This window comes from Bacillus sp. FSL R5-0585 (assembly GCF_038004545.1).
GTDB classification, from domain to species: Bacteria; Bacillota; Bacilli; order Bacillales; family Bacillaceae_G; genus Bacillus_A; species Bacillus_A cereus.
In genome coordinates this window covers 3,337,819-3,395,489 of record NZ_JBBORJ010000001.1, presented here as the reverse complement: position 1 = coordinate 3,395,489, position 57,671 = coordinate 3,337,819, and the positions used below count along the sequence as shown (strand labels likewise).

The following is a 57,671-nucleotide window of genomic DNA, read 5'->3' as shown; positions in this document are numbered from 1 at the left end:
AGCAGCGGGTTATGATTGCAATGGCGATGTCTTGTAACCCAGACCTTCTTATTGCTGACGAACCGACGACTGCACTTGATGTAACGATACAGGCGCAAATACTAGATTTAATGAAAAACTTAAAGAACGAAACGAATATGGCGTTACTTCTTATTACGCATGACTTAGGAATTGTCGCGCAAAACTGTACGCGCGTCATCGTTATGTACGGCGGGCTTATTATGGAAGAAGGACCTGTACTTGATATTTTCCAATCGCCGAATCATCCATATACGAAAGGGCTATTAAACTCTTTGCCAAAAATAGCGAACGGCGTAAAAGGAAGACTCGCTCCTATTCAAGGTGTAACGCCAAACTTATTAAACCCGCCACAAGGTTGCCCATTCGCAGAGCGTTGCCCGCATGCGATGGACATTTGTGAAAAAGAACGTCCGCCATATTTTGAAATCGGAAACGAAAGACGTTCCATGTGCTGGTTAAACGATAAGACAGTAGGTGATTCACATGCATGAAGAAAACTTAATTGAAGTTCGGAACTTAAAAAAGTATTTTCCTATTAAAAAAGGACTATTTGGCAGGAAAACAGAGCAATTAAAAGCAGTCGATGACCTAAGCTTCACAATTAAAAAGGGTGAAACATTTGGATTAGTAGGAGAATCTGGCTGCGGAAAATCAACGACAGGAAGAAGCATCATTCGCTTACATGATGTCACTTCAGGTAACGTTTTATTTGACGGAAAAGATATCGCAAGTTTAGAGGAAAGTGAACTAAAAGAATATCGAAAACGAATGCAAATCATTTTCCAAGATCCATACGCATCATTAAATCCGTCGATGAACGTATTCCAAATTATTAGTGAGCCAATGAACATTCATAGATCTTATGAAAAAGAAGAACAAAAAGAAATCATATTAGACCTGCTCAAAAAGGTAGGCTTAAAAGAAGAACATTTATATCGCTACCCGCACGAATTTAGCGGGGGCCAGCGCCAGCGCATTAGCATCGCGCGCGCACTATCTGTAAAACCAGACTTTATCCTATGTGACGAACCAATCTCAGCACTTGATGTCTCAGTCCAAGCACAAGTCGTAAACATGCTGCAAGACATCCAAGAAGAAACAGGCGTCACATACTTATTCATCGCGCATGACCTATCCATGGTAAGACACATATCAGACCGAATCGGAGTCATGTACCTAGGAAACATAGTAGAAATTGCCGATAGTGAAGACCTATACGCAAAACCGGCACATCCATACACACAAGCACTACTCTCATCCATGCCAGAACCAGATCCAACAAACACAGGCAAAGAACGGATCATCCTAGAGGGGGAAGTTCCAAGCCCGCTCAACTCACCGTCCGGCTGCAAATTCAGAACGCGCTGCAAATTCGCTACTGAAAAATGCGCACAGGAAGTACCGAAGATGGTGGAGATTGCGAAGGGGCATCAGGTGGCTTGTCATTTGTTTTAGGGGGAGAGCACTAGGGGGACCTGGTGCTTTTTTCTTTTGTGTTGGGGTGTGGGATTGGTTGTAGACTAATGGTCAGTGATTGTTTATAGCTGCATTTCCTGTTATATAATTTTCCTTATTTTTCAACTATAATTGTAATGATATGTTAGATTGTATATTTTATCCTTAATATATTTAATGGAAGGGGGACTCTCTATGAAATTGCTTCGTTCATTTCTCATTTTGACTCTTGTTGTATTGTTAAGCGCATGTAATACAGCAACAAAAGTCACAAAGGTTCAAAAAAATGGCGAAACGACTTTAACAATTGGTTCTTTGCAAGGGTATTACGATGTACAAACGCTTAAAGCTGAAAAAGGAAATGTGGAAATTCCTTATGAGGCAGCAGTTGAAGAAGGTACGATTTTATTGCAAGTCACAAAAGATGATAAGGTCATTTATGAAGAAGAAGTCACTTCTCAAAAAGAAGGTTTGCTTTCTTTTGAAGCGCCAAAACCCGGGTCATATGATTTAATTGTACGCGTGAAGGGTGAAGAAGAGAAAGCGAAAGGGATTCAAATACATACGAAGCTATGAAAAAACGGCAAGCGGAGTATACTCGCTTGCTGTTTCCATTTCCAGTTTGTTCTGGCATAACAAATGCTCATCAATTTTAAGAAGTAAACGTAAAGTAATTCTAAAATATACAATATTTCACTTTCGGCGATGTAATCTCTAATAAAAGATTCAATAAATTTCATAATGTAAATATTTAATTCTAATCATTAAAAATCCTACTTTTTCTTACTTTAATTGTTTCTAAAATATAAAGAAGAATACCTAAACCAAATATTTTTTCAGCATTAGAAATATTATTACCTAATTTAATAATCGGTACATTTAAGCCAAATCTTTTACTCCATTCTAAAGGCATATATCCCCTCTTGCAGTTTATTAATATACGATCATCCATTGTACGAAACGACGTTTCGAAAAAATCAAATTCCACTTCTATCTCAGAAATTTTTATCTCTTTTTCATTCATCAAAGAACCACGTACCATTCCAAATCCTTGTATCATATTTTCTTTAAACATACCTATACAATTATAATTCGAATCATAAATAGCCCAATCATAATTTTCAATTTCACTTTGAAAATATGCAAGAATTTCTCCATCACTTGCTTCCAATCCAAAAACTTCTTTATTTTTTAAAATAGGTAATGTTGAAGAAATCATCTTTGTTCCTGCTACATATCTTCCATCAGGAGTATATAAACCTAAATGTTTATTATTGCCGGGTAATTCTAACAAAACATAAGTATCAATATCCCAAAATGTTAAATCATTTTTAACTATATTTTTTTCTAGTAAATTTCCTTTTCTTAATTGCCAAAATCCAATACTAAAAAATACAAGAGAAGCTATAATAATTAAGATTACTGGTCCCCAATTAATATTACCCCAAGTATTATACATACCAATTGATCCATAAAGAAAAAGCCCAGTTCCAATTAAACACTTCAACTTCCCCTTTTTTTTATAATACTCAAATAATTCCACACAAACACCTCTATCAGTTGGTCTTAATATTTCAATTACCCTTCAAATAGGGGGCACATTACCGAAAGTGAAAAATTGTACACTAAGGGTGTAAAAACCTATTATAGCAGGTTTTATAGAACGTATAAGTCTATGTTGGTGCTACCCCAATATAGACGTTATATTTACCTTTATAATAAAAGAGGACGTGGAGTAACTTGATTATTCTTAATCATTCGACAAGATGCAACAATTTAAGATCATATTTTTTGCTATGATAAGTAAGAAATTTACATATTGTGTTATTGGGGGATAAAAAAAGATGTTGAAAAAATTTACTACATGTATTTTAGGTGGCGCTTTAGTATTCAATTTATCTGGTTGCGGCAATACATCCGACAAAACTTCTTCAGAATCTAAAGAAACCAATTCTAAACAAGAAGAAAAGAAAGTGCAAACAACTGATGAGGCGAAAACGAAAGAAAATACAAAGCAGAAAAATACAGAACAAACAAAAGAGAAATCAAAAATAAAAGAAAAAGAGTATGCTGTAAACAAGGATTTTCATACACCTAAATTTGATGTAACTGTAAAAAGAGTTGTAGAAAGAGATAAGGTTGGTAAAGAGAGTATAGGATTCCAAAAACCTGAAGATGGACATGTCTTTATTGTTGTAGAAGCAGAAGGGAAAAATATCACAAACGAATCGATGAAATTAGCCGTTTTACCATCAGTGGATTTAGTGGATGAAAATGATAATGCTTACCAAAGTGATGTGTTGGCAGCTAGTAGTTATGAGGTTGAAAAAGGTGAGACCTCTAGTATTACTAAGGAATTAAAACCAGGGGAGGTAAGGAGACAAAATAAAGTTTACGTGATTAATAAGGAAAAATTTGATACAGGAAAATGGTATGTAGTTGTTAACCGTGAGTATAAGGAACAAATTAAATAGTGATTATTTATGAAGAGGAGATGGCTCCTCTTTTTTTGTTATAAGTTAACACAAAAGTTCGTTATAATGTAGAAATTTAATGTTTTCGGAAAAAAGAATTGACTTCTATATTAGTTGTAACTAAAATAGTTACATAAAGATGTAATCAATTTAGTTACAACTAATATCTGCTAAAAATATGATTTATATATTTAATTAAGGATGGTGGTCCATACGTTGCCACCCGGTGTAGAAAGTTACTAACACATTCAAATCAATGCATATTCCAAGCTTTAGTATTTTCTGTTACGGGGCAATAAGGTGCAACGTTATCTTTTATTAAAAACCTGGGTGGATCTTTCTTTGGAAATATTAGTTTTGGGGAAATATAGTAAGGTATCTAAAAAAGAACAAGGTATAAAAATATGTACTTATATAAACCAAAAATTTAGTTGAGCTGGATAATAAAAAAAAGGTAGGAGATTTAAATGGAGACGAAACAAGATAATCTTATTTACGTATGGGATGCATATTGTGGATGGTGCTATGGTTTTTCAGAAAGTATTAAAGGATTTTACAAAAACCACACTGAAGTACCATTAACGGTTTTATGTGGAGGGTTATTTTTAGATAATTTACCAATGAAAAACTTCTCATATATAGAAGAAGGAAATAAAAGAATTAATCAACTTACAGGTGCTGAATTTGGTCCTTCATATCAAAAATTGGTGGAGGAAGGGACTTTTAAAATGAATTCGAAAGATGCTGCAATTGGCTTTTCAGCTTTACGCTCATTAGCGCCAGACCGTTTATTAGAATTCACTTCGGCTATGCAAAAAGCGTTTTATTATGAGGGCCAAAGTCTGAGTGATCCTGAAACATATCGCAAGATTGCAATCGAGCATGGTTTGGACCCTGAACAAGTATTAGAACGTTTAAACGCTCAAGAAACAATAATAGATGTCCAAAATGATTTCAATAAAGTTCGACAGCTTGGTGTTAATAGCTATCCTTCCTTACTTTTACAAAAGGATAATCAAATTATTCCTATTGGTGGTGGCGTAATGACGCCGGATAAAATTGAAGCGCGTTTTAAAAATTTATATTAAGAAAATTTAGGATACAGTAGCAAACATGTTATCTTAGACCACCTGACGTTGATCTCCGGAATATTCGCCAGTACTATTACACTTTCAGATGAATGGGAGTGGGAGATTTTATCCCGCTTTAACGGGCAGTATAAGACCCCCACCTCAAAATTCAGTGGAAGCAAAGAAGTTAGGTGGGGGGTCAACTGTCCGTAAAAGTCCGATTGGTTCAACTAATAATCAGTGGGGGATGAACAAAACCCCCACTGATTAAAGTTTCACTTTATCGGAACAAGATAAAAATATGATAATTAGTTAATAACTTTAACAAAAGGAGAATAACATACTATGTTTAAAACAATCGATACAAATCAAAAAGATGTGAAATTAACGGTGTTTAGTTCGGACGAAAAAAGCTTTATGGTCACAGCAACATTAGTTGAGAAAGCAGGACATGCATTTTTAATAAACTCAAAATTTACGCAATCTGATTCGAAAGAAATTGTTGAGTATCTGAAAAAAAATGACTTATCTTTAGATAAAATCTTTATTATTCATGGGGATCCAGACTACTACTTTGGATTAGAGAGCATTAAAGCCGTTTACCCAGAAGCTATAGCGTATGCAACAGAGTCTACTGTTGAACATATCGTTCATTCTGTCTTAGGGAAATTAAAAGTTTGGAAAGACGCCCTTGGAGAAAATGCACCAAGTAACGTGGTATTACCTCAAGTATTTAAAGAAAAAGCGATTGATTTTCAGGGGTTAACATTTGAACTAGTAGGCTTAGATCATTACAGAACTAGCCTATTTAATAAAGAACTAAAAGTATTAATTGGTGGTATTGATGTATTTAACGAAATACATGTATTCTTAGCGGATACGAGCTCAAAAGCGGCTATGGAGGCATGGATTGAGAACTTGAAAGTATTACAAGCATTACATGCTGACATAATTGTGCCTAGCCATGGATCAATCGAAAAATCCCTAAATAATCAAGCACTTACGGCGACAATGGATTATCTAAGAACGGCGGTTCAAGCTTCTGAGGAAAGTGGAACTTCAAAAGATTTTGTGGCAAAACTTGAAGCAGCATATCCAGGCTATGCAAATAAAGGTGTATTAGAATTAAGTGCAAAAGTTGTAACAAAAGAAATGCCTTGGGGTTAATGATATGAATAAATATCAAAAACTATTACATGAAACGTATGTGTTAACTGACGAAGGGAAATTGGATGCGTTCAAAACGTATTTAAGTGAAAATGTATCTTGGACAGAAGCTGCTGGGTTTCCATATGCAGGTACTTATATAGGTCCAGATGAAGTAGTGAAAAACGTACATGAACGTCTTGGCACGGAATGGGATGACTATAGTGCTAAAGATGAAATTTATACTTTTAATAACGATACTGTTATCGTGTATGGAAAATATAGTGGAACATATAAAGCTACAGGGAAGTCATTTGTAGCAGATTTTTGTCACCTTTATAAGTTTGATGCGAACGATAAGGTTAAGAAGTTTATTCAAATTGTGGACAGTGCAACTGTTAATGAGGTATTAAGTTAGAATTAATCATTTCTAATATGCCTTGTATAGGGGGAGGTTAGGATAAATGAAATTCCTAACATTACCCCTGACATTACATTTTGGGGAAGGTTTCTCCTTCTTCAAGATTTTTATAGAAGAAAACTTATTTAAGTAGAAGAGGTAGGTATATATGAAATTAGAGAAAAGTTTAATCATAACAATTATTTCTGTATTTATTTTAGGAGTAGTTTCGACTTTGGTATATCAAGCTTCCACTGGTAATAACAAAGGGAACTCAATTAAGAGCGAAAATGTCGCTTCTGTATCAAAAGAAGTAAAAGAAAATGAAAAGAATAAAAAGATGGTAGTTGATTTCTATAATGAAGTTTTTAACAAACATAATATCGATATTATCCCTAAATATGTTAGTGAAGATTATAAGCAACATAATCCTTTTGTTGCTGATGGACGAAAAGCCTTCATGGATTTCTTTAAGGAGGATTTTGTTAAAAATCCTAATTCCTCTGCAGAGATTAAACGTGTAGTGGCTGAAGGGGATACAGTTGCTCTTCATGTACATTCTCGTACTAATTCTCAAGATAAGGGAGTTGCTATAGTGGATATATTTCGTATCAAGGATGGAAAGATTGTCGAACACTGGGATGTAATTCAAGAGATTCCAAGTGAAGCAGCTAATGATAATACGATGTTTTAGTTAGAAGATATATTTAATAATTGTTTAAATGATAGTGCTGTATAGAGTTTAGAAATTTAGATAATTAGTCATCAAATTTGGAAATCATTTAAAAATAGCATATTAAATGATGGCGCAAATTAATACGAAATAGCTCTTTAATAAAAAATCCTACTCATTAAAAAATGAGTAGGATTTTTTATTAAAGAATAGTGCTAATTTTGTGGTTCGGCACCATCTAAATTTGGAAACCATGAAAGTATAGGTACTCTATATCCACGTAAAGTAAAATCGTAATTTTTTCCTTCTTTTATGTTTGCTTGCAGATTCACTGAATGAAACTTCATCATAAGAAGGCTATCCTCATTAGAAATAACTTTTTCGGTTCCATTTTTTTGCTCAACCTAGTACAATCTCACCAATATAAAAAAGACTGCCATTACTGGCAGTCCTTTTTTGGTAGTTTTAGAAATTAAATTATAACATATTGATATACGAATTATAAATATACTTTTACAAAAGATACTATAAGTTTTTTATAATTCTTGATTTCTCAATTTTCATTGCATGATGAATTTTTCTATAAGTATTAACAACTAACATTAAAATTATCAATCCACTAGATTATTAGAAAAAACTGGTTATCTACATAATTGTTTGGTAAAATATAGATATAATTTAAGAGGGTAAAGTTAATATAGATCAACTAAGTAATGCTAAGAAAATGTTTTATTGCATAAAAAAAGGCTCCATTGCTGGAGCACTCAAAATAAACAAACGAATTAAAACAAGAAACAGACAATTTAACTATATAGATAAAACATAAATAAATCTATATATATGTAAAAATGCATATAAAAACTCTATTTATTGATGCTATAATAGGTTTACTCGATGATTGTTATATTTTTTTATGGTTTTTAAGCAATAAATACCTTCTTAACACCAAGTGTACAAGAAAAGAAGACATCTTAAGCGATGTCTTCTTTTCTTATATAATAACAACACAATAAAATTAAGATGGTTCAAGTGGGAGGAAGGCACCTTTGGGTGTCTTTTCTTTGTCGAATTTGCCTAATAGGGGCAGCACCACATTGCTATCAAGTTAAAAATTTTTTCACCCAAACAAAAAAACGAGCCGAATTCACATAAATAACTATGGAAGAAAACAAAAACTTGGGATTAAAGAACTTGTGATGTGTGACTATATTGGCTGTTTTTATCCAGAAGAATACATTAATCCTGATTATACATTTGTAGGATTGCTTAATTGAATAGGATCTAGAAACAGATGATCTTCAAATTCCGATAAAACTAGCAGTCTCCACGCCGAACTTGGACAAATCCTAAGCAGGGAAAAAACGGACGCGAAAATGATGAAGAGATTACTATTTTCAAATCAGTTAGTTTGGCTGTAGTAGATATTATCGTTGCGAATTATTTGTATGGGAATGCGGTGGAGTGCGGGATGGGGAATAGGATTGAGTTTTGAGACTGCCTTTTGGTGGTCTTTTTTGCATAAAATCTTGTAAAGTAAGAAAAAGTTGAATATTAATATTCTAATATTCAATAGAAAGATAAAACGTTTAAAAGTTCAAAATAATACATTATAATATTTTTAGTAAAATTAACCAATACTATTTTGCTCATTATGTATTAAAGGGGAAATGAAAATGGCTGGACAAATTCGTATGTCACCAGAGGAGCTTAAATCGAAAGCGGCTCGATATGGACAAGGTGCAAATCAAATTGAGGATATTTTAAGTCAACTACAAAACTTACAAAATGAATTAAGAGGAGAATGGGAAGGACGTGCTTTTGAAGGTTTTGACCAACAGTTCAATCAATTAAAGCCAAAGGTACAAAACTTTGCACAGCTATTACAAGAAATTAATATGCAGCTTAATAAAACTGCAGAGGCTGTTGCTTCTCATGATGAAGAATTATCACGTAATTTCGGTTTGAAATAAAAATTGTCATACTCTATATAACAAGCATTTCAAATGAGCCATACAGCTTATATTGTATGGCTCATTTGATTGCATGCCCAACTTAGCTGGACACACGTTTAAAAAGAGTGATATTGATAGGGAATTTTCATATATTTATTGGGATTTCTTTGGCATGTTCTGAAAATTAGAGAAAGGATTTGAGTGATGGGACAATTTCAAAGTAATTTTCAAACGGCACAACAAATTGCTACGCAGATGAGAACAGCTTCGAATATAATCCAAAGTGCAACAAATCGTTCTATAACAAAGGCGACGCGTACAACACTATCTGTTAATTCCAAAGCACAAGAAGCGAATCAACAAATGTTAGATTTTACGAAACAATTTTCCACTGCCTTTCAACAAGCGATCGATAATATTCATTCAGTAGCCCAAGAGTTTGAGAGAATGGATAACGAACTTCACAACACTTTTCGCTAATGTGACAACCTACGTAAAGGTAAAATAGTAGGAGGAATATAATGAGTCAAGATATTGAAAAACAAATCAATCAAGTAAATCAAAAGTTAAGAAGTGTATTTGAAGAACAAGACCGAAATCAATCCGCGATTCACATTCAGGAGCAAGCGGAAGCAGATTTTTATGAATGGAGAGGTCGAAACCATCGTTTGTTTGATCGAATTTTAGGAACTTGGCATGGTGATAGAGAAATGTCTCAGTTTTTTATGAATACATATCAAGAGGCACAACATATTGAACGAAAAGTCACATTTGAATTGGAAAATAAAAAAGAAACGCTGCTTAAAGAAAGACGAAAGCTTAGTGATTTAGAAAACGACCTTTCCTATCAACAACAACAATTAGCGAGGGAGGTCAATGCATGAGTTTAAATATGTATTTAGGAGAAGTACAAAGCCAAACTCAAAGCATGAATGCTGTATGTAACGCTACCATTCAAGGTATGGAACAAGTCATTCAGTCAATTGATGCCTTTGCAATTGATACTGTTCTACAAGGACAAACTTATAGCAGTGCAAAATCATTTTTTGTACAAACCTTTCGTCCTTTAGCGCAAGGAATCATTTATCTGTGTGAAGAGTTAATTCGCCAGAACGATGCTTTTCCAAGTCAATTTCAATCACAAGTCGCTTCCACAGATGTAATTGAACAAGAAATATTAGAACAAATTCGAGAAATTGACCGAATGAAAGCAAGTATGGAAGCCATCAGTCAAGCTATGCCAATCCCAGGTATGGACGCTATGGTAAATCTTTTTACTGTGATGAGGCAAAAACTGCAAGAAAAACTAGAACATCTATATGAATTTAATTATACTTCTAGTAGTAATTATGATACTGCTCTCCAACTAGCTGTTAGCATTGCGACAGGTTTGGCGGAAGTTCAAAGTGGAAAAGGCTTTAGTCCTGCAAGTGGTACATTTAGTACGCAAGGGTTGAATATGGATTGGACAACTTCAATTCAAGGGATTACAGAAGAGAGGGCACGACAAGCTACCAATTCAATTGAAGAAGGTGAAATGTGTGGTAAGCTACCTGAAAAATCTACTGGTGAAAAAATTTGGGACGGTATTGTAGATGGTACGGGACAAGCAGTTAGCGATACAATAGACGGAATAAAAGCTTTAGGAGATTGGGAAACGTGGGAAAACATGGGGAACGCTGCTTTGCACCCTATTGATACCCTCAGTACGATGTATAATGTATTGTCAGATTCATTTATTAATGATGTAATAAATGGAGATGCTGAAAGTCGTGCTAAATGGGGAAGTTATGCTTTAACACAAGTTGGATTAGGACTTATTGGTGATAAAGGATTAAGTAAAGCAAGTAAATTAGGTCAAGCAGGTAAAGTGACCAAACTAGCAAAAAATAAGATTCCGCAAGCTGTTTCACATATTACAAGTAATTTACAAATGGGAGATCGCTTTGCTTTTGCTGGTGGAAATAGTTTGCGATTTAGATTTGATACGCCTGATTTTAAAAAAGCTGAAGAAAAGCTGTCGACCTATCAGTTTGCTAGAGGTGAAAGTAATTCTGGTGGGAGTAATTTTGTTAATGAAAATCATAGATCTTCACTTTCTAATAGGGAAATTATATCTAATTTACAACATACAGAAAAATTTAGACCAAATACACTCAAACATATCCTAGAGGGTGAAATAAATTGGCGTGGTGACGCAATGGGTTATCATACTGAAGTATTGGAGAATACACCTGGAAAAATAATTAGCGGAACAGAAGAGATATTAAATGATCAAGGCATTTATAAAGCTAGGGTAGAAGTGAATGGAACCCCTAAAACTGGAAATAGAGGATTTTCTACATTTTTCCCTAAAGATTGGAGCCCGCAAAAGATTGTAGATAATATAAATGAAGCATATAATAATAGAACGTATGAATTTGGTAACACATATTCTGGAATAGGTTCAGAGGGTATAAGGATTAGCATGTATATAGATGGGAATGGGAAAATTATCTCTGCTTTCCCAGCGGAATAAATTTTATCTTTAGTATAAAGGAGTACAATAGTAATGAAATATCCATATAGCTTTGAAGTACTTACCAATGGAAAACTAGTTATGAGGCTTCCTCAAGAAATTAAACTTATGGAGACTTTTTTAGGCGTTGAAGTTTCTGCGTTTGGAGATTGGATTTTAGAAGAAATACATAGTGTTTTAAATGGGAAAGAAAATTACGTAGTAGTAAATGGAAACATTTGTGGTTTAGAAATTCGGAAAGATACAACTACTGTCCTAGACAATTTGGCTGAAGATGGTAAGGGAGATTTTTGTGAGATAGAAACGATTGAATTAGTAGATTTAATTCATATTTGGCAAGATAAACAAAAAGAATTTAAAAAAGGAAAAAATAAAGGATTGAAATAATAGATAGAGCTGACTTCTTATAGAGGTCAGCTCTATCTATTATTTCATATTTCTCCATTATCTCAGGTTTTAAAGTCTTTTTTCCTAAATAATTATCAGCAATAGTCATTGCAAAAGAATCTAAAGGTATTTAGATATGATGATGGGTGGAGAGATAGTTCGCATGAATTTTGGTGTGATCCATTTAGTGGATTAAGAATTCGTTTACAGGAAGAGATTGCTATTGTATCTGATTTTATAGAAAATTTATATGAAGTGGATGAATATATAAAGATTTTAGACGATGCTGTAGAAGGGAAATATCTCGATTTTGAATTAGAATATAATGCTGCAGTAGTAAATTCTAATAGTCCGTGGAAATGGAGGTAGATTAGTGGTGGAGAAAAATTAACAGCTCCCCAAAAAGCTATTATTAAGCAGGTTGCTATTGAGAAAGGTTTAATACCTGATGTTCCTATGAAATTAGGTACACAATATCCTGATTTTAAGAAAGCTGGTTTAATTATTAAATCGGATGAGTTACCAGAGGAAATGTGGTTGGCAAGTGACAAACAACAATTTAAATGGTTAGATGCCAGGTAAAATGGAATTAGTACCATTTGGAATACATAATAGCATATTTCATAAAGGTGGGCGGAGTGAAGGACATTGGTCTTATAGATCTAAAGGTAGGTAAAGAAATGGAGGAATTAAAATGAAGATTAAAAATGGTAGTGAACTTCAATCACCAAATGATGAATTAATTGAATCATTTGAGGAATATTGTGAGATAAAATTACCAAATGATTTTATAGATTTTTTGAAAAAATATAATGGCTCTATTCCAATTACTAATGTTTTTTCACATGAAAAAACGAACTTTTAATTGAACGTTTCTTATGTTTGTTGGAGGACCCAGAAGATGATGATGAAAATGGTTGGTATGATATAGAGGTTGTATTATCTGATATCGATACTCGTTTAACGGATGATGAAGATTTAACAGGGATAAATGTTATTCCATTTGCTGTTTTATTCGCAGGTGATTTTCTTTGTTTAGATTTTAGAGAAAAGGAAATACCATCTGTTGTGGTATGGTATCATGAAGAATCAGAAGAGTTGAATCCGGTAACTAGTGAAGTTGCAGATAATTTTAGTGAGTTTTTAAGTATGTTAAAAGAATAATGTAAGAAAAATAATTAAATTTTATTTATGGGTTTGAATTTTTATTAAAGTTTTTTTGCTTTTAATATTTTAATTAAAAAAGAAGACTAATATTTGCTTTTTAATAGGTTGATATATATTTTAAAGAAATTAAAGGAGAAATGTATCAAGGATATTATCCTTTTCTTCTTTATTGATACCAATGTATTTAAGTGTAAATTGTGGGCGATATAGATTGTTATAAATCCTAGGAAACAGCAATTACAATACACTCTATTTCGTGGGGTATTTGGCATCGTATGTTCAGTAGGATTATTAGTTATAACCCAAAAGTTTGCATATGGAATGTTAGGATTACAAACTCCCATCTATTTTATTTTTTCGGTTGGTTTATATATTTTTGCTTTGAATTATTATTATAAGAATCATATTAAAAAACTTCAGGAATCAATCAAAAAATCAAAATCATCGAAAAAAAACTCTGGTTTTGGAGTAGTGGCTTTTGTAGGATTGGGTCAACTCATTGCTAATATCAGTCTTGGTTTTGCAACACAAAAGATGGTAGCAATTGTATTAATGTGTGTATACTCCATGCTTTCGTTTATGTTGTTTCATTTCATTATGGAACTCCATAGGTACTATTATTTAAGGAAGCATATAGAAGATGGGGGTAGAACACATGAAACCATTTAAAGAGTCTGTATTGAATTTTAAGTATATAATCGTGGTTCTCCTATAGTCAGTAAAGAATGCGGAAAAGAAAAGGGAGAAGCAACATCATGAATATAGAATTACATTTAGATAAAGCAAGGATAGGGAATTATGCAATTTTTTAAAGAAAAGTTTTTACCAAATGGCTCTATTGTTCTCTTAAAAGGAGGGACAAAAAAGGTTGTAATTTACGGAAGAAAACAACTACTTATGGTTGAAGAACCTGTATAACTACATAGGCTGTTTTTATTCAGAAGGATTATAAAACTAATCCACTTAACGAGGGTAGAACAGCTCCTAAGATTGTTGACAAGGGTACTTTTGATAAAAATGAATTTGAAGGTATTGCATACGAATTACCTGACCCCACTAGTCGGTGGTTAGTAGAATATGGACGAAATGCTAAACTTATTAAGTAAGAGAGGAGAACGAGTTAAATGATTAAGCCTTTATACGCCGAAAATATTATAGTGGGTGTAAAATATAAAAATAAGCTCAATTGGTATATAACTGAATCAGATTTATGGTGTTTAGATTATAATCAAGCTGGTTATCCTCCTAGTGAATATCCAGAGGAAAGAAAAGGCATTAGTATTTTAAATGAGACTACAATAGCTAACTTTTTAGAAAGAATAGAAAAATATAAAAGATTTACAGAAGATATTAGGTTAGAATTTTTAAGGGAACTAAGAACTAATAGAGAAGAAGCCTATTATGATTATAATCCATGTTTCCTAATAGATTTTGAGCGTTTAACTTTTTATTCTAATTATCCGGAATCAATATCTTTTGAAGAATATATTCCGAATAACTGGAGAGGTTATTTACAGCGATTTGATGAACAAGTACCCTATGAATATAGATACTGGGAAGATAAGAATAAAAGCTATTTAGTTAGAGAGGATTAGGTCATTGAAGAAAATAAATTAATTATGATAAAAGAAACATTTAAGAATGAAGAAACTGGTGAACTAACGCCAGGAGTTACTATAATACTTGATGGGCATGTAAGGGGATTATTGGAAATGATTACAGGGAAACAAGGTTATTCGGATTATGCAGAAGCTCTTAAAGAAGTAATCTTTGAAGGGATTCATCATTTTGTGAAAAGAAATAAATAATAAGCTGACATATACTTTTAAGGTAAAGGGCAATTCTGAAAGGGATATGCCCTTTTTATTTTTAAATTTGAAATGTAACTCAGATATTATCTTTTTCTTCCTTATTGATGCCAATATATTTAAGTGTAATTTATGAGGTGCTATGATTGATTATTTCTTACAACATAGCGAAATCTTTTGTTTGTTTATAGAACCAATAGCCAAAGGTTTTGCACATGGTGTGAGTCCCAATAGATTCGATCCCAGCAAAATCTTTGGCTTTTTGAAATTTTTGATAAGCCTAGATTTTATTAATGGGTTGATCTTCTTTTCGAGAAGGGAATAATATTCCACATAAGGTGTAAAATGGGATGTTGATTTAGATGGTGATGGTGAAGATAATAGTATTAAGGATAGGGTGAAAACGGGTTCGAAAAAAGCTTGGTTAACAGTAGCGGGGGTGGTTTAATTAACATGAAAAAAAATACAGATTTTAATAAAAAAGCTTTTGAATATTATATGGCTCTTTATGCTGTAAATGATATAAGATCGACTATAATTACTCTTGTGATTGGGATAGCAGATATATTTGTGCTTTTACCTGCTTTTGCGAATCCTGTTCAACCGATATATATGTACATAATAGTTCCACCAGTTGCTTTTTTAAATGTATGGGCAATATGGATTGTTATAAATCCTAGGAAGCGACAATTACAATACACTCTATTTCGTGGGGTATTTGGCATCGTATGTTCAGTAGGATTGTTAGTTATAACCCAAAAGTTTGCATATGGAATGTTAGGATTACAAACTCCTATCTATTTTATTTTTTCGGTTGGTTTGTATATTTTTGCTTTGCATTATTATTATAAAAATCATATTAAAAAACTTCAGGAATCAATCAAAAAATCAAAATCATCGAAAAAAAACTCTGGTTTTGGAGTAGTGGCTTTTGTAGGATTGGGTCAACTCATTGCTAATATCAGTCTTGGTTTTGCAACACAAAAGATGGTAGCAATTGTATTAATGTGTGTATACTCCATGCTTTCGTTTATTTTGTTTCATTTCATTATGGAACTCCATAGGTACTATTATTTAAGGAAGCATATAGAAGATGGGGGTAGAACACATGAAACCTTTTAAAGAGGTTTATTGAATTTTAAGTATTGTGATTTATGGAAGGAAACAAAAACTTATGGTTAAAGAACCTGTGATGTATGACTATATTGGCTGTTTTTATCCAGAAGGAGGAAAGCTGATATGCAAGCATTTAAAGTTGGGAAATTAGTCACATTCGTTGCAATTATAATACTTCTTGCAGTTGCTATTTTATCTCCTTACAACTTATTTAAAAAGATTTATTTTATTATTGGTGTTCTTATTATTGGCGCAATTTCACTTGGTACAAATAAATTCTTTGAACTGATACACAGTAAATTTAATAAGAAATGATTTTACTGGATTACGTGGAACTAAATTAGTCCATCACCATATTGGTGGTAGTCAAGCTGTTGGTGTTCCGCTGCCACTACATCCTGGTTTTGGAGGGATTCATAACGCAGAAAAAACGATTGGAGCATGGGGGAAAAGATGCAGGGATTGAACCACCCCCATATTCTAATGCAGCACATCATCTAACACCTTGGAATGATAGTAGGGCAGAAAAGGCACAAAAATTATTAAAGGAATTTGGGATAGACCATGATTCGGCGGCTAATGGAGTATTTTTACCTTATAAAGTTAATAAATACGTGACTACTGAAGTCTTACACATAGGGAAGCATAGTTCAGAGTATATACTTGAAGTAGAGAGAGTATTAAGTCTTGTTAAGAAACGGGGCGGTACTCAAGAAGATGCTGTTGACGCCTTACATGATATAAGAGAACGTTTATTGAATGGTGAATTAAAATTAAATAAACCGAAGAAAGAGTAATCTTATAATAGAAAAATAACAAAGGAGAGTAAAAATGAAAATTTGGGAATTAAAGAGTTCATTTGATGACTATGAATCCTTTCAACTATTGAACTTAGAAGAAGATTCTAAAAAGTATTTTGAAGGGAAAATTGACTCGGCAGTAAAAGCATCTGATTCATGGGGAGAAATACGTATTAAATGTGTAGAAGAAGGAAATCAAAGTGATTTGCCTCATTTTTGGGGAGAAGTTGGTACGCCAATGGTTAGTGGGAAAGCTAAAAAATTTTTAGAGTCTATACTTGGTGATAATGTAGAATTTCTTCCCCTAATTCATGATGTGACGGGAGAAGTGTATTATATAATTAACGTTTTAAATGCACTAGATGCTATTGACTATGAGAAAGCTATACTAAAGAAACTACGTTCTGGCTTAGTAATAGATTTCAAAAAATACGCATTCTTACCTAATATGGTTAAGAACCAAACAATATTTAAAGTTTACTTAAATGAAATATTACATATTCCTTCCGTTTTTGTATCAGATGAATTTAGAAATACATTGTTAGAAAGTGATTTAAAAGGTTTTGAATTTATCGAGGTATGGGATTCAGAAGCAAACATGTAAAAGAAAGTCCTAAAATAATTGATAGGAGTTAGTGACATGGATGTAAAGGATTTAAAAATTCTAAGAATGTTAAACAATTATGAGGGAAATGAAAAAGAAATTTTTGAACTGATTCAAGCTGAAGCAATGGTGAAATTTATATGTGGAAAAATCTGATTTTAGAAATTGAAAAAATAGAGAAAAGTTTTAATGATAAACTGAATACACCAGCAACAGATAGTGAAGTTAAGAAATTAAGAGAACGCATGAAAAAGAGTTTTAATGTTGACCTCCCGAGTGAATATGAGGAGTTTCTTAAAACTGTAAATGGATTAGATTTTAACGGGCTAGTACTTTATGGAGTTGACTCTTATTTGTTGGATACAGAAAGGGACGAATCAATTTGCGGGCTTATAGAAACCAATGAGATTTGGTATGAAAATGAATTTCAAAAAGAGTATCTTTTCCTTGGAGATTCAAATATAGCATGGTTCTGTAAAAACTTATCTGATGGTACTTATTTAGAACTTGATAAACCATCTGGTACAGTGATGAATACATATAATGATTGCAACACAATGCTTGAGGAAGCATTGAAAACAGCCCTTCTTTAATAGGAGGTAGTAAAAATTATGTTTAATTTTTTGAAAGAATATGTTGTAGCAGACAGAAGTGTCCGTTCTAAACAGAAACCTATTTTCTATCCTATATATCAAGATGAGATAGATGAGGCAGAAAGTTTATTACAAATGAAACTCCCAAAAGAACTAAAACGCTTTTATCAAGAAATAGGTTATGGGTTTTTAAAGTCTGATAAAAGAACGTTTTTCAACAGATTTATGGACCCGATTTCAGTTGTAGATTTCTGTTTAAGGCAAGATATTTATGAATATAATCCCAACCTAGATGATGATGAATCATTAGTGTTTGTTGAAGTAACAGAACTTAACTTTTTAACCATTAAATTTAAAGAGGAAAATGAATTAGGTCAATGTCCTATTTACTCTGAAGATGAGAAAATAGCGGATTCTTTAGAAGAATTTTTAATTAAAATGGATGAAAATCCTGACTATTATATTTAATGGATATCAATTCTATTTTGTAGAGTGTGCATTATTGGTTCGTCCTTTTGAGAAGTGTTTTCTAGCTTATGTGATTGCAAAGACAAATAATAATTAATTATGAGTAACAAAAGTAAGACTTATGTGAATTACGCATAAGTCTTTTTAATATTAACCCAAAGTTAAGAAGATTGAGGGGGAAAATTCTCATGAATCTAGGGGAGCTAGTTTAAAAGAAATTAAAAGACAATTAAATATACCTAGATTTCAACACCCGATTAGTCAAAAAATGGTACCATTAACAGATAGTAATGGTAAAAGGATATTAAATGATAATAAACAGCCTATTATAACTCGAGAATTAACATATGAAGTAAAAGGTCAAAAAATTATAATTCAAGATCATTCAGAGGGTCATAAGTTTGGAGAAGGTGGAATTGGAGATCAGTCACCGCATCATAATGTAAGAACTGAATACAATACACGAACAGGACAGGTAGATCGTATGGAGGATCATTATTATTTTGAGAAGAGAAATAATAAATAGGGAGTATAAAAATGATTGATCAATTTAAATTTTTAAATCCACAAGCGTTAATTAGTATTTTTGGGAAAATACCAAAGTTTGAAGAATCAGAGTTATTAGATGTGCGTCTTAAAAGAGATGGTCCTACTTTAGTTATTCAATTGATGACAAAGGAAAATGTTGAAAACAAGCCAAAAAGATGGGATAAGTGGGATGTAATTTATGTAGAGATATCTTTCTTTACTATTCATAATTTAACAATAAAAGGTTTAGGGACAGAAAATATAATTGATTATTTTGAAATAAATACGATAGAAGAAGGTTTATTAAGAATTAAGTGTAAGAATCAAATGTTAGTTGAGTGCTCGTTTGAATGGGCGAAGGTAGAAGGAGTAACCCCAGGCTTAATAGGATTACCGTAATTTTGATGGGAAGTAGATAGTTAATTTTTATAATATTCATATTTTAATGTTTTGGGGTTAAATAAGGAATGTATAAAGGACATTTGAAACGTTGATAGTGTTGCAAACATATGAAGCGGAAATTACTAAAATTAAGATACCTAATTATATACCTGTATTAGGTGATTATGATATAAGTTCCAAAGGTGAGATTGTAATAGGTGGGTATGGTTATAGATTCCGCAGGAGTTTCATTTAAGTTTGAGAAGGAAGCGAGATAATAGAATGCGAAAATTTTCAAAAATAGTTATATGTGTTGGTGCGTTAATAATGATTATACTAGGCATGATTGTACATGATACATGGAAGGATAGGATTTATTTTTCTTTAGCTGTACTTTTTGTTACCGTACTTTCTTTACTATGGAATATAGTTGCTCATAATATTATGGATAAATTTAGGGGGAGAGAATGAATAGTTATGAAACTTTTACTGATTGGAACAGTAGCGGGGTGGTTTAATTAATATGAAAAAAATTATAGATTTTAATAAGAAAGCTTTTGCACATTATATGGCTCTTTATCCTGTAAATGAAATAAGATTCCAAATAATTGCCCTTGTTCTTGTGGGAGCGGACATATTTATTCTGTTGCCCGCTTTTGCGAATCCTTTTCGATTACTCTATGTATATATAGTAACTCCTCCAGTTGTTTTTTTAAATTTGTGGGCGATATGGATTGCTATCAATCCTCGGAAACGACAGTTACAATACACTCTATTTCGAGGAGTATATGGCGCCATATGTTCAGTCGGATTATTGGTTATAACGCAAAAATATGCTTATGAAGTGTTACAATTACAAACTCCTATCTATTTTATTCTTTCATTTGGTTTGTATGGTTTTGCTTTGTATTATTTTTATAAAAATCATATTGAAAAACTTCAGGAACCAAGAAAAAAATCAAAATCATCGAAAGGAACTGGTGGTGTAAAAGTAGCAGCTATTGCAGCGGGATCGGGGCAGTTAATTGCTAATATAATTCTTAGCACTGCAACACAACAGATGGGGGCAATTGTATTTATGTCTGCATGCACAGTGTTTTCGTTTGTTTTGTTTTATATGATTATAGAACTCCATAAGTATTATTATTTACGTAAGTATATAGAAGATGGAGGGAAAATACGTATAGGCTTTTAAAGAGGATTTGTTGCATTTCAAGTATATAATCGCATTCTTCTTATGGAAGCCATTTACGAGGCTTATAGCAATAAAAGATGTATAGGTGGAAGGTTATATTCTGGTAAAACATCTCAAGGAATGGAAATTAGGTTTGTTCTTATTAATGATAAGATTATAACTGTTTATCCAATGTATTAAAGAATATGAGGTACTCAAAATGAAAGTAACTACTCAGCCTATAGTTAAAAATACAAGAAAATATAGAGGTAATTGCTAAGAAGCACTCCGCCTGAGTTTCAGATGAAATTAAATAATTGAATGTTTATATTTAAATAATCGACTATTTATGCTTTAATATTTCTATATAGATAACTGGGATAATTAGGGATTTATATTTAATATGTTTTAAGAAAGGGAAATGTTTTTTATGGAAACTTCAGAAAATCAATTTAAACGTGCATTTAATCCTTGGTTCTCCATTTGGACAAAACCACGTGATACAATGAAAGAAATTTTTATATCCAAACCTAAGAATGTGTTTTTACTCATTTTATTAGGCTCATTCGTACAGACTTTAGATCGAGCATCTTCTAAAAATATGGGGGATTCAATAAGTAGTCCAGTTTCAATAATCTCAATGGTTATATTCGGTACCTTCGTTGCTTTCTTAATTTATTATTTTTTGCTACCAGCGTTATTTAATTGGGTAGCAAAAAAACTTGGTGGACAAGGTACCTTTGAAAAAACACGTTACTCAGTTGCCTATTCTTATATCCCTTACGTTTATTCTCTTATATTAGTTTGGGTGCCTTCATTTTTCTTGTTTGGGATAGAAAACTTTACGAGTGAGACACCGGAAATGGATAGTAGCATAACTTTAACGATTTTGTTTCTTATTTTTGCCATAATTGATATAGTTATTGGAATTTGGACAATCATTATTTCCTTAAAATGTTTAGGGGAAGCACACCAATTTTCAGCATGGAAAGCATTATTAACAATAATAATATCCTTTATGATTATCATTCTTCCTTTGGTAATAATAGTATTTCTTATAGTAGGGGTTACAACTTTTTAATCATTTATTTGCCTCTTATTTATCCAAATGTTTTCTACGCGCTGTTAGTAATTGTTACAGGGTGAACAACCACATGATTCGGATGTTCTACTTAGCGAAGCGTATGACCTATATGATCAAATTGATCGCCCGTTTTACGGCCTGTTCTTCTTATTATTAGTGTTAACAGGAATTTGTGAAGGCAAACTTGAAAATCAAATATTAAACTATTAAAACCTTAAGGGAGCTGAGTAGATTGTCTTTGTTCGTCTCTTATTTTCCGATCGGAGGCTAATTATTACCAATTGGTTCTGTAGCTCTTATAGAAGAAATTAATCAACCTCTTATGATTTATGGAAGAAAGCAACAACAAGCTGATAATAAATTATGCGATTATGTTTCTTGTCCATATCCTCATGGTAATTTATCAAAAGAATATAATGTGTTTTTTAATCATAATCAAATAATTCATTTATTATTTAAGGATTTCGAAACAGAGGATGAATTAGAATTAAGAAGTAAATTATCTGAGTTTTAGTGGAAATGGAGAAAATATAATATGGTTTTAGGAATTTCATATTCTGATATTTTTCGTATCATAATTATTGTTTTGGTTTTTTTCATTTTTTGGAGATTGAATACTTGGTATAATAAAAAATATAATGTTCCTAAGGTTTTTCAATGGTTTCCTAGAAGATGGGGAAAAAGAAAAGTTTCAGAGCATTTGTCTCAACTAGATAAAAAGTTAGAAGCTGAAGGTAAAGGTATCTGGGTTACAATCTATGCTATAGATTTGTACATTGTAACTATTCCTTGTACAGTAAAAAAATATAAATCTTAATACATATATGTTTATAAAAAAGACCTTTTATTTTAAAATAAAAGGTCTTTTTTATGATGATTGAAATAGTAATTTTAAGTAAATTAAATTTGAAATGTATCAAGAATATTATCTTTTTCTTCTTTATTAATTCCAATATATTTCAGGGTGATGTGCTATGGTTAAGAATTTCTTGTAACATAGCAACATCTTTTGTTTGTTTATAGAACCAATAGCCGAAGGTTTTTCGCATGGTGTGAGTACCAATGGATTCTACATCGGCAAAATCTCCGGCTTTTTGCAATTGTCGATAATACGTGTTTTTTCGTCATACAAAAACCTCTACATATAAGTAGAGGTTTTTAAATTATATCTTAATGAATTATGCCTTCTTAGATAAAGTAAATCGAGTTCAGATAAACGAAAAACATAGAATACATAATTTTAACTAGACTTATTATTAACTAGTGTATCCCCACCACCAAGCTCTGCCTCAATCTGCGAAGTCTTCGATGACTCATCCATACGCCAATACGTAATAAAGCTTATAGCGATACATCCAGCTACGTAGAAGTAGAACAGTGATTCCACTCCGATACTTTTTAGCCATAATGCGATGAACTCAGCTGTTCCGCCGAATATCGCAACTGTTAGTGCATATGGTAAACCTACGCCAAGTGCGCGAATTTCAGTTGGGAAGAGTTCTGCTTTTACAATTGCGTTAATGGAAGTGTAACCAGTAACGATAATGAGACCGACCATCATGAGTAAAAATGCTACGATTGGTTCTGTCGTTTTTTCCATAAAGAAGAAGATCGGCGCTGTTAGTAATGTTCCGAGAATACCGAATGCCATTAATAATGGGCGGCGTCCGATTTTATCGGATAGTAGTCCTGCAATTGGTTGAAGTACGACGAAAATAAGTAGTGCGGCAAAGTTAATCCAGCTTACAACTTCTTTTGGAAGACCGACTGTGTTTACCATGAACTTTTGTAAATATGTTGTGTACGTATAGAATGCAACAGTGCCTCCTAATGTTAGGCCGACTACTGTTAATACTGCTTTCGGATGTTTCATAAGCGCGCGAACGGTTCCTGCATTTTCGCGTTTTTGTGATTTTATGTTTGAGAATTGCTCCGATTCATCCATTGTACGGCGAAGCCATAATACAGCTACTGCGCCCATCGCTCCAATAATGAACGGAATGCGCCAGCCCCAAGCTTTCATATCTGGTTCGCTTAGTAATTGCTGAAGAACAATTTGAACGCCTAACGCAACCATTTGCCCAGCAACGAGCGTTACATATTGGAAGCTTGAATAAAAGCCGCGGCGTCCACTACTAGCCATTTCAGATAAATACGTTGCGGAAGTTCCGTACTCTCCGCCGAGTGATAATCCTTGCAGTAAACGGGCAAGAACTAAAATAATTGGTGCCATGATCCCGATGCTTTCGTAACTCGGTGTACAGGCAATAATTAAAGAACCACCGGCCATAACTGTAATCGAAAGCGTTAATGCTGCCCGACGTCCGTGCCGATCTGCATAGCGTCCCATTAATAAACTTCCGATAGGGCGCATTAAAAATCCAACTGCGAAAATAGCCGCTGTGTTCAGTAACTGACTCGTTGGATCTCCTTTAGGAAAGAACTCTGCTGAGAAGTAAACAGCGAAAGCAGAGTAAACGTACCAGTCGTACCATTCAATTAAATTGCCGACAGAACCTTTGAAAATATTGCCGGCGACTCGATTAGATTTTACTTGAGCCATAATCATTCCTCCTCTTGCTTATAAATAAAATGATAATTATGAAAGCGCGTTCATTGTAGTTGAATTGTACTGTTCTTTAAATAAAATCTCAATATTATGACAATTTTATTCTTTTTGTACTTTATGAACATGGATATTTTTAATAGTTGCTTCATTTTCAGTTTTGTCATAATAATAGAAAAAGGAGATTGATAGTTTTGAATATTTCATCAAAGGATATGAAGTATGAAGAAATCGCGCAAAGTGTCATTACAAACGAAAATAGTAAGCTTAATTATCGCGTTAATTTTATTTGTCGTTCTCCTATTAGCGGGAATATTTGTTTATATTCAGTCCGTTGATACGAAGCGCCAAGTGGAGCAGTTAGCACTGCAAACTGCGAAGTCGCTCTCTTTTATGCCAGCTATAAAAGATGCTTTTCAACATAATGAGCATAAAAGTACGATTCAATCCATTGCGGAACAAGTTCGTGAGCAAGCTGGTGCGGATTATGTAATTATAGAAGATCGTTATGGGGTTATGTATTCACATTCTAATTCTGAGTTGATTGGAACAAAGAGTAATAATCCATATAACTATGAAGCACTTACTTTTGGAGGATACTATACGCTCGAAGGAAATGGTGAAAGTGGTCCTGCTTTAATGGCGAAGGCGCCCATTATTGTTCATAACGGAGACTACGATCAAGTAGTAGGCGTTGTGACAGTAGAGTTTTTAATAAAAGGTATTGAATCTAACATACTGAGCAGAACGAAAGAAATTATACTCTTTTCATTAGCAGTATTATTAGTCGGCATTGTTGGTGGCATTCTTTTAGCACGTAGCATTCGTAAAGATACACTCGGTTTAGAGCCGAATGAAATCGCAGCGTTATACCGGGAACGAAGCGCGATATTACTATCTATAAAAGAAGGGATTATCGCCATTGATCAAAATGGTTTTATTACGATGATGAACACGTCGGCAGAAGAAATGCTTCATGTAAATGATGATTATATGCAGCAGCACATTTCAAAAGTTTTACCAGATTTTAATATGGAGAGATTGCTAGAAAACGATCAAGAAATCGCATTTCAAGATAAAGTGTTTATTTTAAATATGACACCGATACTCGAAAATAATAATACGGTAGGCGTTGTATGTAGTTTTAGAGATAAAACAGAACTGCAAAACTTAGTGAATACAATATCTGAGGTAAGAAAGTATTCTGAGGACTTACGTGCTCAAACACATGAATTCACAAATAAGCTTTTCGTCTTATCAGGATTACTTCAGCTAGGACATTACAGAGAAGCGATTGAATTTATCCAGCAAGAATCTAATATTCATCAAAGCCAAAATCATATTTTATTCCATCAAATTCATGATGCAAAAGTACAAGCAATTTTATTAGGAAAAATCGGAACAGCATCTGAGAAGAAAATCGATTTTCATATTGAAGGAGATAGTGCGCTTCATCCGTTACCAGACCATATAAAAGTGTCGCATCTTATTACGATCCTTGGAAACATAATCGATAATGCATTTGATGCAGTGAATGAACGAGGGGAAAAGAGTGTTTCTTTCTTCGTTACGGATATTGGGCACGATATTGTGTTTGAAGTGATAGACAGCGGGATAGGAATACCGGCAGAAAAAATAACAACCATTTTTCAAAAAGGATTTTCAACGAAAGGAACTGATCGTGGTTACGGATTAGCAAACGTGAAAGAAATGGTAGATTTACTAGAGGGAACGATTGAAATTCAAAACGAGAAAAATGGGGGAGCTATTTTTACAATTTACCTTCCAAAAACATTGAGAGAAAGTACATAACAAACAGGGGGATGGACATATGTTGAAGGTTGCAATTGCAGAAGATGATTTCCGCGTCGCACAAATTCAAGAGGAATTTTTATTAAAAATAAAGGATGTAAAAGTGATTGGAAAAGCATTGAACGCGAAAGAAACGATGGAACTATTACAAAAGAAAGAAATCGATTTGCTTCTATTAGATAATTACTTACCAGATGGAATCGGAACCGACTTATTACCACAAATCCATGCCGACTTTCCAAGCGTTGACGTTATTATGGTTACTGCCGCAAATGAAAATCATATGTTAGAAAAAGCAATTCGAAACGGCGTAAGTAACTACCTTATAAAACCGGTCACGTTAGAAAAATTCGTTCGCACAATTGAAGACTATAAAAGAAAAAAGCAACTATTACATAGTAACAATGAAGTAAATCAAGCACTCATCGATAATTTCTTCGGGACTTCGCAAACACAAGACATAAAAAACTTACCGACAGGTGTGGATCCGTTAACACTGCAAAAAGTGAAAGGGATTATAAAAGGGTTCGAAGAGGGCATTACAATAGAAGAAATGGGAGAACAAATGGGGGCCTCCAGAACAACCGCAAGAAGATACTTAGAATACTTAGTAGCGACAAACGAATGCACTGTAGAATACACATACGGCATTATCGGACGACCAGAACGAAAATATCGCATAGGACGAGGACTATGAAGAAGCGGTTATTACTATGTATATGGATCATGATAGGAGTAATAGCTGGTTGTTCCTCGGAAAAATCCCATACGAATAAAGTGAACATCGACAAAGTAGAAATCGTTGCGCCAAACGTTCAAGGAGCAGGATGGGACTTAACAGCACGAGCGATGCAAAAAACATTAACAGAAGAAAAAATCTTCACAAAACCAATCACTGTCACAAACAAAGTAGGGGGCAGCGGTGATGTCGGATGGAAATATACGAAACAAAAAGGCGGTCACGTACTCGCGATTAACTCAAGCTTACTCATAACGAACAACCTACTAGGTCACAGTAATCTAACATATAAAGACTTCACACCGCTCGCGCTACTTGCATCAGACTGGGAAGTCGTTGTCGTATCAAAAGAATCAAACATAGAAAACGCAAAACAACTAATGGAACAACTAAAACAAAACAAGAAAAACTTCAAAATCGGCGTTGCACCAGGCCTAGGAAACGACGATCACCTATCCTTCGTACAAGTAAGCAAAGCATTCGGCATAAACCCTGCCGAACTACAATTCTTCGTCTACGAAAACAAAGAAAAAATCATAAACGCCCTAACGGATAAACAAATAGACGCCGCAACCATGACCCTATCCGAAGCCGAAAAACAATACAAAGCCGGCAAAATAAAAATACTAGCCGTATCCGCACCAAAACGCCTAGACCGACTACCAGAAATCCCAACATGGAAAGAACAAGGAATCAACGTCATATTCCAGCACTGGAAAGGAATTATGGGCCCAAAAGATATGACCGAGGAAGAGGTTGCTTATTGGGATGGTGTGATTAAGAGGATGGTGGAGAGTGGGAGTTGGAAGGGGATTTTGAGGGAGCGGGGGTGGAATTCTTATTATAAGGATAGTGGGGAGACTAGGGGGTTTTTGGAGGAGAGTTATGGATGGTATGGAGAGATGGTTGGTGGAGATAGAGGAGATAAGTAATTTTGGTACTTTGTACTTATAAAATATCGATATCATTCTTAGCATGTGTATTTAAAAATTTAAACATAGATTATGTAGTTGAAAATGTCTTAATATAAATATTTCCTTTTATAAAAATAATGCGTTATTATAATTTTATAAGTTAAGATAGAAAGGGAAATAAAATGGATGTTAATAATATAGAGTTACCAGAATCACTAAAAGAAGTACTTTGGGACGGGTGGATACTCCTTGGTGTCATATTTGTTGTATGTACCCTGCTAGTAATTATTAGATCTTATATACCAGATGATATGCTACCTATCATTAAAGGTGCTATAGCATTAGTTATTTTAGGTGGGATATTTTATATAGGTTATTAAAGTAATTATTATGGTTTATGAGTGAAAAGGAGTTAAGATGGCTAAGCGAAAGAAGAAGCAAGATGAATCAATATTGGGATCTTTACTAGTTATTACGTTTTTCGGGGTGTTGTGGAAACCGGAATTTTTAGTACCGATAGTAATGGTATCGGCAGCAATTATATTATTATATATGTATGTGAATGTAAAAAAGCTAAGAGAACTTCGACAATCAGGAATTTATGATATTGATAAAATGAGCGGACACCAGTTTGAAAAATATTTAGGAAGTCTATTTCCTGCTTTGGGTTATAAAACAGAGATTACTAAAGCATCTAACGATTTTGGTGCAGATTTAATTTTGAGAAAAAATGATAAAAGAATTATTGTACAGGCAAAACGCTATAAGAATAACGTTGGAATTAAATCTGTTCAGGAGATTGTTGGTGCAAAAGAATTTTATAAAGCTGATGAAACATGGGTTGTTACAAATAGTGAATTTACAGCTGCAGCATACAAACTCGCTAAAGTGAATCGAGTTGTATTAATTAATAGAGAGAAACTTATTAAGTTAATTGGTCAGGGCAAACGAGAAAAGAGAAATTAGTGATACAAAAGGTCAGGTATAGACTTATGGAAAAGGCACTATGAAAAGTGTCTTTTTGTTTTGGATATAGAAAAATAATCCAGAAAACTTATATTTTAGTATATAATTAAAAATGAGAATGGCGTGTAATAATATTTTTAATAGTAAAAGAGAACTTTTGATCATTTTTTATTATTGTAAATCATTTATTTGTATATATTTATATTTAATTTATATAAATGAAATACACGCATAATATGAAAAAAGAGGGGATTCTTGTGGGTTTACACATTATACCGAATGATTTGCCAAGCTTGACTCCAGGTGAAAGAAGAGTGCTTGAAAAGATTCGCTCTTTATATAAAGACGTGGAGCGAGAAGCGTACTTATATATTCAGCCAAGAATTAGACATTTAGAACCTGATTTTATTTTAATTGATTCACAAAGAGGTGTAACAATCTTTGAAGTGAAAGATTGGGAACTTTCTTATATTAATAGAGCAGATAGAAGAAAAATAGATTTAGCAGATGGAAAACAGGTAGATAATCCATTTTGTAAAGCTAACTTATACCATACTGCAGCACAGAGGTTATTTAGGCTGCACGATATTTTAAAAAATGAACGGAACGAATTAAAGTTTAAATTACATACTAATGTTATATTTCCGTATCTTCATTCTAATAAGATTGAAGAGAGTGGATTAGATCAAGTATTTAATCAGCCACCAGCGCAGTGTATTTCATCTGACATGTTAAGTACAGTAAATATAAATCAATTATTTAAAAATGAATTTAGTTTCGTAGAAGAAGATGAAATTATTGCAATACGAACACTATTATTTCCAGAAATTAAGGTTAGTTGTAGTGATAATCAAATCAGTACAAAAGAATTAATTACAGCACTAGATGCAGAGCAAGAGCGTTTCGCGAAGCGTGTACCGTACGGTCACTATATGGTAACTGGAGTTCCGGGTAGTGGGAAAACGGTTTTATTGCTAGCTCGTGCAATTCATCTAGTACGTGAACATCCAGAGTGGAAAATAAAAATATTAACGTATAATAGGTCGTTAAAAACAAAAATTGAGAATAAATTGAATTCTTTAGCGGCTGATCTTGCCTTTATGAATGTACGCTTGGAAAATATAGACGTTAGCACTTTTCATAAATTTGCGCTAGATACAGCAAGTATATGTGTACCCAAAAAAAATACAGTGAAGTGGTGGAATGAAGAATTGCCAGAAGTAGCTATACAGCGAGCTCAATCATCATATGATGCTGTTTTAGTGGACGAATACCAAGACTTTCTAGATGATTGGATTCGATTATGTGTGAAGTCTTGTAAAGAACATACGTATGTTAATAATCAAAAGGAAACTGTTACGGGGATAAATTTATTTTTAGCAGGAGATAGACTACAGAGCATCTATAACAACTCAGATCATAGCTGGAAGAGCTTAGGTATTGATATGCGCGGGAGAAGTTCTTTATTAAAGAAATCTTATCGTGCCGGTAGTCAACATATAGATTTAGCCCTTAATTTCTTGAAACAAGAAAAAAAATTGGAAGAGGAAGTAAATAAATTTTATTGTCCAATGAGCGAACTATCTTTTGAGAATGAAATGAAAGATGGAGTTAGTTTTATTGAAGGATCGTATGAAGATATTAGTAATAAAGTCTACGAGCTTATTAAGAGCAAGGGTTATAAGCCAGAAGATATATTAATTTTGTGTAGAGAAGGAAAAGATTGTGAGAATATACAAAAGAAATTAAATCGTGAAATACGTCAAAAAGTAAAAGTTACAAAAAATATTACTGAAGGACATTTAATTATAACAACGTATCATTCGTCGAAAGGTCTTGAGGCACCAATTGTCTTTTTAGTTGATGTGGATAAGTTTGAAAGAATGGAGCTCGAACAAAATGACATTAAACTACGTAAGCTATTATATGTAGGCATGACAAGATCATCTGAGCATTTATACATTCATGCTGGAAGTTATGATAAACCTTCTTTTGGACAAGTATTAAGGAACGAAATATCTTGAGGATATCCTTGAAAATCTAAAGAGGAGTATAATTGAACTGAATGTTAAAACATTAAAGGTGTAGGACGGGGGAATTATGATGATACATACTTTAGTAAGGGGACAAAAGATAGATGTTACAAAGAATCATCCAGAGATGAAAGGGTTACTGGTAGATTTAACTTGGAATGCCCCGATGAATATGGATGTAGATGCATCAGCTTTTTTAGTAGGTTTTAATGGGAAAATTACTAAAGAAGAGGATTTCGTTTTTTATGGACAACCTTATTCTAGTTGTCGATCTGTTCAACTGGACCAAAATGAAACAAATGGAAATAAACAAAGATTTTCTATAGATTTTACTCATATAAAAGATGACGTACAAAAGATTGTATTTTCGATTACAATTCATAATGCCGAAGAGAGGAAACAGGCGCTACGAGATGTTTCCCATATTCAATTGAAAATAAATAACGCACAATCAGGATTAGAAATTATTCATTTTCCTATCACGTATCCATTTACAGATGAAAGCGCCATTATTGTTGGAGAGCTATATCGACATGGAGGAGGCTGGAAGTTCAATCCTATTGGAGCTGGCTATTTTGGTGGGTTAGCTGCATTGTGTACAAATTTTGGAATAGAAATTGCAGAGGATGAAAAACAATTTGCTCCTCCTGTAGAGAAGAAAATAGTTCCTACTCCGCCTCCATTACAAAAAACTATTAATGCAGTGAAGGTTGAATTGAAGAAAAAACAATCTATAAATATACAAAAATCTAAAATGGTAACGGCTACTTTAGAATGGGAAACAAATAAAGATTTAGACTTATACTGTTTTTACGTAACAACTAATGGAGAAATAGGAAAGGTTTATTATAAAAATCTAGGTTCGTCTAAAGTCTCGCCATATATTGTGTTAGATGGTGATTCGCAGGAACCAGGAAAAGAAACAATTCGTATTTACCGACCAGAAGCTTTAAAATATGTTTTATTTGCTGCGTATAGTGCTGTCGGAAATGGAATAGGTAGTTTCTATTCTATGAGGGCTAAAGCTGTTGTCGATAATCATATGGGAAGCGTTGTAACAGCACCGTTATTAGAAATAAATGACCATGCTTATTGGGTGTGTATTGCTCATATTGATTTCACTAATTCAAATGAGATGAAAATTTCACATGTAGAAAGTTACTCAAAAGACCATTCAGAGGCTTCACCACTGTTGTACGAGAACGGGAAATTCCGAATGGATGTAGGGCCGATTGAATTTAAAAATGAAGAGGACTATCAGAAGTATTTTAAATAATAGAGTATAAAATCATACATCATATTGTATGATTTTTCTTTTATACATAGTTTGGTAAAATAGTAGTAATTGTAATTAATTGTAACGGTGGGGATGAAAATGTTAGAGCAACTCATAATTGAATTGGCTAAATTAATGAAGCAGGTTGAAGAGATAAATGGTGATAAAACTTATCTGGTTATAAATAAAGATGATGAAGGATTATACGTTGAAGATAAATTTTCACGTGAGCAATATGATGAGGAAGCACCATCTTATTTTAAAGTGAGTTTTGAAATTCTTAAGGATGCTTGGAGAAAATTTATCGCTATGCGTACAGTAAAGAGTGAAGATTTTGGACAAGCGAGTGAATGTAATACTTTCATGGTAGCTTTCTTTTCACAGTTTCCATTTGTGGATGTAAAGGAATCGGGAGCTATTACATTTAAAGAATTCAAAACCGATAATCTACCAAGCGAAAAATACGATAAAGTCATGCTCTTTTTAGAAGAGATCATGAGTGGTACATATAATCCAAGTACGTTAAGTGAACAAACGGATGAAAATTTATATAGAATGAAATCTAATGCTCGCCAGGATTTAAGGTTATTGGGCTTTTTGAATGAATCTCATGAAATGAATCAGTTGCTATTAAGCGAATGTGTTCAATCGGAAGATAAGAAAAACTACATGGCACAGTTAGTTTTAAAACAAGAATATTTCCGTCATGCTTTATTTGTTCTTGGATTGTTAGAGAAGTATTCAAAAGATGAAAAGAAAGCAGCTCTAGTTGATTTGGGAATGACGATTGTCCGAAATTCATTAGGAGATAATTTGATGGTTGAATCGGTAGCGAGGCGGCGTACGAATAATTTACTAGATTGGCTTGAACAAGTAGGGCTGATTAATAATGAATGGATTTCTGTTGGACAATATGTAAAAGATGATGGGGAAAAGGGCGGTAGTATGAACAGTAATTTGCGTGAAAAGTTTTTAATAGTTATGAATGAGTATTTACAGGCGAAAACAGAGAGATTTGCGGGTCATAAAATGGGATCGGTTGTTAGGAATGAGATGACAACGGAAATAACGAGGTTACCATTTATTGATCATAATCAATATGTTGTCACAGGATCAGTTGGACAAGGAAATTGGGCTGCTGTTCCGTGGCTTGCGATCATGAATAAAGACATTACGAAATCTACGCAGAGTGGTTATTATATCGTTTATTTATTTAGTGAAGATATGGAGCGGTTATATTTAACTATAGCACAAGGGGTAACTAAAACGGATAAAGATGAATTGGATAAAATTAAAGAAGAGATTCGTGAGCAAATACATATGTCCCAAAATGTGAAAAAAGATGATGAGATTTTCCTAGGGACAAGCTCAAAAGCGAAAGGCTATGCGAATTCAACAGCTGCATATATTGCGTACGATGCTAATAAAATGCCAAGTGAAAAAGAGTTAGTAGAGGATCTAGAAGAAATGCTTCGCTATTATGAGGGATTCATAGCTTATAAAGAGGAAGGAACGAAATATGAAGTGATTTATGGGAGGAAAGAAGTTCATTTAGATCAGCAATCCATTATTGATCATGTGTCTTCTTATATTCAAAGTAAGGGTTTCTATTATGAGGAAAAGGATCTTATTAATTTCTTCCTTTCATTAAAGACGAAGCCGTTTGTAATTTTATCAGGTATTTCAGGTACAGGGAAAACGAAAATTGTTCAGTGGTTTGCGGAAAGTTTAGGGGCTACGGAAGAGAATGGACAATTTACACTTATTCCGGTTAGACCTGATTGGAGTGATAGTTCTGATTTGCTTGGCTATGTGAACCTTCAAGGGGAGTTTCAAGAAAGGCCATTAATTAAAGTTCTTGAAAATGCAGATGCAAATCCAAATCGACCGTACTTTGTAGTGTTGGACGAGATGAACTTAGCTCGAGTGGAATACTACTTTAGTGACTTTTTAAGTGTAATCGAGAGTCGTAAATGGAAAGATAGAAAAATTGTTACGTCACCTGTTCTTCCTGAGTCAATTACGAATAAGCATATTACGATTCCATCAAATGTATATATTATCGGAACTGTAAATATGGACGAAACGACACATCCGTTAAGTAAGAAAGTATTAGATCGAGCGAATACGATTGAGTTTAATACTGTTAGCTTAGATTATTTTAATTTCTTAATGGATGTAGAAGAGAAGGAAGCTGAAATTGTTTCAAATCGTTCTTTAGAAACTGAGTATCTTCATCTAAAAGAATGTTTTAAAGAAAACGAAGATCTTGTGAGAAATATATCGAACCTTTTAATAAAAATAAATAAAATACTTGAATCAGTTGGAGCTCAAGTTGGGTATCGTATACGAGATGAAATTTGTTTCTACATGGCATACAACGAACAAGGAAAGTTATTGTCATTCGATGAAGCACTCGATTATCAAATATATCAAAAGATTTTACCGCGTCTTGCGGGGAGCGATGGAAGAACAGAAGAGGTATTGAAGCAGTTGTATGTATTATGTACAAATGAAGAATATGATAGTGGCAATAATGATGCTTCCTATGCTAAGTATCCTCGTTCAGCTAACAAGCTGTCTCATATGTTAAGGAGGTTCGAGTATGATGGTTTCACCTCTTTCTGGATCTAATAATGAGATAGAGCTAGTTAAGATTGAAACAGAAGAGCTATCATTGACAATTAAGGGAAATCCTTATCATGAAAAATATGAGAGTTTAAAAGAGTATCAAGCTATGAACGTAGATGAAATGATGTATTTTCATGTAGATGGGAAGGCGGAATCCGTTTCTGTATTTGATGCGAGATTGCAGGGGTTAGACGAATGGAATGAACACCCGCCAATCTTTTTTGAAAATAGAAGTTATCAGCTTGTTGTTGTTCCGAAAAATAACAGGCAGCTCTCTTTTTATCATGAACACCCGGGTTTTCGAAAGCAAGTTAGTTCTATTCAAATGGGATCACTTCATGTGTTAATGGGGAATCTTTCGTTTCCAAATGAAGTAGGAAATACAACATTCGAAATTAAAGACGAGCAAGAAACTTTATTAACTGTTACATTTGAAGTTTTCCCGGCAAAACTGGATTATAAGGATGATTACAGAGCTTTATTAAATGAAGTAAATGATGAAATTTATAATTTAGCATTTCATTTACTAAAAAGAACTTACTTAGGAGCATCTACAATTTACGCTACAAATCCATCGAAGAGTGAGTTCTATCGTATTTTAAATGATTCCTTTGAGCGATTTATGAAGTCGATTTCTCATATAAAAAGACAACCGCATCATACGCTTATGACTAGGCATCAACTTGTACGAGGAGAAAAAATTCGTAAATTGGATTCTGTCGGAATGAACTATTTGCGAAAGCGACCACACTTACTGCAAGGAGAAAAAAGTATACCGACTAAAGGGATTACAGCTTATAAGGAAGTTTCTTATGATACGCTGGAAAATCGATTTGTTAAATGGATGATTCAAAGAGTCGTACATAAAATAGATGATTTACTTAAGGCGCTAGAGCCAAAGTCTAGATATACACGTGGTGTAACTGATGAAAATTTGCTAGAGCGTGTAAAAAATATGAAGTATCGAATGAAAAATGAATTAAACGATCCATTTTGGAGAGGAATCGGAAAATTAGATCGCTCAGTCTTTTCACTCGTTATCCAAATGGCTGCAGGCTATAGAGATGCGTATCAAATCTTCTTAATGCTATCGCGAGGTTTAACATTACGAGGACAAATTTTCAAAATGTCGGTAAAAGATGTCGCAAGGTTATACGAATACTGGACGTATTTAAAACTTGGACAAATTCTATCCAAAAAATATATACCGCTCGATCAAGATGTTATCCAAGTTAAACAAGACGGTTTATATGTAACGCTCGATGAAAGTAAAACTGCAAAAAGAGCGTTTAAGCATCCAGTCACTGGTGAAGTAATAGAACTGTATTTCCAGAAAAGAAACGGTAGACTGCCAACAGTTACACAAAAACCAGATACTATGCTCGCTATTGAGAAAAAGGGAAAGAACTATCAATATCAATACATCTTTGATGCGAAATACCGAATTGATTTTGCTGAAAGGTCTCATTATAAAAAGAAGTATGGTACTCCTGGCCCAATGGAAGAAGACATTAATACAATGCACCGCTACAGAGATGCATTAGTTGTGGAACAAGATGGACCTTTTGAGCGGACAGCTTACGGAGCGTACGTATTATTCCCATGGAACCAAGAGGAAGCGTACGAGAACCATCCATTTTATAAAAGTATCGAAAAAGTAAATATCGGTGGATTCCCGTTCTTACCAAACGCAACAAGACTAGTCGAACAATTTTTAGACCATCTCATTGAAAAAAGCCCAGAAGAAATTATAAGAGAAGGCATCCTTCCAAGAGGCACAAAAGAAGAATGGCACTCCTCGCTAGAAGAAAAAGTATTAGTAGGCAGCGTGAAAACTGAAAGTGATTATGAAACGTATAGAAAGAATGGGGTATATCAATTACCAATCAAACAGCTAAAACCAGGATGGCAAGAAGCGAAGTACATAGCATTATATGCACCGAAAAAATGGTACGGAGAAAAAGGCGGTATCCAATACGTAGCCAAAATTAAAAACATTCAAATGCAACAAAAAGATGAGTATGTACATTTCGAACTAGAACCATGGAAAAAACTAGACCACCTCATCCGCCCAGTAGGATATGGCATTCAAACATACACAATAACAACTATGTCGTTATTAAAAGAAGTACAAGAGCTCCCAGAACTCTTCATGAAATCAAAAGAAGAACGAACTCTTTGGAAAACGTTACGTCGTTTCACGAAGCAGGTTAAGGTTGAGCTGGATCATAACAACTTAGATGAGGCTTCTACTATTAAGAGTTATTATGTGCAGGATGTTCAGATTTGGGTTGATTATGAGAATGGGGTTGTTGTGGTGGGGAGAGATGGGCGAGTTAAGGAAGTTCCTTTGGAGTTGGTTGTTGGTAGGGGATCGGTGTTGTTTAGGGAGGTTTTAGAAGTATTAAATGTTGGGAATAGTACTTAGATACAGAGAGAATCTATATGGAAAGGGGTTATTGGTTGGAAAATTTAGTTTATGAGCTGTTACTATATAATATTATTAAAATAGTAAACTAAAGGAGAATATTGTAAAATTTAATCAAGAGGTGAACGCTATTGATAGTTGTTAAGGAAATGAAATACGAAAATATGTTAAGAATGACTGAACATTTTCGTGCAAAGGATTACTATTTAAATGATAGTGAAAACTTAAGGATTACATTTGAGCATTTAGAGTTTATAGAACCAGCTGGAGCATTATTATTTTTGACTACTATGGATAAAATAAGAAAATTAAATATTCCTTACGAAATTGAACCGATTAATCATTTGAAAAAGTCAGCCATTTCATATGGTGAAACTATGGGGATATTTCAGCAATTAGGCATCTCGGATGCACCATCACATAATTCCGGAGCAACATACATAGCCCCAACAAAAATTGAAATACATGAGATTTTTAGGGGTTTAGATGATGTAGGTGGAACAATAGAGTCATATTATGAAATAATTTCGGAACGAATAGTTAGTAAGGTTTTGGGATTGGTAGATTCAGAATTAGATGAAGACGTGAAAGATTTATTTATATTTGTAGTAAGAGAGATGATTAGAAATATCTTTGATCATTCTCAGTCTTCACACTATTACTATGCCTCACAATCATATAGAACAAGCAATTTTGTAGAGGTTGTGATTGCAGATGTCGGAGTTGGACTATTGGCTACTATCCCCTTTGATGTTGAAGAGAGGTGGTTTGGGAAAGATACAGATGAAGAGGCAATCAGAAAGGCACTAACTCCAGGATTATCCGCCCTATCAAATCATGCGTACGCTCCAGAAGATTATAAAAATTCAGGCTATGGTTTAGCTTTGGTAAAAAGAATTATTCAATGTACCGGTGGATTGTTTAGTATTGCTTCGGGAACAAAATCAATAACATTTGCATCAGAAGAAATAATAAACAATTGTGATGTTAATGGAACTGTAGTTAGGATGAGATTACAGTTAGATAAGTTAGGTAGTGTAAGTTTTCAAGAGATATTAAATGAAGCAGAAAATGAAGCTAAGATTAAAGGATTCAAACACATGCCCTCAACTGCTTCAAAAACAATTAAAAGCCAAAAAGTATAAATTTTATTTAGAGAAGATGTGGAAAACCGTATCTTCTCTAAATAGAGTTTGAATATTCCGTTAATATTGTCGGGATATTTTAAACTAAAATTATTTGGCAAAAATAAGGGGGGAAATAATTGACAGTTAGTAAAACGTTAAATGCCATTTTATATATACTATCTTTAGTATTTTTAGTGGGATCAATAATAATATACCTTCTAAAAGAAGAATCATTTGGATGGGGTACATTTTTTGGGACAGATGCCTTAACACTTTATGGATTAGTAGCTACATTTTTAAGTATGTTAGCAATGAAAGTACCCTTTATTAGAAAAATATTTAGATGGTTTCTATTAAATTTTAGCATAACAAAAATTAACTATGAATTATCTATGGTGGTTGACAGTAACTTAGAAACAAAAGATTTATATGATATTCTTTTAAATAGTATACTTGAAACAGATATTTTCGATAATACAGAATATGAAGTTTTTAATAGAAAGCATATGCTAATACGCTTCTCAGTAGCTGCAATGAATGCAACAATTGCTATAAAAGAGCAGTCAATTACATCAGATTATAAAGAGGATGGTGTTAATTTTTCCAAAAGGCATAAAATTGAAATAAAAGGTATAGATAACTTTAAAAGTATGAATAAAAATATAAACTTTATTCTTTATATAATGGCGGAAAAATTACAACATAAACAGTTGCAATTTAATAAGTTTTATTTGAAGGTTAAAAAGAATAGTACTGAATATAACTTTTTAAATGAAAATAATTTATTGCTAGATAAGTCATCGAAAGTTATTCACTCCGAAACTCAAATTGAAAAAACTAATTCAATTATTGCTATTGATATTCATGAGGGGATTACAATATCTTCAAAAAATAGAGGTGAATTTTTAATAGCAATTGATTTATTAAAAGATATACTAGTAAGTTAATAAGATAGGGGATGTTGGAATGGGTTTTGTAATTACTGTTAATAAAATAGAGGAAAAACCAAACAATTTTGAAGGAATTGTAATTGGGAGAGAGGAAGTACAGCTTGAGGGGAGCTTAGCTGTTGCTGAAACCAGAATTTATAAACCTACTGAATTACAAGAGGGTGAAGAAGAGGTAGAAGAGGTAATGGAAGAGGAAGTTGAGGATGAACTAGATGAAGATTTTATCGAGGTTTTTCCAGATGAAGAATTAGAAACGGGAAATCTAATTCCAGGTGGAGATATAGTTAACTATGAAAAATATATACTGAAACATAGTCAAAAATATCCAATAGTAGGTGTAATAAATCAACGGGAATTTAAAGAAATACTAAGAGTTTTTAGTTTTGAAGTTTATATAAATAACTCTTATGCAATTAGCTATTCGAAACATAAGGGGAAGTTTGCTCAATCTGCATTTAAGCGTTTGAAAGATACTACGGCTTTTAAGAGTGTTCCGTATGAATTAGATTTGCTAGACGCCTTAGAAAATATTATCAATAGTGATAGTGGTATCACTATTCAAGCTGGTTGGTTTGCTAATTTAGGACTAGCTAATCTAGATAGTGTTTTATTAAGAGGAGAAGATGTAAACCAAGCTGCTGACTGGAAAAAGTTTAAAAGAACTGCTGGGGCATCATTATCTAATATTGAATTATTAGTAGAAGATTCATCTTTCCCTAATAATAGAATTGCTATTTCTTTAAGCAAAAGGGGAATTCTTTATTGTAAGAGAAATATTTCCCCAGAGAAAAGTTTAGAATTAACTGATAGAATTTTTAAAATTGTTCTTGGAGAAGAAGAATAGAACCTCATTAAACATTTGGGTAAAGATAAATTTTTAGCAGCGACTAAATTGTCGTTGCTTTTTTTGTAAAAGTAGGAGGATGGAGATAATGGCAAGAAGAACAGTAAAGAAAGTTCAAAATACAAAGGTATAGTATTTTATTTTAACATATGGAAATGAGAAAACGAGAAACTAAGGGGGTTTTAAAAATAAGGATTTAAAATAAAATAAGTATTTCAGAAATCGATGCTGTGGTTAGAGTAATCTCTAATAAGGGGGACGTATTACAGCAAAATAAAAATCTGTATAAAGATTATTTATTGGATCAATTTTTAGAGAGTAAAAAAGGCAAAGGTAAAGAAGCAAACTTTAAATACTTATAGATGGAGTGTTGGAAAATACATTATTCTATCTATAGGGGAAATAGACTTAATCTAATGATAATACAAGGCTTATATAATTAGCTAATCAAAGAAAAGAGTTTATCGGATGGAAATATTCAAAAGGTACATACATACATTAATTAATGATTCATTGAAAAAGCCGAAAGGTGGGGAATAATAGTAGGTAATCTTGCTTTGCTTGTAGATTGGCCAAAGCAGTAAAGAAAAGATATTGCTATGGAATGAGTAAGAAATAAGGGATTTCTTGAAGTATAACTAAAAGAGTGGAAACTACTAGTATGGCATTTTTATTGGTTTTAACAACAGAAGTGAGACAAGGGGAAGTACTAGGCAAGCTAGATAGCTGTGGATTTAGAACGTGATTATGTACATATTAATCGAATTCTTAGTAATGAGGGGAAAGATTTGTTGCCCTATACAAAAACAAAATCATTTACTAGGAGGAACCATTACTGCTTGAAAAACATTATTTTCTTATGTGAAGAGTGAAAAAGTCGTTCTTATAAGTATTTATATGTAGTAATATGTATAGAATCCGATGTAACTACATATAAAAGTAATATCCGAAGGATTTTTAGATCCACTATAAAAAAGCCGAGTAAGATTAGATGTCATGATATGAGATATACTGATACGACATTGGTATAAGGGATGAATTTAAAAATTGTATGGAAATGATTGAGGTGTACAGATGCCTGGATTATATTAATTATAAAATACTTTAATTCAAAACTTAATCAAAAATCTTGTGAAATGAGATTTTTGATTAGTGATGAATAAAAACTTATATTGCTATTTCAAAATTGCACTGAAAGTTAAGAAGAAAATATTAGAAAGCAGATTGTGAAAAAGATTAATTTAGTCGATAAAACTTCTATTTATTTTATAATTTAAAAGATTTTTATTTGTCGATTCGGTGGTTATATCTTATTTAAAGTAAACTTTTATTAAGATATAATAGGTAGTACGGAGGATGACCTAATGGTAAGAGACTTTTTAAAAAAGATTGATGAGATTTCAAGTAATACTAATATAAAGAGATCGAAGGAACTGAACAAAGAATTAAATGAACAGTTCTTTACTCCGATGGAAATTGCTTATTATATGAGTTCGATGTTTACTCCTATATCGAAATCAGAAATAGAGTTTATGGATGTGGGTGCAGGTCTAGGGAATTTAACAGCGGCGTTTATTGTATCTGTATGCGAATGGAGAAAAAAACCCAAAAAAATTCGTGTCACTTTAGTTGAAATTGATAGTACAATTATTGATGAATTAAAAGCTAATATGGAGTTATGTGTTGATTTATGTAAAAAAAATAAAATACAAATAGAGTTTATTTTTAAGAATAAAGATTTTATTGATCAAACAGTGAAGGAACTAAAGAATAATAGTGTTTTGCATTATGATTATATAATATTAAACCCACCTTATAAGAAATTAAGTACGAATACGATTGATAAAAGGTTATTATCAAGTGTTGGTATTGATGTTCCAAACTATTATGCAGCATTTGTTTCTTTAGCCCATAGATTATTAAAGGATAAGGGACAACTGGTTTGTATCATCCCTAGAAGTTTTTGTAATGGTCAATATTTTAAAGGTTTTAGAATGGATATTCTTAACAATGTAAAGATTGAACGGATTCATTTGTTTGAATCAAGAAATGATCTCTTTTATGATGATGTATTACAAGAAACTCTTATTATGGTTTTAGCAAAAAATAGGCAAAGGCTTAATGATACTGTTCTAATTTCTGATAGTATAACTGATGATTTTTCAACAGTTCAATGTTTAAAAAAGAAATTTGATAATATTGTATTTCCTTATGATACAGAAAAAATTATACGAATAATTAAAGAAAATGACTTAGCAATTGTGGAACGGATGCATTCTCTCCCTTGTACTTTAGAAGATCTTGATCTCACTGTTTCAACAGGACCAGTGGTGGATTTTAGAGAAAAAGAAGGGTTACTAAGATTCGATGGAACTTTATTTTCTGTGCCTATTATATATCCAGAAAATTTTTCGAAGGGGTTTATAGAATGGCCAATTATAGGGAAAAAGCCGGGGTTTTTGATTGAAGATGTGTCTAATGTTAAAAAGCTTAGACCACCTGGTATTTATGTATTAGTTAAAAGGATGAGCTCTAAAGAAGAAAAGAGAAGAATTATAGCAGTAGTATACGATAGTGAGTTTGTTAGTAGTGGCCGAGTTGCATTTGATAATAAAGTGAATTATTTTCATTGTAAAAAGAAGGGGATAGTAAATAGAAGTGTAGCGAAGGGACTATCAGTTTATCTTAATTCATCCTTAGTCGATTTCTATTTCAGAACATTTAGTGGGAGTACGCAAGTGAATGTTGCAGATCTAAAGTCATTAAGGTATCCAACTCTTGAGATATTAGAAAAAATGGGAAGTGCTTATGGAGAAGAACTTCCTGTTCAAGAAATAATAGATGAGATAGTGAATAACGAACTATTTTAGGAGGAAGAGTGCCACTAATTGTTAGTTTTGCCTAACAATTAGTGGCGTTTCTTTATTTTACCGTAAAATATTTTTCAGGGCACTCTTTAATCCAAAAGTTGGTTCCCGGTGCTAAATTATTATTCGAACTTTGTCGTTCATAAAATCTTTTCCAAGTGTAGAAAGTAGTAGTACATCCAGCAAATTTTTTATTTGATTTTTGGCAGATTTTTATAAAACCTTGTAATTTGTGAGTATCAACTTCACCATCGGAAGTAACAGCTTCTACAAACCACAGGGAGTCTTCTTCTTTATTGTATAAGATTACATCAGGCCAAACATCCTCTAAGTCACCAAATTTGATTTTATATAAATCTAGAAGAGCTCGCTCCTCTTTAGTTATTCTGTTCCCATCTTCAGCATCTTTGAAGATACATTTATATCCAGATAAATAATTTTTACTGTATATATTAATTGAATCTTCTATTAAGCCTTTATGTGATAAGGTGCCGTTACCAGAATCATTCTTTTCATAAGTGACAAGTAGTCTTTTTCTATGTTCGGCAGAAGCAAACCACTCCTTAACAAGTTGATCAAAATTTTGATTTTGAAATTTTTTTAATAGGCACACAAATTCAGAGTTTAATCTGTATGCTGAATTTGGGGACTTGGCTTTTAAATGTCCCAATTTAAATTCTCCTCCACTAACGGTAATTAAATCAATAATACCAACTTCTACGAGGGGCTTTATCCAATAGTCTCTGCCTTCCCGATCTAACTTATTTTTACCTCTCATTAGTATTCCTACATAAGAACCGATATGAGCTACCGAAGCGCCAGCAGAAATACTATAATGCTTAGATATTTTAGAATAAAGATTTGGTAATTCATCATTTAATAAACAGTATATTACATCACGCATATCATCGGAATATCTATCTATCATTTTTAAGAAGCTCTCAATATCATTTAAACTGATACCTTGATAGGTAGATTGAGGTTTATAACCTTCTTTTTTTAATCTAATAAAATAGTCTTCAACTTTTTCTTTATTTTTAAATAGGTTCATGTTTTAATCACTACTCCAAATATTGTAAAAGTATTTATACTTTTTATTATACTTGAATTTTTGTGGATTGACTGTTTGAAATTTAGACTTATCGAAATAAATTAAAATCATGGAAAGAGATTAGTTACAGTGGTAAATCGAAAAAATAGGCTGTTTTTGTTTAGAGATTTTATCGAGTTACACATACTCATGTTGAAATGGTAGAAAATTTCGGATGTTAATGTGGTAAAATATTACTATACTAATTTAATAGCATATCCTTCGGAGTTCTATAAGTGTTTTATGTGAAAATTAAATAATGATCCAGGAAGGGTATTGAAATGTGAAAAAATGTGTTCAGCAGAATAAAAGTAGGGGCTAATGGTAGTTTTATATGGAATCTTTACAAGTATGATTTATATGTTTAGAATACTGCAATGACAAGCGTTTTGTGTATCATATTTGCCTTTCCATGTAAAAAAAATTATATATTTTTGGAGTATGGACTCCAATGTAGGAGGTATGGAAATGGATGATTATAAATTACCTACATATGCTGCTAAGAAACAAACAGGGAATATTGCAGCGGATATTTTAAAAGCTTCTTTACAAAGGTTTGCAATTATTAATCCTCATGAAGAATCTATTGATTTGGGGATAGATATGAGAGGACAAATAGTTGAAAATGGAGTACCGAAAAATCAATTTTTTAATATCCAATGTAAAGGTACAGATAGTTTAGATGTTGAGAGTACAGAAGAGTATTTTACAAAACAAATAAATGTTACTACTATTAATTATTGGAATCAACAAAATGATACTACATTCTTATTCTTAGTGGATAATATTAATGAAAATTGTTATTGGTGCAATCCAATTATTGATTTGAGTGAAAGAATAAGTGAGATTCAAGGACAGGGGACTGTTAGTATTAAAATTCCCAAAACTAATTTAATAAATAAACAAACTACAGAATTACCTAAAGAATTTATTCAGAGTATTATATTATATGTAGTGAATCATTTAAATGTAGCTACTTCACTAGTAAAGAGATTAAGTAATGCTTTAGAAAATAATGAAAGTTTAGATTTAGATTTTTTAATTCAATTATTACAAAATATTATTCCTTCAATAGAGGAAATTCAGGGACATTACGATATAATCATTGAGCATTTAATACAAGAAATAAAAGATAGTTGGTCTGAATCTAAAGAATACTTGAAAAAGTTAATTCGTAATTTACCAGCAAGGAATTGGGTGTCTAATTTCCAAACTGATACTGGATTTTTAAAATCAAGTAAAAGCTATAATGATTTAAAGCAAGAAGTAAATAGTATACTAACAGACTTCGGATCTAATAAAATAACAATCTCTAGATTAGAAGATTTAAAGGAGAACTATAAAGAGCTTTTAGAGTATCAAATAAATCTATTAGGTTTTTTATATGAAATGAGTTGTGAAGATAATCCTTATGGGGATTATACAGAACTTGAAAATGAGTTGGATAAGCTTGTTGATAAACAAAGAAAATATAACAACTAAACTTCACTTAGACACTTTATTTTGAACTGTATCACATGAGATGGTAAACATGAAAAGAGAATTTATTTTTGATATGACTAAGATAAGTAATATTAAAAAGAAATAATTTAAGGAGAGACAGATGGCAAAGATAGAAGAAGCATATAGTCTGGAATATGAAGAAGTAATCGATGCCGAGAAAGCTTATGAATTATATTGGGATGGTTTAATACAAGAAAAAAGAGCATTTGAATGTCCAGGATGTAGTTTGAAAATTACGGCAGCAAATATAGATAAAGAAAGAACTGAGATGAAAAACACTCCTCACTTTAGGGCCTATGGTATACATGATTTTGAATGTAGCTATGAATTTGAAAAAGACAAGGAAAGAAAAAATACAAACAATACAAAAAATAAAAAACAATTAACTATAGATAAACAAGAGGATTCATTATTTTTAGAAAGACCAAATAGCCATCAGTATGTAAACCGAAGGGTGAATGTTAAGTCTAGCATTAGCGATAATGATAAAAAAAGTTGTTTAAAGAATAATAGCATTAATAAAAATTATCATAAGAAATCTAGTAGTTACTATAGCATTAAACCATTGGTTTCAAAATTTATTAAATATAAAATTGAAAATAAGTTAACAGAGAATCTTATAAATATTAAAGGTTATAGCATTTCATACGCAGATATGTTTACTGATCTTACCCAAGTTAACCTAAGTAATATTAGTAAGTATAAAAGAGTTTATTACGGAGATGGAGAAATAGTTAGGTCAAGAAAGAACAATGGTGATTATATTATCTTTTTTAAACCTGGTATTACTAATAACCAAAATAAAACGACTGCGCTTTATATTTCAAGTGAATTAATTCAAAAGACTCTAACCCATAATAAATGGACTTCAGTAATAAGTAATCTTACAGAGAATCAAATACGTGTTAGATTTTTTGCTTATTGTAAAATTTCATATAGAGATAAAGGAAGTTTTATAAATTTAATACACTTATCCAATCTGGACTTTTTTGATTTTAGACTACTATAACATAAAGTGAGTATAGGCTAACAGCTGAGATATTTCTTTTTATTTGTATAAAACCAAGAAATTATATAAGAGAAACTATGGTTTGCGCTAACTATGTTTTCTTATTATTAAAATATAGTTGTTTATAGCTTATACAAGAGGTAAGAGATTCAGGCTCATTAATTCATTTTCATAGAATAATCTAATAGTTGACCAAGAGAAACAGTTATTGACCAAATCTTGACCAGTAGACAAAAAATTTATTCTTTAAAAAAGTACATTGATTCGCTACATAAAGAAAACCCCTTGACTATCAAGGGGTTTTTCGTATGATCCCGACTGGCCTCGAACCAGCGACCTCCACCCTGTCAAGATAAGAAACATGTATTTTATGTTTCGAGAATATCGAGCGGGAAGATAGATGTATCAAAGGATTATAGGATACTTTGTATTTCTTTATGCCAATTCTGTGACGTGAAAAAATAAAATTTTTTGATCAGTTTTTAATAAGTTTAAAGAAAGGTTTATATTGAAAAAATGTGACTATAACTCCTTTATATTATGAGAATTAGTATAGTCATTTTTATTTGGTAGAATTAGAAGTTTCTTAAATATCAATTGTGTAAATGTATATTTAGAAATCAGGTTGGTTGGATTATAATGGAATAGATGAAATGGTTATCAAGTAATAGTTCTTTAAAGGAGTTAACGAATATGGCTGATCAAAGTTCAAAGAGACTTTACCAAGAATTGTGGAATAGTGGAGATATTTTGCGTTCAAAAATGGATGCAAACGAATACAAAAACTACTTACTTGGCTTAATTCTTTATAAATACTTATCGGATAAGATGCTTTATTATGCAGCTGAATTGCTTGAAGAAGAAGTTGCTGATATAAATGAAGCTCAAAAAATTTATATTGATGCATTCAATGATCCTGAAATAAAGGAAAGTTTAATAGAAGAGTTAAAATATAATTTTTCTGTTGCTTTAGAACCAGAATTGACTTTTACAGCTCTAGTTCAAGCGATTGAAAAGGGGAAATTCCAATTAGAAGATTTAGCTCAAGGATTTCGTAATATTGAACAAAGTAGTGAGTTGTATGAAAATTTGTTTGAAGACGTAGATCATTATGCAAAAAGTTTAGGTGCAACAGCTCAGAAACAAAATCATACAATTTCTACTGTTATGAAAGAATTAGCCTCATTGGATATTGTTCATGAAGGGGACATGTTAGGATATGCGTACGAATACCTGATTGGCCAATTTGCTTCTGTATCAGGAAAAAAAGCAGGCGAATTTTATACACCTCAATCAGTTTCTAAATTAATGGCTCAAATTATTCTTCAAGGGAAAGAAAATCAAAAAGGTTTTAGTGTGTATGATCCTACAATGGGGTCCGGTTCATTACTATTAAATGTAAAAAAGTTCTCCAATGAACTTGGAACACTTAGTTATTTTGGACAAGAATTAAACACTTCAAACTATAACCTTGCACGAATGAATATGATTCTTCATGGTGTAGGTGTAGCTAACCAGCACTTGCATAATGCTGATACTTTAGATACTGACTGGCCAACGGAGGAACCAACAAAATTTGATGGTGTTTTGATGAATCCGCCATATAGTGCAAAATGGTCAGCCAATGAAGAATTTTTGGATGATCCACGTTTTTCAATGTATGGAGTGTTGGCACCGAAATCTAAAGCAGACTTTGCTTTCTTATTACATGGCTACTATCACTTAAAAGATTCTGGCGTGATGGCGATTGTATTGCCTCATGGTGTATTGTTTAGAGGGGCATCTGAAGGGAAAATACGTAATATTTTGCTTGAGAATGGAGCTATTGATACAGTGATTGGTTTACCAGCAAATATTTTCTTTGGCACAAGTATTGCAACAACTTTGCTTATCTTGAAGAAAAACCGTGATAGCAAAGATGTATTGTTTATAGATGCATCTAATGATTATAAAAAAGGTAAGAATCAAAATAAATTAGATGATAAACATATTGATAGAATTCTGGATGCATATAACCGTCGTGAAGAAATTAGAAAATATGCATACGTCGCCGAATTTGATGAAATCGTAGAAAATGAATTTAACTTGAATATCCCACTTTATGTGGATACTTTTGAAGAGGAAAAACCTATTTCTCTGGTTGAAGTCGCTCATAATATGCAAAAAACTCAAAAGCAAATTGCTGAATCAAACCGAAATTTAGGAGAAATGATTCAAGAATTGACTGGAACAACAAAAGAAGCACAAAAAGAATTAGAGCAATTTATTTCTCTTCTAGATTTTGGGATTTATCCAGGCGGTGAACATAATGAGCAATAAAATACCTCAAATACGTTTTGAAGATTTTTTTGATTATTGGGAGCAACAGCATCTATCTGAGTTGATGGATTTTTCAAATGAAATTAATGCTCCGAGGGAAAAAAAAAATAGCGCTATGGATATTCTTGTGGAGCAATCTATTACTTATGATAAAGTTGTAAATTCAGTGGAAGTTGAAAAAGCCTCTGAATTTGAAAATGAAGTGGAAAATGGTGACCTTGTTTTTCTTCAATCATCAGGGGCTTTAAATGAAGTTGGGTGGTCTAAAGCTTGTGTGGATCAGAATTATACATTAAACAACAGATTTTTTATCAAAGGAAAAAAGAAAAAAGAATTTGATGCACGCTTTGTTGAACTCGCTTTAAATAATAAAAATAGAAAGCAAATTGAAAGGAAAGCTGTTAGAGGTACAAGGTTTAATATAAGTCGATCAACTCTTAGTAGTGTTATTATTCTAAACCCTTCAATTGCAGAACAAGAAAAAATAGGGAGATTTTTCCTTGGAATTGATAAAACTATTGCTCTTCATCGGCGCGAGCTTGAAAATTTAAAAGAAAGTAAAAGAGGTTTTTTGCAAAAAATGTTTCCTAAAGATGAGGAATGTGTTCCAGAACTTCGTTTTCATGGATTTACTGATGCGTGGGAACAGTGCAAATTAGAAACTATCGTAGAGAGGGTTACAAGAAAAAACAAAGACTTAGAATCAAAACTTCTTCTAACAATATCTGCTCAGTACGGATTAGTTGATCAAAATACATTTTTAAAAAAGCAAGTAGAAAGTCGAGAGATTAGTAACTATTATTTGCTGAAAAAAGGTGAATTTTCCTTTAATAGGAGCTACTCTAATGAAAATCTTTGGGGAACAGTAAGACGTCTGGAAAGATATGAAATGGGTGCCGTATCAACAACGCATATTAACTTTAAACCAACTTCTGTTGATTCAAATTTTTTAGTTTCATACTATGAAACTAATCAATGGCATAAAGAGTTTTCTAGGCGTGCTGCTGAGGGTAGCCGAAATCAAGTACTACTAAATATATCAGCTCAAGATTTCTTTAATACAAATGTTAAATTACCTAAAGGTATTGAAGAACAAAGACGAATAGGTACTTTTTTTGAGAAACTAGATGATATCATTGCTCTTCATCAGCAACAATTAAATATTTTAAAAGAAGCAAAGAAAGCTTTCTTACAAAAAATGTTTGTATAAGAAAATATAAATTATGATTGAATGACGTAATTAAAAGGTGCTTTTGTAGCAGATGAATGCTTTTATGCGTTCAGATTTGGAAAAAACCATGAGAATAGATAACTTATAACTAAAACAACTATAGTAGTTCGTGTCGGTTTTTAATTTCTAATATTTCTCAAATAAGGACTGTTTGTACGTTTCGAAATATATATGAGGATATATATTTCTATCTATAAAAAGACTAAATTTAAATATTTGATGGATCAACAAAATGCTGATTTGTTGAAGAGGTGATTATATTTTGGAAAATCAAGATAGGATGAAAATGAAGGAGAACTATGTAGTAATAGGAAATGGATTTGATTTAAGTATGGGTATGGCAAGCTCATATAACCATTTTTTAAATAATGTTATAAAACAGTATAATTTGAAGGCGAATGAAGATATTTACGATTTTAATAACTTATTTGTCAGGGAATTTCACGGTAGAGAATTAAATTGGTCAGACTTTGAAACGATATTTGAAACTCAAATGATCGAAATTAATGAATCCTTAGAATATAGTAAGCATGATCAATTAAAGAATTATAGAGTAAATAAATTGAATAAGGATCTCAAAGAGCTAGAAAAACTGTTTTATCATTATATCAAAAGGGAATATAATGAGTGGAAAGATAAACTAGATAAAGAAAAATTACAAATAAATCCATTTTATTCAAAGTTATTTTTGGATAAAAAAACCCATATCATGACGTTTAATTTTACAAAAGTCTTAGATGATATTTTTGTGGTTAACAAAATTAAAAAAGATAAAATTTATCAGTTACATGGTTCATTAGAAGATAATAATATTATTTTCGGTGGTGGATTTACTGGTAACAATGATATTTCGAAGGTTAGTTTAGAGGGATCGCTAACAAACGATAAACTAGTAAGAATAAAAAAGGATTCAATATTGTTCCCTAGAAGAGAAGAGTTAATCACAAAGGTGAATCAAGCAGAAAATAATTCATTTAATTTGTTTATTCTAGGACACTCTATTATGGGAAGTGATTTTATTTTTCTTCAACCTTTTTTTGAAAAATCCGGAAAAATTTATATATTCTACTATAATCAAGATTTTTCAGAAAAATTACAGTTTTTCATTAAACAATTAGGTAGGGAGTACGCTGAGAAAATTTATTTAGTTCCTTTTTTCGACGTATTGCACACTGATGATAGTGAAGTGGTCATCAAAGGATTAGATGAATATGAACTGGTTAAGGATGTGTTTAATTTCCCGGTTCCTCAAGATGCTGAAAGTAGTAATCTGTTTGAAGATATCCAAGTGTATAATACGAGTTTTATGCTTCAAAGCATAAAACAAATAAAAATAACTGGGATGACAAGGTTACAAAAATTATTGGATATTTTTGAAAAAGTATCTCCTGAATCCATAAATTTACAAGAGAATTTTGTGATTAACGTTGCTGATGTAACTGATTCTATACTACTCTCAAAATTATTTACAAATGATATTTATAAAGAATCTTTAAAACAAGCTAGTAAAATTGAGATTACTAATTGTGATATAAACTGGCGCGATTTTTATAATGCATTTGAAGAAAATGAATTAGAAGAGTTGGTGCTCAAAGATAATAGAGTAGTATATGAATTAAATAAAAATGAGCTTGATATTTCAAAATTACCTAAACTCAAGGATTTAGAAATTTGCAAGAATGAATTTCGACATTGTAATGAGACTAACAGTGAAAAACAGAATTTAAAAATTAATGATTTTAGAATAATATTGAAAAATCCGTCGAACTATTTATATAGAATCATTGTATTAGGCAATCAAGTAATAAGAGTAGATGAAACATTATGTACTAATGGTGTAAAAAGTAAGGTTGTTAAAATGGAAATAGACTCCAAAGTTTCGAAATTATGTTTCCCTGAAGTGGAATATATAGAGTTATATGGTTTGGATGATGCTCCATTACCTAATATAGAATTAAATGGAAATGTTAAGAGTATTAAATTAATTGACTTTGATAGTGAAAAGTTGTACATATCAGATTTATTTAATCCTAAAGACAATAGATTGCACAAACTGCAAGAATTTGAAATTAATAATATACCTTTAAAGGAACTATATTCTAATGTTTTATATAATATTTTTGATTATGAGCCAATATTAAAGTTTAATAGTAAAGAAATAACTTTTTCTGAAATATTAAGTGAACAAATTAGTTGCATGAAAAGGAATAATTTAATGAACTTATTTATTAGTTCGGATACTGAAAAGGTCGATGAAAACACTTTATCAAACACTATTATTAGTTCGGATACTGAAAAGGTCGATGAAAACACTTTATCAAACACTATTATTAGTTCGGATACTGAAAAGGTCGATGAAAACACTTTATCAAACACTATTATTAGTTCGGATACTGAAAAGGTCGATGAAAACACTTTATCAAACACTATTATTAGTTCGGATACTGAAAAGGTTGATGAAAACACTTTATCGAACACTATGATTTCAAGGAAACTTTTAATTTCAGATAAAGAAATTAAAAGTTTTGCTGACAAGTGGTATATAAATTATGGGGATTTGAAATATTTCCTAAACAATTATAATAATAATTTAAGTCTTCAGTATCAAAATGGTTTTCAAGATTTGAAGAAAAAAGTAGATTTTAAAAAATATAAGCAAGATGGAGGAAAGATTGAACGCTTACTATTTTATCATAATCAATTCAGTAAGGACCTGGAAGCTCTTATTGATCGTTATTCTGTAGAGGAGTTCAACACCCAAGAGAAAAAGGATATCATTTTTACATAATTTACGCAGTTTCATAAATACATGTATCTAAGGATATACACTTATGTCTAACATACTAATTATGAATTAATTAGTGAGTATATCCAACTAAAAAAATGATGAAGCAGTTTAACACCTAGTTAAACTGCTTTTCCATTATAATAGAAGAAAAAACAAATGGAGGAACCCCCCATGCCAACCTACAACAAACTAATCCGAAATAAAATCCCACAAATAATAAAATCCAACGGAAAAACACCCACAACAATAATCCTACCCCAAGACGAATACATAAAAGAAATCTGCAAGAAAACAGAAGAAGAACTAACCGAATACCTAGAAGCAGACACAAAAGAACATAAACTAGAAGAACTATCCGACCTACTAGAACTAATAAACGCCCTAGCCGAACACGAAGGCACAACACTAGAAGAAATCAACAACATCCGAAAAAAGAAAGCAAAAGAACGAGGCGGCTTTTCAAATCGAGTCTTTCTAATCGAAGTAACCGATAACTAGCCCCTCCTAAGCCCCTTACAAGCCCCTACCAAGTAATAAATCACTAAGAAAAAACATAACAAAACAAAAACACCAACAAACACCGTAGTAGTAGGAGTCGAAAAAAATTTTGAAATAACACGCCAAAAACCCTGCCATCCTCCCATATATATTATGAAGAGGTTTTTACTTTTGAACGGAGACGGGAGGAACTTTGATGGCGGTGTATCGTAATGTGCAGGTGAATTTTTGGCAGGATGATTTTGTTTTGGATTTGACGCCGGAGGAGCGGTATTTTTATGTTTATTTATTAACTTGTTCGAAGACGACGCAGTGCGGGATTTTTCCTTTTCCGAAGCGATTAGCTGAGATGGAGACTGGTTATAATCGGGAGACGGTTGATAAGCTTGTGCAGCGCTTCATTGATTATGGGAAGATTCTGTATGATGCGGATACACGGGAGTTATTCGTTTTGAATTGGCTTCGTTATAACCCTGTGACGAATACGAATGTGGAGAAGTGTGTGCTTCGTGAGCTGAAGGGTGTGAAGAATAAGGAGTTTGTACATATGTTTCTTCAGAAGTGCGTAGAGGAGGAGCTGAATGTTCCGATGCTTTTAGCGCATTTCGGTATGCCGAGTGAATTGGCTGTGGATGATGTTGAGCCAGTTTGTGAGGAGACAGAGGCGGAAGAAGAGGTTATAGAGGAAGAAACGGGAAGTCGTGTGTTTTCTTTTTATGAGCAACATTTCGGTAGTTTGTCTCCTTTTGCGGTGGAGGAACTAAGTGCGTGGATGGAAGATTTGTCAGAGGAGCTTGTGCTGAAGGCTCTTCAAATTGCGTTTGAGAATAATAAGCGGACGATTGCTTATGTGAAGGGGATTTTACGCGATTGGCATGGGAAGGGATTTACGAAAGTGTGTGAGGTTGAGGCGGATACGGCTAAGTTTCGGAAGAAGGAGTCGTCTGTTAGTACGGGGGAGACGGAGGAGTTTTTGGCGAGGTGTGAGGAGTGGGAGAAGAATGCGCCGTCTGAGGAAGAGTTGCAGCGCTTTTTAGCGGAGCGCGGGTGGCGGCCATGAGTATTCAAAATGTGGAGGCGGAAAAGACGGTGTTAGGTTCTCTATTGCTTGATGGAGAGCTTATTAAGGAGTGCCGTTTGACGGAGCAGTATTTTTCGATGCCGGTGCATAAGTCTATATTTCAGTTAATGCGAAAGATGGAAGGAGAGGGGCAACCGATTGATCTTGTGACTTTCACTTCTAGGTTGGACCCGAATTTTTTGAAGGGCATCGGGGGAATGGAGTATTTTATAGGGTTAATGGATGGTGTGCCTACTACTAGCAACTTCTCATATTATGAGGGGCTTGTTCGAGGTGCGTGGAAAATGTATCAGGCTGGTGTTCTTGGGCACAAGATGGGAGAGCGTCTTATTGCGGAGAAGAGTGAGAAAGTTATCGGTGAGACGATTACGGCGCTTTGTGAGTTAGAGGAGAAAGACTCTGTATGTGAATTTGATTTGAAGGATGCGTTAGTTGATTTGTATGAGGAGCTTCATCAAGATGTGAAGGAGATTACTGGTATTGAGACTGGTTATACATCGTTAAATAAAATGACGTGCGGATTGCAGGAAGGTGATTTTGTCGTCCTTGGTGCGCGTCCTTCTATGGGGAAGACTGCGTTTGCGCTAAATGTTGGACTACATGCGGCGAAGTCTGGAGCGGCGGTGGGATTGTTTTCGTTAGAGATGAGTAGTAAGCAATTATTGAAAAGGATGGCTTCTTGCGTAGGCGAAGTGTCAGGAGGTAGGCTGAAAAATCCGAAGCATCGTTTTGCGATGGAAGATTGGGAGAAGGTAAGTAAGGCGTTTGCGGAGATTGGTGAGTTGCCATTTGAGATTTATGACAATGCAGGCGTTACGGTGCAAGATATTTGGATGCAAACTCGTAAGTTAAAGAGGAAGCACGGTGATAAAAAGATTTTAATTATTGTAGATTACTTGCAGCTTATTACGGGCGATCCGAAGCATAAGGGCAATCGATTTCAGGAGATTAGTGAAATTTCGCGTAAGCTTAAGTTATTAGCGCGTGAATTAAATGTTTGTGTAGTAGCGCTGTCGCAATTGTCTCGTTCTGTAGAGTCACGACAAGATAAGCGTCCGCTATTATCTGATTTAAGAGAGACGGGACAAATTGAGCAAGATGCGGATGTCATTATGCTTATGTACCGCGAAGACTATTACGATAAGGAAACGAAGCAGAAAGAGATGACGGAGATTCATGTGGCGAAGCATCGGAATGGGCCTGTGGGGAGTTTTAAGCTGAGGTTTATGAAGGAGTTTGGTCGGTTTGTGGAGATTGGATGATAAAATAGCAGAAGGCATATAAAAAGGTAAAGGAGTGGTTACGGATGACAAAAGTGGGTCGTTTATATGAGCAAGAGAAACAAGAAGAAATTGATAAAGCACTTTCGGCAGCTGGAATGTTCTTTAAAGGAATGAGTGTAGAAGAAATAGCTAAAAAATTAGATGTAACAATTGAAAAGGTGAAAGAGTGGGAGAAGCGTTTATCTCATTAATCGCTGGGTTAATTGGAATATTCCGCAAAGGGAAAATGGCAGCGTCTGTATAAATTTATACAAAAATAGCCGACTATTTACTATATAATAGTCGGCTATTTTTGTACGGAGAAGTTGTTAGGTTTAATACGCAAATCTTTTGGTTTGCTCTTGAATATGTTCCTCATTTCCCCATAAAGAAGGATTTTCTCTCTGCAGTAATCCATTGCTGCAAATCATCTTGGCTACGTCGGACAAGTCTATTGACTAACACATCATGCCATACATAATCCTCTAATAAGTATATATGAACGGGGTCATCTGTATAAAAAGCAATATTACGCTCTTCAAGTGATGGTCCATAAATCATCTCTTTAGAATCTATCGATACAATAAACCAATGTTCTGTAGACAAGGTCTCTGTATAAGGTGTTATGCGGTGGGCTTCTAGATTTTTAATGGGATTTTCAACATGCAGGGTAATACCTTGTATTGTAACTTTATCAGCTACTTCAGATAGATCTTCTTTTAACGCTTCATACATCTCATCCCACATTGAAATGACAATACGTCGTTCTGCTTTTTTTATTAATGCCTGACAGTAACTAATGATTGTTTGATTGTCTTTTAAAGTAATTACTCGATTATCCGTTTTTTCCTCAGAAGTTTCTAGTTTCTTTAATGAATCACTAATTCCTTCATAAGTAGACTGCCATTCTGATTGCGCCTTCTGTAAAAAGATTTCAACAGGTAGAGGTGAATAGCGGGTGGTGTCATTTATTTCTTCTTTCATGACAATTCCTTTTTCTACAAGGTTACCTAAAATCTCATAAATTCGCGCTCTTGGGACACCCGAATCTTTACTCACTTGATAGGCTGTGACAGGCCCTTGTTTAACAAGAGATACATAAGATTTAGCTTCATATTCATTAAAACCAATTTTTTTAAGCTGTTGCACTATGTAGTCCACTTTTTTCGTCCTCCGATGTTTGCTGTTATATTTCAACGTTACAATAACTCTTTACATTTAGCAAATTGATAGTTACTATTACAATAGTGACTAAAGGGGAGGCTACTAGTATGGATTTGTATTTAGACCCATCCGTATTAATTATTTTGATTGTTTTTGGATTTGTAGCTGCATTTATTGATTCAGTTGTAGGTGGTGGTGGACTCATTGCTTTACCAGCTTTATTATTTACAGGACTGAATCCAGCAAGTGCAGTAGCTACGAATAAACTAGCGTCGACAATGGGAAGTGCAACTAGTAATATTGTGTTTTATCGTTCTGGTAATCTTGATTTGAAATCGGCGTTTAAATTAGTTCCGCTCACTTTCATAGGTTCCATAATAGGGGCATGGATCGTTCATTTAATGAATCCAGAAGTATTGAAGCCATTAATGCTGATCATGCTTGGTGTGGTCGCTATTTATACGATATTCAAAAAGGATTGGGGAAGTATTTCCACTCATAAAAAATTGTCTGGTCGACACGTCATTATTTTTACCTTTTTTATTTTTGCTATTGGTTTTTATGATGGATTTCTAGGTCCTGGAACAGGTTCGTTTTTAATGTTTTCTCTTTTATTTATTGGGTATGATTTTTTAAAAGCAGCAGGTAATGCGAAGCTTCTTAATTTAGGAAGTAATGTTGGTGCATTATTGATGTTTATGTATGTAGGGCAAGTAAACTATGCGTATGGTTTTATAATGGGGATTGCTCAAAT

General features: G+C 32.9%; 59 protein-coding genes and 9 pseudogenes (2 of these 68 only partly in view). 60 read left to right on the top strand and 8 right to left on the bottom strand.

What is annotated here, in order from left to right; all coding sequences use genetic code 11:
- From MKY38_RS17545 to MKY38_RS17535, 3 genes are all read left to right on the top strand, one after another.
- Window positions 1–512 carry the 3' portion of an ABC transporter ATP-binding protein gene (locus MKY38_RS17545; protein ID WP_341049276.1) on the top strand. Its footprint begins 481 nt before the window's first position, so only the last 512 of its 993 coding nucleotides appear in the window; its start codon lies off the left edge, out of view; the stop codon is at window positions 510–512.
- Window positions 505–1,476 (top strand): ABC transporter ATP-binding protein, encoded by a 972-nt coding sequence (locus MKY38_RS17540; RefSeq protein WP_137072745.1) that lies wholly within the window; start codon window positions 505–507, stop codon window positions 1,474–1,476. The genes MKY38_RS17545 and MKY38_RS17540 overlap by 8 nt, the downstream gene beginning before the upstream one ends.
- Window positions 1,477–1,671: 195 nt before the next feature.
- A complete protein-coding gene (locus MKY38_RS17535) occupies window positions 1,672–2,052 on the top strand; it encodes a BA_1872 family lipoprotein (protein ID WP_000771856.1) in 381 nt (126 codons plus the stop codon).
- 181 nt (window positions 2,053–2,233) lie between these two features.
- Here MKY38_RS17535 and MKY38_RS17530 read toward each other — a convergent pair whose 3' ends face one another.
- Window positions 2,234–3,019 (bottom strand): ABC transporter ATP-binding protein, encoded by a 786-nt coding sequence (locus MKY38_RS17530; protein WP_137072743.1) that lies wholly within the window; start codon window positions 3,017–3,019, stop codon window positions 2,234–2,236.
- Between the two features lie 301 nt (window positions 3,020–3,320).
- On the opposite strand from MKY38_RS17530, the gene MKY38_RS17525 reads away from it, so the two are divergent.
- The 5 genes from MKY38_RS17525 (at window position 3,321) to MKY38_RS17505 (ending at window position 7,260) form a co-directional block, all read left to right on the top strand.
- The gene (locus MKY38_RS17525; RefSeq protein WP_071759198.1) at window positions 3,321–3,950 is read left to right on the top strand and encodes a hypothetical protein; all 630 of its coding nucleotides are present in this window, start codon (window positions 3,321–3,323) and stop codon (window positions 3,948–3,950) included.
- A 467-nt stretch (window positions 3,951–4,417) separates the two neighbouring features.
- Window positions 4,418–5,038 (top strand): DsbA family protein, encoded by a 621-nt coding sequence (locus MKY38_RS17520; protein WP_000448622.1) that lies wholly within the window; start codon window positions 4,418–4,420, stop codon window positions 5,036–5,038.
- Window positions 5,039–5,365: 327 nt separating this feature from the next.
- Complete coding sequence (locus MKY38_RS17515; protein WP_088349307.1) at window positions 5,366–6,187, top strand: cytoplasmic protein; 822 nt, start codon at window positions 5,366–5,368, stop codon at window positions 6,185–6,187.
- 4 nt (window positions 6,188–6,191) lie between these two features.
- Window positions 6,192–6,584: a nuclear transport factor 2 family protein gene (locus MKY38_RS17510; RefSeq protein ID WP_137072124.1), complete on the top strand. Its 393-nt coding sequence runs from the start codon at window positions 6,192–6,194 to the stop codon at window positions 6,582–6,584.
- Window positions 6,585–6,735: 151 nt separating this feature from the next.
- Window positions 6,736–7,260, top strand: a complete 525-nt coding sequence (locus MKY38_RS17505; protein WP_000764214.1) for a nuclear transport factor 2 family protein — start codon at window positions 6,736–6,738, stop codon at window positions 7,258–7,260.
- Between the two features lie 194 nt (window positions 7,261–7,454).
- On the opposite strand, the gene MKY38_RS17500 is transcribed toward MKY38_RS17505, so the two are convergent.
- A complete protein-coding gene (locus tag MKY38_RS17500; RefSeq protein ID WP_000975275.1) occupies window positions 7,455–7,589 on the bottom strand; it encodes a hypothetical protein in 135 nt (44 codons plus the stop codon).
- Between the two features lie 960 nt (window positions 7,590–8,549).
- Between MKY38_RS17500 and MKY38_RS17495 the strand changes: the two are divergent.
- From MKY38_RS17495 to MKY38_RS17450, 10 genes and pseudogenes are all read left to right on the top strand, one after another.
- Window positions 8,550–8,731 (top strand): annotated as a pseudogene (locus tag MKY38_RS17495) (ornithine cyclodeaminase family protein); the annotation flags it as partial.
- Between the two features lie 181 nt (window positions 8,732–8,912).
- Window positions 8,913–9,209, top strand: coding sequence for a WXG100 family type VII secretion target (locus MKY38_RS17490; RefSeq protein WP_000918591.1), 297 nt, complete (start codon window positions 8,913–8,915; stop codon window positions 9,207–9,209).
- Window positions 9,210–9,395: 186 nt separating this feature from the next.
- Window positions 9,396–9,671: a TIGR04197 family type VII secretion effector gene (locus MKY38_RS17485; RefSeq protein ID WP_016121983.1), complete on the top strand. Its 276-nt coding sequence runs from the start codon at window positions 9,396–9,398 to the stop codon at window positions 9,669–9,671.
- A 41-nt stretch (window positions 9,672–9,712) separates the two neighbouring features.
- A complete protein-coding gene (locus MKY38_RS17480; RefSeq protein ID WP_000076118.1) occupies window positions 9,713–10,075 on the top strand; it encodes a DUF3958 family protein in 363 nt (120 codons plus the stop codon).
- Window positions 10,072–11,709 carry a ribonuclease gene (locus MKY38_RS17475; protein WP_114556242.1) on the top strand — a complete coding sequence of 546 codons (1,638 nt, stop codon included), beginning with the start codon at window positions 10,072–10,074 and terminating at the stop codon, window positions 11,707–11,709. The genes MKY38_RS17480 and MKY38_RS17475 overlap by 4 nt, the downstream gene beginning before the upstream one ends.
- 33 nt (window positions 11,710–11,742) lie before the next feature.
- Window positions 11,743–12,096, top strand: a complete 354-nt coding sequence (locus MKY38_RS17470; protein ID WP_065224664.1) for a type II toxin-antitoxin system toxin — start codon at window positions 11,743–11,745, stop codon at window positions 12,094–12,096.
- A 108-nt stretch (window positions 12,097–12,204) separates the two neighbouring features.
- Window positions 12,205–12,435 (top strand): annotated as a pseudogene (locus MKY38_RS17465) (hypothetical protein); the annotation flags it as partial.
- A gap of 117 nt (window positions 12,436–12,552) precedes the next feature.
- A complete protein-coding gene (locus MKY38_RS17460) occupies window positions 12,553–12,678 on the top strand; it encodes a hypothetical protein (protein ID WP_002025382.1) in 126 nt (41 codons plus the stop codon).
- On the top strand, window positions 12,668–12,772 hold the full coding sequence (locus MKY38_RS17455) for an HNH endonuclease (protein WP_098343272.1): 105 nt from the start codon (window positions 12,668–12,670) through the stop codon (window positions 12,770–12,772). Before MKY38_RS17460 ends, MKY38_RS17455 begins: the two co-directional genes overlap by 11 nt.
- Window positions 12,773–12,790: 18 nt before the next feature.
- A pseudogene (locus MKY38_RS17450) lies at window positions 12,791–13,260 on the top strand (SMI1/KNR4 family protein).
- Between the two features lie 129 nt (window positions 13,261–13,389).
- On the opposite strand, the pseudogene MKY38_RS17445 reads toward MKY38_RS17450, so the two are convergent.
- Window positions 13,390–13,464 (bottom strand): annotated as a pseudogene (locus MKY38_RS17445) (integrase); the annotation flags it as partial.
- On the opposite strand from MKY38_RS17445, the pseudogene MKY38_RS17440 reads away from it, so the two are divergent.
- The 4 genes and pseudogenes from MKY38_RS17440 to MKY38_RS17425 form a co-directional block, all read left to right on the top strand.
- Window positions 13,456–13,932, top strand: a pseudogene (locus MKY38_RS17440) (hypothetical protein); the annotation flags it as partial. The pseudogenes MKY38_RS17445 and MKY38_RS17440 overlap by 9 nt on opposite strands.
- 129 nt (window positions 13,933–14,061) lie before the next feature.
- Window positions 14,062–14,209: pseudogene (locus MKY38_RS17435) on the top strand (DUF4176 domain-containing protein); the annotation flags it as partial.
- Window positions 14,210–14,387: 178 nt separating this feature from the next.
- Window positions 14,388–14,858, top strand: a complete 471-nt coding sequence (locus MKY38_RS17430) for a hypothetical protein (RefSeq protein ID WP_000595043.1) — start codon at window positions 14,388–14,390, stop codon at window positions 14,856–14,858.
- Between the two features lie 3 nt (window positions 14,859–14,861).
- Window positions 14,862–15,071, top strand: a complete 210-nt coding sequence (locus tag MKY38_RS17425; protein WP_065224662.1) for a hypothetical protein — start codon at window positions 14,862–14,864, stop codon at window positions 15,069–15,071.
- A 133-nt stretch (window positions 15,072–15,204) separates the two neighbouring features.
- Here the strand turns inward: MKY38_RS17425 and MKY38_RS29340 are convergent.
- Window positions 15,205–15,396: pseudogene (locus tag MKY38_RS29340) on the bottom strand (tyrosine-type recombinase/integrase); the annotation flags it as partial.
- Window positions 15,397–15,524: 128 nt separating this feature from the next.
- Between MKY38_RS29340 and MKY38_RS17415 the strand changes: the two are divergent.
- The 15 genes and pseudogenes from MKY38_RS17415 (at window position 15,525) to MKY38_RS17345 (ending at window position 22,636) form a co-directional block, all read left to right on the top strand.
- Window positions 15,525–16,193 (top strand): hypothetical protein, encoded by a 669-nt coding sequence (locus MKY38_RS17415; protein WP_341049267.1) that lies wholly within the window; start codon window positions 15,525–15,527, stop codon window positions 16,191–16,193.
- A gap of 13 nt (window positions 16,194–16,206) precedes the next feature.
- Window positions 16,207–16,299, top strand: a pseudogene (locus tag MKY38_RS17410) (DUF4176 domain-containing protein); the annotation flags it as partial.
- A gap of 11 nt (window positions 16,300–16,310) precedes the next feature.
- A complete protein-coding gene (locus MKY38_RS17405) occupies window positions 16,311–16,502 on the top strand; it encodes a hypothetical protein (RefSeq protein ID WP_001147549.1) in 192 nt (63 codons plus the stop codon).
- The gene (locus tag MKY38_RS17400; RefSeq protein ID WP_341050326.1) at window positions 16,492–16,653 is read left to right on the top strand and encodes a hypothetical protein; all 162 of its coding nucleotides are present in this window, start codon (window positions 16,492–16,494) and stop codon (window positions 16,651–16,653) included. The genes MKY38_RS17405 and MKY38_RS17400 overlap by 11 nt, the downstream gene beginning before the upstream one ends.
- Window positions 16,622–16,984 (top strand): AHH domain-containing protein, encoded by a 363-nt coding sequence (locus MKY38_RS17395; RefSeq protein ID WP_000399811.1) that lies wholly within the window; start codon window positions 16,622–16,624, stop codon window positions 16,982–16,984. The genes MKY38_RS17400 and MKY38_RS17395 overlap by 32 nt, the downstream gene beginning before the upstream one ends.
- 34 nt (window positions 16,985–17,018) lie before the next feature.
- The gene (locus MKY38_RS17390) at window positions 17,019–17,591 is read left to right on the top strand and encodes an imm11 family protein (RefSeq protein WP_000707083.1); all 573 of its coding nucleotides are present in this window, start codon (window positions 17,019–17,021) and stop codon (window positions 17,589–17,591) included.
- A gap of 140 nt (window positions 17,592–17,731) precedes the next feature.
- The gene (locus tag MKY38_RS17385; protein ID WP_000265786.1) at window positions 17,732–18,184 is read left to right on the top strand and encodes a YrhA family protein; all 453 of its coding nucleotides are present in this window, start codon (window positions 17,732–17,734) and stop codon (window positions 18,182–18,184) included.
- A gap of 18 nt (window positions 18,185–18,202) precedes the next feature.
- A complete protein-coding gene (locus tag MKY38_RS17380) occupies window positions 18,203–18,652 on the top strand; it encodes an SMI1/KNR4 family protein (RefSeq protein WP_065224659.1) in 450 nt (149 codons plus the stop codon).
- A 268-nt stretch (window positions 18,653–18,920) separates the two neighbouring features.
- Window positions 18,921–19,178, top strand: a complete 258-nt coding sequence (locus MKY38_RS17375) for an HNH/endonuclease VII fold putative polymorphic toxin (protein WP_065224658.1) — start codon at window positions 18,921–18,923, stop codon at window positions 19,176–19,178.
- An 11-nt stretch (window positions 19,179–19,189) separates the two neighbouring features.
- A complete protein-coding gene (locus MKY38_RS17370) occupies window positions 19,190–19,579 on the top strand; it encodes an immunity 50 family protein (RefSeq protein WP_000566917.1) in 390 nt (129 codons plus the stop codon).
- A gap of 505 nt (window positions 19,580–20,084) precedes the next feature.
- The gene (locus tag MKY38_RS17365; RefSeq protein ID WP_078385101.1) at window positions 20,085–20,756 is read left to right on the top strand and encodes a hypothetical protein; all 672 of its coding nucleotides are present in this window, start codon (window positions 20,085–20,087) and stop codon (window positions 20,754–20,756) included.
- 409 nt (window positions 20,757–21,165) lie between these two features.
- Complete coding sequence (locus MKY38_RS17360; protein ID WP_137050189.1) at window positions 21,166–21,816, top strand: Yip1 family protein; 651 nt, start codon at window positions 21,166–21,168, stop codon at window positions 21,814–21,816.
- Window positions 21,817–21,867: 51 nt separating this feature from the next.
- On the top strand, window positions 21,868–22,029 hold the full coding sequence (locus MKY38_RS17355; RefSeq protein ID WP_003300196.1) for a hypothetical protein: 162 nt from the start codon (window positions 21,868–21,870) through the stop codon (window positions 22,027–22,029).
- Between the two features lie 112 nt (window positions 22,030–22,141).
- Window positions 22,142–22,333 carry a DUF4176 domain-containing protein gene (locus MKY38_RS17350; protein ID WP_065224654.1) on the top strand — a complete coding sequence of 64 codons (192 nt, stop codon included), beginning with the start codon at window positions 22,142–22,144 and terminating at the stop codon, window positions 22,331–22,333.
- Between the two features lie 21 nt (window positions 22,334–22,354).
- A complete protein-coding gene (locus tag MKY38_RS17345; protein ID WP_000242739.1) occupies window positions 22,355–22,636 on the top strand; it encodes a hypothetical protein in 282 nt (93 codons plus the stop codon).
- A gap of 83 nt (window positions 22,637–22,719) precedes the next feature.
- On the opposite strand, the pseudogene MKY38_RS17340 reads toward MKY38_RS17345, so the two are convergent.
- Window positions 22,720–22,928, bottom strand: a pseudogene (locus MKY38_RS17340) (tyrosine-type recombinase/integrase); the annotation flags it as partial.
- A gap of 131 nt (window positions 22,929–23,059) precedes the next feature.
- Window positions 23,060–24,382 (bottom strand): MFS transporter, encoded by a 1,323-nt coding sequence (locus MKY38_RS17335; protein ID WP_114556138.1) that lies wholly within the window; start codon window positions 24,380–24,382, stop codon window positions 23,060–23,062.
- Window positions 24,383–24,607: 225 nt separating this feature from the next.
- Here MKY38_RS17335 and MKY38_RS17330 point away from each other — a divergent pair, with 225 nt between their 5' ends.
- From MKY38_RS17330 to MKY38_RS17270, 13 genes are all read left to right on the top strand, one after another.
- A complete protein-coding gene (locus MKY38_RS17330) occupies window positions 24,608–26,197 on the top strand; it encodes a sensor histidine kinase (RefSeq protein ID WP_341049262.1) in 1,590 nt (529 codons plus the stop codon).
- 19 nt (window positions 26,198–26,216) lie between these two features.
- Window positions 26,217–26,894 (top strand): response regulator, encoded by a 678-nt coding sequence (locus MKY38_RS17325; RefSeq protein ID WP_341049260.1) that lies wholly within the window; start codon window positions 26,217–26,219, stop codon window positions 26,892–26,894.
- The gene (locus tag MKY38_RS17320) at window positions 26,891–27,868 is read left to right on the top strand and encodes a tripartite tricarboxylate transporter substrate binding protein (RefSeq protein WP_341049258.1); all 978 of its coding nucleotides are present in this window, start codon (window positions 26,891–26,893) and stop codon (window positions 27,866–27,868) included. The genes MKY38_RS17325 and MKY38_RS17320 overlap by 4 nt, the downstream gene beginning before the upstream one ends.
- Window positions 27,869–28,032: 164 nt before the next feature.
- Window positions 28,033–28,230, top strand: coding sequence for a hypothetical protein (locus tag MKY38_RS17315; RefSeq protein ID WP_000383009.1), 198 nt, complete (start codon window positions 28,033–28,035; stop codon window positions 28,228–28,230).
- A gap of 37 nt (window positions 28,231–28,267) precedes the next feature.
- A complete protein-coding gene (locus MKY38_RS17310; RefSeq protein ID WP_341049256.1) occupies window positions 28,268–28,816 on the top strand; it encodes a restriction endonuclease in 549 nt (182 codons plus the stop codon).
- A 257-nt stretch (window positions 28,817–29,073) separates the two neighbouring features.
- A complete protein-coding gene (locus MKY38_RS17305; RefSeq protein ID WP_341049254.1) occupies window positions 29,074–30,840 on the top strand; it encodes a UvrD-helicase domain-containing protein in 1,767 nt (588 codons plus the stop codon).
- 79 nt (window positions 30,841–30,919) lie between these two features.
- The gene (locus MKY38_RS17300) at window positions 30,920–32,125 is read left to right on the top strand and encodes a TerD family protein (protein WP_341049251.1); all 1,206 of its coding nucleotides are present in this window, start codon (window positions 30,920–30,922) and stop codon (window positions 32,123–32,125) included.
- Between the two features lie 99 nt (window positions 32,126–32,224).
- Window positions 32,225–34,759 (top strand): MrcB family domain-containing protein, encoded by a 2,535-nt coding sequence (locus MKY38_RS17295; protein WP_341050323.1) that lies wholly within the window; start codon window positions 32,225–32,227, stop codon window positions 34,757–34,759.
- A complete protein-coding gene (locus MKY38_RS17290; protein WP_341050321.1) occupies window positions 34,734–37,184 on the top strand; it encodes a restriction endonuclease-like protein in 2,451 nt (816 codons plus the stop codon). The genes MKY38_RS17295 and MKY38_RS17290 overlap by 26 nt, the downstream gene beginning before the upstream one ends.
- Before the next feature lie 131 nt (window positions 37,185–37,315).
- Window positions 37,316–38,329, top strand: a complete 1,014-nt coding sequence (locus MKY38_RS17285; protein WP_061681586.1) for an ATP-binding protein — start codon at window positions 37,316–37,318, stop codon at window positions 38,327–38,329.
- Between the two features lie 119 nt (window positions 38,330–38,448).
- The gene (locus tag MKY38_RS17280) at window positions 38,449–39,258 is read left to right on the top strand and encodes a hypothetical protein (protein WP_061681585.1); all 810 of its coding nucleotides are present in this window, start codon (window positions 38,449–38,451) and stop codon (window positions 39,256–39,258) included.
- 19 nt (window positions 39,259–39,277) lie between these two features.
- On the top strand, window positions 39,278–40,105 hold the full coding sequence (locus MKY38_RS17275) for a hypothetical protein (RefSeq protein ID WP_061681584.1): 828 nt from the start codon (window positions 39,278–39,280) through the stop codon (window positions 40,103–40,105).
- A 1,364-nt stretch (window positions 40,106–41,469) separates the two neighbouring features.
- Window positions 41,470–42,975 (top strand): Eco57I restriction-modification methylase domain-containing protein, encoded by a 1,506-nt coding sequence (locus MKY38_RS17270; protein ID WP_061681583.1) that lies wholly within the window; start codon window positions 41,470–41,472, stop codon window positions 42,973–42,975.
- A 52-nt stretch (window positions 42,976–43,027) separates the two neighbouring features.
- Here MKY38_RS17270 and MKY38_RS17265 read toward each other — a convergent pair whose 3' ends face one another.
- On the bottom strand, window positions 43,028–44,023 hold the full coding sequence (locus MKY38_RS17265; protein WP_061681582.1) for a BsuBI/PstI family type II restriction endonuclease: 996 nt from the start codon (window positions 44,021–44,023) through the stop codon (window positions 43,028–43,030).
- 507 nt (window positions 44,024–44,530) lie between these two features.
- Between MKY38_RS17265 and MKY38_RS17260 the strand changes: the two genes are divergently transcribed.
- The 9 genes from MKY38_RS17260 to MKY38_RS17220 all read left to right on the top strand — a co-directional run bounded on the left by MKY38_RS17260 (window position 44,531) and on the right by MKY38_RS17220 (window position 55,965).
- Window positions 44,531–45,544, top strand: coding sequence for a DUF4365 domain-containing protein (locus tag MKY38_RS17260; protein WP_061681581.1), 1,014 nt, complete (start codon window positions 44,531–44,533; stop codon window positions 45,542–45,544).
- Window positions 45,545–45,665: 121 nt separating this feature from the next.
- The gene (locus MKY38_RS17255) at window positions 45,666–46,574 is read left to right on the top strand and encodes a hypothetical protein (RefSeq protein WP_061681579.1); all 909 of its coding nucleotides are present in this window, start codon (window positions 45,666–45,668) and stop codon (window positions 46,572–46,574) included.
- A 693-nt stretch (window positions 46,575–47,267) separates the two neighbouring features.
- A complete protein-coding gene (locus MKY38_RS17250) occupies window positions 47,268–48,893 on the top strand; it encodes a type I restriction-modification system subunit M (protein ID WP_061681577.1) in 1,626 nt (541 codons plus the stop codon).
- Window positions 48,883–50,103: a restriction endonuclease subunit S gene (locus MKY38_RS17245; protein WP_080451247.1), complete on the top strand. Its 1,221-nt coding sequence runs from the start codon at window positions 48,883–48,885 to the stop codon at window positions 50,101–50,103. The genes MKY38_RS17250 and MKY38_RS17245 overlap by 11 nt, the downstream gene beginning before the upstream one ends.
- Before the next feature lie 283 nt (window positions 50,104–50,386).
- A complete protein-coding gene (locus MKY38_RS17240) occupies window positions 50,387–52,912 on the top strand; it encodes an AbiH family protein (protein ID WP_341049243.1) in 2,526 nt (841 codons plus the stop codon).
- A gap of 171 nt (window positions 52,913–53,083) precedes the next feature.
- Window positions 53,084–53,410: a nucleoside triphosphate pyrophosphohydrolase gene (locus tag MKY38_RS17235; protein WP_341049241.1), complete on the top strand. Its 327-nt coding sequence runs from the start codon at window positions 53,084–53,086 to the stop codon at window positions 53,408–53,410.
- Window positions 53,411–53,606: 196 nt separating this feature from the next.
- Complete coding sequence (locus MKY38_RS17230; protein WP_071732639.1) at window positions 53,607–54,470, top strand: DnaD domain-containing protein; 864 nt, start codon at window positions 53,607–53,609, stop codon at window positions 54,468–54,470.
- On the top strand, window positions 54,467–55,753 hold the full coding sequence (gene dnaB, locus MKY38_RS17225) for a replicative DNA helicase (RefSeq protein WP_341049239.1): 1,287 nt from the start codon (window positions 54,467–54,469) through the stop codon (window positions 55,751–55,753). Before MKY38_RS17230 ends, dnaB begins: the two co-directional genes overlap by 4 nt.
- Before the next feature lie 44 nt (window positions 55,754–55,797).
- Window positions 55,798–55,965, top strand: coding sequence for a sigma-70 family RNA polymerase sigma factor (locus MKY38_RS17220; RefSeq protein ID WP_070179783.1), 168 nt, complete (start codon window positions 55,798–55,800; stop codon window positions 55,963–55,965).
- 163 nt (window positions 55,966–56,128) lie between these two features.
- Here MKY38_RS17220 and MKY38_RS17215 read toward each other — a convergent pair whose 3' ends face one another.
- The gene (locus tag MKY38_RS17215) at window positions 56,129–56,914 is read right to left on the bottom strand and encodes a TrmB family transcriptional regulator (RefSeq protein WP_048565174.1); all 786 of its coding nucleotides are present in this window, start codon (window positions 56,912–56,914) and stop codon (window positions 56,129–56,131) included.
- Between the two features lie 110 nt (window positions 56,915–57,024).
- Here MKY38_RS17215 and MKY38_RS17210 point away from each other — a divergent pair, with 110 nt between their 5' ends.
- Window positions 57,025–57,671 carry the 5' portion of a TSUP family transporter gene (locus tag MKY38_RS17210; protein ID WP_070179784.1) on the top strand. It continues 121 nt past the right edge of the window, so 647 of the gene's 768 nt are visible here — the first part of the coding sequence; the start codon lies at window positions 57,025–57,027; its stop codon lies beyond the right edge, outside the window.

What these genes read in the sequence shown, in the direction of transcription:
- MKY38_RS17270 (WP_061681583.1), top strand. Translation starts at nt 41,470, where the DNA reads ATGGTAAGAGACTTTTTAAAAAAGATTGATGAGATTTCAAGTAATACT.
- MKY38_RS17265 (WP_061681582.1), bottom strand. Translation starts at nt 44,023, where the DNA reads ATGAACCTATTTAAAAATAAAGAAAAAGTTGAAGACTATTTTATTAGA.
- MKY38_RS17345 (WP_000242739.1), top strand. Translation starts at nt 22,355, where the DNA reads ATGGTTTTAGGAATTTCATATTCTGATATTTTTCGTATCATAATTATT.
- MKY38_RS17455 (WP_098343272.1), top strand. Translation starts at nt 12,668, where the DNA reads ATGCCAGGTAAAATGGAATTAGTACCATTTGGAATACATAATAGCATA.
- MKY38_RS17250 (WP_061681577.1), top strand. Translation starts at nt 47,268, where the DNA reads ATGGCTGATCAAAGTTCAAAGAGACTTTACCAAGAATTGTGGAATAGT.
- MKY38_RS17235 (WP_341049241.1), top strand. Translation starts at nt 53,084, where the DNA reads ATGCCAACCTACAACAAACTAATCCGAAATAAAATCCCACAAATAATA.
- MKY38_RS17230 (WP_071732639.1), top strand. Translation starts at nt 53,607, where the DNA reads ATGGCGGTGTATCGTAATGTGCAGGTGAATTTTTGGCAGGATGATTTT.
- MKY38_RS17325 (WP_341049260.1), top strand. Translation starts at nt 26,217, where the DNA reads ATGTTGAAGGTTGCAATTGCAGAAGATGATTTCCGCGTCGCACAAATT.
- MKY38_RS17260 (WP_061681581.1), top strand. Translation starts at nt 44,531, where the DNA reads ATGGATGATTATAAATTACCTACATATGCTGCTAAGAAACAAACAGGG.
- MKY38_RS17310 (WP_341049256.1), top strand. Translation starts at nt 28,268, where the DNA reads ATGGCTAAGCGAAAGAAGAAGCAAGATGAATCAATATTGGGATCTTTA.
- MKY38_RS17490 (WP_000918591.1), top strand. Translation starts at nt 8,913, where the DNA reads ATGGCTGGACAAATTCGTATGTCACCAGAGGAGCTTAAATCGAAAGCG.
- MKY38_RS17320 (WP_341049258.1), top strand. Translation starts at nt 26,891, where the DNA reads ATGAAGAAGCGGTTATTACTATGTATATGGATCATGATAGGAGTAATA.
- MKY38_RS17295 (WP_341050323.1), top strand. Translation starts at nt 32,225, where the DNA reads ATGTTAGAGCAACTCATAATTGAATTGGCTAAATTAATGAAGCAGGTT.
- MKY38_RS17470 (WP_065224664.1), top strand. Translation starts at nt 11,743, where the DNA reads ATGAAATATCCATATAGCTTTGAAGTACTTACCAATGGAAAACTAGTT.
- MKY38_RS17480 (WP_000076118.1), top strand. Translation starts at nt 9,713, where the DNA reads ATGAGTCAAGATATTGAAAAACAAATCAATCAAGTAAATCAAAAGTTA.
- MKY38_RS17315 (WP_000383009.1), top strand. Translation starts at nt 28,033, where the DNA reads ATGGATGTTAATAATATAGAGTTACCAGAATCACTAAAAGAAGTACTT.
- MKY38_RS17500 (WP_000975275.1), bottom strand. Translation starts at nt 7,589, where the DNA reads ATGATGAAGTTTCATTCAGTGAATCTGCAAGCAAACATAAAAGAAGGA.
- MKY38_RS17405 (WP_001147549.1), top strand. Translation starts at nt 16,311, where the DNA reads ATGCAAGCATTTAAAGTTGGGAAATTAGTCACATTCGTTGCAATTATA.
- MKY38_RS17385 (WP_000265786.1), top strand. Translation starts at nt 17,732, where the DNA reads ATGTGGAAAAATCTGATTTTAGAAATTGAAAAAATAGAGAAAAGTTTT.
- MKY38_RS17520 (WP_000448622.1), top strand. Translation starts at nt 4,418, where the DNA reads ATGGAGACGAAACAAGATAATCTTATTTACGTATGGGATGCATATTGT.
- MKY38_RS17290 (WP_341050321.1), top strand. Translation starts at nt 34,734, where the DNA reads ATGGTTTCACCTCTTTCTGGATCTAATAATGAGATAGAGCTAGTTAAG.
- MKY38_RS17380 (WP_065224659.1), top strand. Translation starts at nt 18,203, where the DNA reads ATGTTTAATTTTTTGAAAGAATATGTTGTAGCAGACAGAAGTGTCCGT.
- MKY38_RS17360 (WP_137050189.1), top strand. Translation starts at nt 21,166, where the DNA reads ATGGAAACTTCAGAAAATCAATTTAAACGTGCATTTAATCCTTGGTTC.
- MKY38_RS17515 (WP_088349307.1), top strand. Translation starts at nt 5,366, where the DNA reads ATGTTTAAAACAATCGATACAAATCAAAAAGATGTGAAATTAACGGTG.
- MKY38_RS17475 (WP_114556242.1), top strand. Translation starts at nt 10,072, where the DNA reads ATGAGTTTAAATATGTATTTAGGAGAAGTACAAAGCCAAACTCAAAGC.
- MKY38_RS17460 (WP_002025382.1), top strand. Translation starts at nt 12,553, where the DNA reads ATGAAATTAGGTACACAATATCCTGATTTTAAGAAAGCTGGTTTAATT.
- MKY38_RS17220 (WP_070179783.1), top strand. Translation starts at nt 55,798, where the DNA reads ATGACAAAAGTGGGTCGTTTATATGAGCAAGAGAAACAAGAAGAAATT.
- MKY38_RS17525 (WP_071759198.1), top strand. Translation starts at nt 3,321, where the DNA reads ATGTTGAAAAAATTTACTACATGTATTTTAGGTGGCGCTTTAGTATTC.
- MKY38_RS17275 (WP_061681584.1), top strand. Translation starts at nt 39,278, where the DNA reads ATGGGTTTTGTAATTACTGTTAATAAAATAGAGGAAAAACCAAACAAT.
- MKY38_RS17510 (WP_137072124.1), top strand. Translation starts at nt 6,192, where the DNA reads ATGAATAAATATCAAAAACTATTACATGAAACGTATGTGTTAACTGAC.
- MKY38_RS17390 (WP_000707083.1), top strand. Translation starts at nt 17,019, where the DNA reads ATGAAAATTTGGGAATTAAAGAGTTCATTTGATGACTATGAATCCTTT.
- MKY38_RS17375 (WP_065224658.1), top strand. Translation starts at nt 18,921, where the DNA reads ATGGTACCATTAACAGATAGTAATGGTAAAAGGATATTAAATGATAAT.
- MKY38_RS17370 (WP_000566917.1), top strand. Translation starts at nt 19,190, where the DNA reads ATGATTGATCAATTTAAATTTTTAAATCCACAAGCGTTAATTAGTATT.
- MKY38_RS17505 (WP_000764214.1), top strand. Translation starts at nt 6,736, where the DNA reads ATGAAATTAGAGAAAAGTTTAATCATAACAATTATTTCTGTATTTATT.
- MKY38_RS17430 (WP_000595043.1), top strand. Translation starts at nt 14,388, where the DNA reads ATGATTAAGCCTTTATACGCCGAAAATATTATAGTGGGTGTAAAATAT.
- dnaB (WP_341049239.1), top strand. Translation starts at nt 54,467, where the DNA reads ATGAGTATTCAAAATGTGGAGGCGGAAAAGACGGTGTTAGGTTCTCTA.
- MKY38_RS17255 (WP_061681579.1), top strand. Translation starts at nt 45,666, where the DNA reads ATGGCAAAGATAGAAGAAGCATATAGTCTGGAATATGAAGAAGTAATC.
- MKY38_RS17350 (WP_065224654.1), top strand. Translation starts at nt 22,142, where the DNA reads ATGATTTATGGAAGAAAGCAACAACAAGCTGATAATAAATTATGCGAT.
- MKY38_RS17300 (WP_341049251.1), top strand. Translation starts at nt 30,920, where the DNA reads ATGATACATACTTTAGTAAGGGGACAAAAGATAGATGTTACAAAGAAT.
- MKY38_RS17535 (WP_000771856.1), top strand. Translation starts at nt 1,672, where the DNA reads ATGAAATTGCTTCGTTCATTTCTCATTTTGACTCTTGTTGTATTGTTA.
- MKY38_RS17485 (WP_016121983.1), top strand. Translation starts at nt 9,396, where the DNA reads ATGGGACAATTTCAAAGTAATTTTCAAACGGCACAACAAATTGCTACG.
- MKY38_RS17540 (WP_137072745.1), top strand. Translation starts at nt 505, where the DNA reads ATGCATGAAGAAAACTTAATTGAAGTTCGGAACTTAAAAAAGTATTTT.
- MKY38_RS17245 (WP_080451247.1), top strand. Translation starts at nt 48,883, where the DNA reads ATGAGCAATAAAATACCTCAAATACGTTTTGAAGATTTTTTTGATTAT.
- MKY38_RS17330 (WP_341049262.1), top strand. Translation starts at nt 24,608, where the DNA reads ATGAAGAAATCGCGCAAAGTGTCATTACAAACGAAAATAGTAAGCTTA.
- MKY38_RS17365 (WP_078385101.1), top strand. Translation starts at nt 20,085, where the DNA reads ATGAAAAAAATTATAGATTTTAATAAGAAAGCTTTTGCACATTATATG.
- MKY38_RS17415 (WP_341049267.1), top strand. Translation starts at nt 15,525, where the DNA reads ATGAAAAAAAATACAGATTTTAATAAAAAAGCTTTTGAATATTATATG.
- MKY38_RS17335 (WP_114556138.1), bottom strand. Translation starts at nt 24,382, where the DNA reads ATGGCTCAAGTAAAATCTAATCGAGTCGCCGGCAATATTTTCAAAGGT.